At 65.9% G+C, this 56,540-nt stretch carries 49 protein-coding genes, 1 tRNA gene, 1 other RNA gene and 1 riboswitch (1 of these 52 only partly in view); of the genes, 21 read left to right on the plus strand and 30 right to left on the minus strand.

What is annotated here, in order from left to right:
* Both ACFPN5_RS05205 and ACFPN5_RS05210 read right to left on the minus strand, forming a co-directional pair.
* On the minus strand, nt 1-375 hold the start of the coding sequence (locus tag ACFPN5_RS05205; protein ID WP_379780805.1) for a putative bifunctional diguanylate cyclase/phosphodiesterase. It extends 1,713 nt beyond the left edge of the window; 375 of the gene's 2,088 nt are visible here — the first part of the coding sequence; the start codon lies at nt 373-375; the stop codon falls past the left edge of the window.
* Nucleotides 368-1,414, minus strand: a complete 1,047-nt coding sequence (locus tag ACFPN5_RS05210; RefSeq protein ID WP_379780807.1) for an HDOD domain-containing protein — start codon at nt 1,412-1,414, stop codon at nt 368-370. The genes ACFPN5_RS05205 and ACFPN5_RS05210 overlap by 8 nt, the downstream gene beginning before the upstream one ends.
* A 388-nt stretch (nt 1,415-1,802) precedes the next feature.
* Here ACFPN5_RS05210 and ACFPN5_RS05215 point away from each other — a divergent pair, with 388 nt between their 5' ends.
* From ACFPN5_RS05215 to ACFPN5_RS05230, 4 genes are all read left to right on the plus strand, one after another.
* Nucleotides 1,803-3,869, plus strand: coding sequence for a carbon starvation CstA family protein (locus ACFPN5_RS05215; protein ID WP_379780809.1), 2,067 nt, complete (start codon nt 1,803-1,805; stop codon nt 3,867-3,869).
* Nucleotides 3,869-4,066 carry a YbdD/YjiX family protein gene (locus tag ACFPN5_RS05220; protein WP_379780811.1) on the plus strand — a complete coding sequence of 66 codons (198 nt, stop codon included), beginning with the start codon at nt 3,869-3,871 and terminating at the stop codon, nt 4,064-4,066. The genes ACFPN5_RS05215 and ACFPN5_RS05220 overlap by 1 nt, the downstream gene beginning before the upstream one ends.
* Before the next feature lie 242 nt (nt 4,067-4,308).
* Nucleotides 4,309-7,146, plus strand: a complete 2,838-nt coding sequence (locus ACFPN5_RS05225; RefSeq protein WP_465263163.1) for a response regulator — start codon at nt 4,309-4,311, stop codon at nt 7,144-7,146.
* Complete coding sequence (locus ACFPN5_RS05230) at nt 7,146-9,362, plus strand: putative bifunctional diguanylate cyclase/phosphodiesterase (RefSeq protein ID WP_379780932.1); 2,217 nt, start codon at nt 7,146-7,148, stop codon at nt 9,360-9,362. The genes ACFPN5_RS05225 and ACFPN5_RS05230 overlap by 1 nt, the downstream gene beginning before the upstream one ends.
* 13 nt (nt 9,363-9,375) lie before the next feature.
* On the opposite strand, the gene ACFPN5_RS05235 is transcribed toward ACFPN5_RS05230, so the two are convergent.
* Nucleotides 9,376-11,772, minus strand: a complete 2,397-nt coding sequence (locus ACFPN5_RS05235; protein ID WP_379780815.1) for a penicillin acylase family protein — start codon at nt 11,770-11,772, stop codon at nt 9,376-9,378.
* Nucleotides 11,773-11,967: 195 nt separating this feature from the next.
* Between ACFPN5_RS05235 and ACFPN5_RS05240 the strand changes: the two genes are divergently transcribed.
* Nucleotides 11,968-12,246, plus strand: a complete 279-nt coding sequence (locus ACFPN5_RS05240; RefSeq protein WP_379780817.1) for a hypothetical protein — start codon at nt 11,968-11,970, stop codon at nt 12,244-12,246.
* Nucleotides 12,247-12,286: 40 nt separating this feature from the next.
* On the opposite strand, the gene ACFPN5_RS05245 is transcribed toward ACFPN5_RS05240, so the two are convergent.
* From ACFPN5_RS05245 to ACFPN5_RS05270, 6 genes are all read right to left on the minus strand, one after another.
* Nucleotides 12,287-13,123, minus strand: a complete 837-nt coding sequence (locus ACFPN5_RS05245) for a DUF2334 domain-containing protein (protein ID WP_379780819.1) — start codon at nt 13,121-13,123, stop codon at nt 12,287-12,289.
* Complete coding sequence (locus ACFPN5_RS05250; RefSeq protein WP_379780821.1) at nt 13,110-14,246, minus strand: glycosyltransferase family 4 protein; 1,137 nt, start codon at nt 14,244-14,246, stop codon at nt 13,110-13,112. Before ACFPN5_RS05250 ends, ACFPN5_RS05245 begins: the two co-directional genes overlap by 14 nt.
* Before the next feature lie 112 nt (nt 14,247-14,358).
* Nucleotides 14,359-14,949, minus strand: coding sequence for a recombination mediator RecR (gene recR / locus ACFPN5_RS05255; protein ID WP_379780823.1), 591 nt, complete (start codon nt 14,947-14,949; stop codon nt 14,359-14,361).
* A 31-nt stretch (nt 14,950-14,980) separates the two neighbouring features.
* Nucleotides 14,981-15,310, minus strand: a complete 330-nt coding sequence (locus ACFPN5_RS05260; protein ID WP_193686481.1) for a YbaB/EbfC family nucleoid-associated protein — start codon at nt 15,308-15,310, stop codon at nt 14,981-14,983.
* A 33-nt stretch (nt 15,311-15,343) separates the two neighbouring features.
* Nucleotides 15,344-17,593 (minus strand): DNA polymerase III subunit gamma/tau, encoded by a 2,250-nt coding sequence (locus tag ACFPN5_RS05265; RefSeq protein WP_379780825.1) that lies wholly within the window; start codon nt 17,591-17,593, stop codon nt 15,344-15,346.
* A 60-nt stretch (nt 17,594-17,653) separates the two neighbouring features.
* On the minus strand, nt 17,654-19,111 hold the full coding sequence (locus ACFPN5_RS05270) for a methyl-accepting chemotaxis protein (protein WP_379780827.1): 1,458 nt from the start codon (nt 19,109-19,111) through the stop codon (nt 17,654-17,656).
* Nucleotides 19,112-19,349: 238 nt separating this feature from the next.
* Between ACFPN5_RS05270 and ACFPN5_RS05275 the strand changes: the two genes are divergently transcribed.
* Nucleotides 19,350-20,021 carry a hypothetical protein gene (locus tag ACFPN5_RS05275; RefSeq protein ID WP_379780829.1) on the plus strand — a complete coding sequence of 224 codons (672 nt, stop codon included), beginning with the start codon at nt 19,350-19,352 and terminating at the stop codon, nt 20,019-20,021.
* A 63-nt stretch (nt 20,022-20,084) separates the two neighbouring features.
* On the opposite strand, the gene ffs is transcribed toward ACFPN5_RS05275, so the two are convergent.
* The 3 genes from ffs to ubiD all read right to left on the minus strand — a co-directional run bounded on the left by ffs (nt 20,085) and on the right by ubiD (nt 22,518).
* An RNA gene (gene ffs / locus ACFPN5_RS05280) (signal recognition particle sRNA small type) lies at nt 20,085-20,183 on the minus strand.
* 64 nt (nt 20,184-20,247) lie between these two features.
* Nucleotides 20,248-20,940 carry a type 1 glutamine amidotransferase domain-containing protein gene (locus tag ACFPN5_RS05285; RefSeq protein WP_379780831.1) on the minus strand — a complete coding sequence of 231 codons (693 nt, stop codon included), beginning with the start codon at nt 20,938-20,940 and terminating at the stop codon, nt 20,248-20,250.
* A gap of 93 nt (nt 20,941-21,033) precedes the next feature.
* Nucleotides 21,034-22,518 (minus strand): 4-hydroxy-3-polyprenylbenzoate decarboxylase, encoded by a 1,485-nt coding sequence (gene ubiD, locus ACFPN5_RS05290; protein ID WP_379780833.1) that lies wholly within the window; start codon nt 22,516-22,518, stop codon nt 21,034-21,036.
* A gap of 578 nt (nt 22,519-23,096) precedes the next feature.
* Here ubiD and ACFPN5_RS05295 point away from each other — a divergent pair.
* On the plus strand, nt 23,097-23,912 hold the full coding sequence (locus tag ACFPN5_RS05295) for a transglycosylase SLT domain-containing protein (RefSeq protein ID WP_379780836.1): 816 nt from the start codon (nt 23,097-23,099) through the stop codon (nt 23,910-23,912).
* A 175-nt stretch (nt 23,913-24,087) separates the two neighbouring features.
* Here ACFPN5_RS05295 and nusB read toward each other — a convergent pair whose 3' ends face one another.
* From nusB to ribBA, 3 genes are read right to left on the minus strand one after another with little or no spacing between them, the layout of a single operon-like run.
* Complete coding sequence (gene nusB, locus ACFPN5_RS05300) at nt 24,088-24,558, minus strand: transcription antitermination factor NusB (protein WP_379780838.1); 471 nt, start codon at nt 24,556-24,558, stop codon at nt 24,088-24,090.
* 28 nt (nt 24,559-24,586) lie between these two features.
* Nucleotides 24,587-25,069 (minus strand): 6,7-dimethyl-8-ribityllumazine synthase, encoded by a 483-nt coding sequence (gene ribH, locus ACFPN5_RS05305; protein WP_379780840.1) that lies wholly within the window; start codon nt 25,067-25,069, stop codon nt 24,587-24,589.
* A 53-nt stretch (nt 25,070-25,122) separates the two neighbouring features.
* Nucleotides 25,123-26,235 (minus strand): bifunctional 3,4-dihydroxy-2-butanone-4-phosphate synthase/GTP cyclohydrolase II, encoded by a 1,113-nt coding sequence (gene ribBA / locus ACFPN5_RS05310; protein ID WP_379780843.1) that lies wholly within the window; start codon nt 26,233-26,235, stop codon nt 25,123-25,125.
* A gap of 358 nt (nt 26,236-26,593) precedes the next feature.
* Here ribBA and ACFPN5_RS05315 point away from each other — a divergent pair, with 358 nt between their 5' ends.
* Both ACFPN5_RS05315 and ACFPN5_RS05320 read left to right on the plus strand, forming a co-directional pair.
* Nucleotides 26,594-29,296, plus strand: coding sequence for a two-component system response regulator (locus ACFPN5_RS05315; protein ID WP_379780845.1), 2,703 nt, complete (start codon nt 26,594-26,596; stop codon nt 29,294-29,296).
* Nucleotides 29,297-29,373: 77 nt separating this feature from the next.
* The gene (locus tag ACFPN5_RS05320) at nt 29,374-32,238 is read left to right on the plus strand and encodes a M16 family metallopeptidase (RefSeq protein WP_379780847.1); all 2,865 of its coding nucleotides are present in this window, start codon (nt 29,374-29,376) and stop codon (nt 32,236-32,238) included.
* Nucleotides 32,239-32,267: 29 nt separating this feature from the next.
* Here the strand turns inward: ACFPN5_RS05320 and ACFPN5_RS05325 are convergent, their stop codons facing one another.
* Nucleotides 32,268-34,259 (minus strand): S9 family peptidase, encoded by a 1,992-nt coding sequence (locus ACFPN5_RS05325; RefSeq protein ID WP_379780849.1) that lies wholly within the window; start codon nt 34,257-34,259, stop codon nt 32,268-32,270.
* A gap of 214 nt (nt 34,260-34,473) precedes the next feature.
* On the opposite strand from ACFPN5_RS05325, the gene ACFPN5_RS05330 reads away from it, so the two are divergent.
* Nucleotides 34,474-35,205, plus strand: coding sequence for a nuclease-related domain-containing protein (locus ACFPN5_RS05330; protein WP_379780852.1), 732 nt, complete (start codon nt 34,474-34,476; stop codon nt 35,203-35,205).
* Here the strand turns inward: ACFPN5_RS05330 and ACFPN5_RS05335 are convergent.
* The 9 genes from ACFPN5_RS05335 to glyA form a co-directional block, all read right to left on the minus strand.
* Nucleotides 35,202-35,831, minus strand: coding sequence for a riboflavin synthase (locus ACFPN5_RS05335; RefSeq protein WP_379780854.1), 630 nt, complete (start codon nt 35,829-35,831; stop codon nt 35,202-35,204). The genes ACFPN5_RS05330 and ACFPN5_RS05335 overlap by 4 nt on opposite strands.
* A 22-nt stretch (nt 35,832-35,853) precedes the next feature.
* Nucleotides 35,854-37,008, minus strand: a complete 1,155-nt coding sequence (ribD, locus tag ACFPN5_RS05340) for a bifunctional diaminohydroxyphosphoribosylaminopyrimidine deaminase/5-amino-6-(5-phosphoribosylamino)uracil reductase RibD (protein ID WP_379780856.1) — start codon at nt 37,006-37,008, stop codon at nt 35,854-35,856.
* Entirely contained in the window at nt 36,981-37,541 is a 561-nt protein-coding gene (locus ACFPN5_RS05345; protein WP_379780858.1) for a GspH/FimT family pseudopilin, read from the minus strand. Before ACFPN5_RS05345 ends, ribD begins: the two co-directional genes overlap by 28 nt.
* Nucleotides 37,538-38,038 carry a type IV pilin protein gene (locus ACFPN5_RS05350; RefSeq protein ID WP_379780860.1) on the minus strand — a complete coding sequence of 167 codons (501 nt, stop codon included), beginning with the start codon at nt 38,036-38,038 and terminating at the stop codon, nt 37,538-37,540. Before ACFPN5_RS05350 ends, ACFPN5_RS05345 begins: the two co-directional genes overlap by 4 nt.
* A gap of 22 nt (nt 38,039-38,060) precedes the next feature.
* Nucleotides 38,061-38,708, minus strand: a complete 648-nt coding sequence (locus ACFPN5_RS05355) for a pilus assembly protein (RefSeq protein ID WP_379780862.1) — start codon at nt 38,706-38,708, stop codon at nt 38,061-38,063.
* 7 nt (nt 38,709-38,715) lie between these two features.
* Nucleotides 38,716-39,648: a PilW family protein gene (locus ACFPN5_RS05360; RefSeq protein ID WP_379780864.1), complete on the minus strand. Its 933-nt coding sequence runs from the start codon at nt 39,646-39,648 to the stop codon at nt 38,716-38,718.
* Entirely contained in the window at nt 39,645-40,187 is a 543-nt protein-coding gene (pilV, locus tag ACFPN5_RS05365) for a type IV pilus modification protein PilV (protein WP_379780866.1), read from the minus strand. Before pilV ends, ACFPN5_RS05360 begins: the two co-directional genes overlap by 4 nt.
* A gap of 217 nt (nt 40,188-40,404) precedes the next feature.
* Nucleotides 40,405-40,863, minus strand: coding sequence for a transcriptional regulator NrdR (nrdR, locus tag ACFPN5_RS05370; protein ID WP_379780868.1), 459 nt, complete (start codon nt 40,861-40,863; stop codon nt 40,405-40,407).
* A gap of 102 nt (nt 40,864-40,965) precedes the next feature.
* The gene (gene glyA / locus ACFPN5_RS05375; protein WP_379780870.1) at nt 40,966-42,213 is read right to left on the minus strand and encodes a serine hydroxymethyltransferase; all 1,248 of its coding nucleotides are present in this window, start codon (nt 42,211-42,213) and stop codon (nt 40,966-40,968) included.
* A gap of 102 nt (nt 42,214-42,315) precedes the next feature.
* A riboswitch (ZMP/ZTP riboswitch) is annotated at nt 42,316-42,430 on the minus strand.
* Between the two features lie 145 nt (nt 42,431-42,575).
* Here glyA and ACFPN5_RS05380 point away from each other — a divergent pair.
* The 9 genes from ACFPN5_RS05380 to ACFPN5_RS05420 all read left to right on the plus strand — a co-directional run bounded on the left by ACFPN5_RS05380 (nt 42,576) and on the right by ACFPN5_RS05420 (nt 49,191).
* Nucleotides 42,576-43,322 (plus strand): SDR family oxidoreductase, encoded by a 747-nt coding sequence (locus ACFPN5_RS05380; RefSeq protein ID WP_379780872.1) that lies wholly within the window; start codon nt 42,576-42,578, stop codon nt 43,320-43,322.
* Between the two features lie 418 nt (nt 43,323-43,740).
* Nucleotides 43,741-44,145 (plus strand): tol-pal system-associated acyl-CoA thioesterase, encoded by a 405-nt coding sequence (gene ybgC, locus ACFPN5_RS05385; protein ID WP_379780874.1) that lies wholly within the window; start codon nt 43,741-43,743, stop codon nt 44,143-44,145.
* Nucleotides 44,146-44,181: 36 nt separating this feature from the next.
* Complete coding sequence (gene tolQ / locus ACFPN5_RS05390) at nt 44,182-44,865, plus strand: protein TolQ (RefSeq protein ID WP_379780876.1); 684 nt, start codon at nt 44,182-44,184, stop codon at nt 44,863-44,865.
* Between the two features lie 10 nt (nt 44,866-44,875).
* Complete coding sequence (locus ACFPN5_RS05395) at nt 44,876-45,307, plus strand: biopolymer transporter ExbD (protein WP_379780878.1); 432 nt, start codon at nt 44,876-44,878, stop codon at nt 45,305-45,307.
* A 9-nt stretch (nt 45,308-45,316) separates the two neighbouring features.
* Complete coding sequence (tolA, locus tag ACFPN5_RS05400; RefSeq protein WP_379780880.1) at nt 45,317-46,306, plus strand: cell envelope integrity protein TolA; 990 nt, start codon at nt 45,317-45,319, stop codon at nt 46,304-46,306.
* A 35-nt stretch (nt 46,307-46,341) separates the two neighbouring features.
* Nucleotides 46,342-47,607 carry a Tol-Pal system beta propeller repeat protein TolB gene (gene tolB, locus ACFPN5_RS05405; RefSeq protein ID WP_379780882.1) on the plus strand — a complete coding sequence of 422 codons (1,266 nt, stop codon included), beginning with the start codon at nt 46,342-46,344 and terminating at the stop codon, nt 47,605-47,607.
* Between the two features lie 47 nt (nt 47,608-47,654).
* Nucleotides 47,655-48,176, plus strand: a complete 522-nt coding sequence (pal, locus tag ACFPN5_RS05410) for a peptidoglycan-associated lipoprotein Pal (RefSeq protein ID WP_379780884.1) — start codon at nt 47,655-47,657, stop codon at nt 48,174-48,176.
* Nucleotides 48,177-48,287: 111 nt separating this feature from the next.
* On the plus strand, nt 48,288-49,043 hold the full coding sequence (gene ybgF, locus ACFPN5_RS05415) for a tol-pal system protein YbgF (RefSeq protein WP_379780886.1): 756 nt from the start codon (nt 48,288-48,290) through the stop codon (nt 49,041-49,043).
* A 72-nt stretch (nt 49,044-49,115) separates the two neighbouring features.
* Nucleotides 49,116-49,191 (plus strand) — tRNA-Lys (locus ACFPN5_RS05420).
* A 69-nt stretch (nt 49,192-49,260) separates the two neighbouring features.
* On the opposite strand, the gene ACFPN5_RS05425 is transcribed toward ACFPN5_RS05420, so the two are convergent.
* From ACFPN5_RS05425 to ACFPN5_RS05435, 3 genes are read right to left on the minus strand one after another with little or no spacing between them, the layout of a single operon-like run.
* Entirely contained in the window at nt 49,261-50,073 is an 813-nt protein-coding gene (locus ACFPN5_RS05425; RefSeq protein ID WP_379780888.1) for an ABC transporter ATP-binding protein, read from the minus strand.
* A 13-nt stretch (nt 50,074-50,086) separates the two neighbouring features.
* Nucleotides 50,087-50,989, minus strand: coding sequence for a nitrate ABC transporter permease (ntrB, locus tag ACFPN5_RS05430; protein ID WP_379780890.1), 903 nt, complete (start codon nt 50,987-50,989; stop codon nt 50,087-50,089).
* 29 nt (nt 50,990-51,018) lie between these two features.
* The gene (locus ACFPN5_RS05435) at nt 51,019-52,224 is read right to left on the minus strand and encodes a CmpA/NrtA family ABC transporter substrate-binding protein (RefSeq protein WP_379780934.1); all 1,206 of its coding nucleotides are present in this window, start codon (nt 52,222-52,224) and stop codon (nt 51,019-51,021) included.
* Nucleotides 52,225-52,694: 470 nt separating this feature from the next.
* Between ACFPN5_RS05435 and ACFPN5_RS05440 the strand changes: the two genes are divergently transcribed.
* Nucleotides 52,695-53,108 (plus strand): hypothetical protein, encoded by a 414-nt coding sequence (locus ACFPN5_RS05440; RefSeq protein WP_379780892.1) that lies wholly within the window; start codon nt 52,695-52,697, stop codon nt 53,106-53,108.
* A gap of 151 nt (nt 53,109-53,259) precedes the next feature.
* Here ACFPN5_RS05440 and ACFPN5_RS05445 read toward each other — a convergent pair whose 3' ends face one another.
* Nucleotides 53,260-54,702, minus strand: coding sequence for an MBL fold metallo-hydrolase (locus ACFPN5_RS05445; protein ID WP_379780894.1), 1,443 nt, complete (start codon nt 54,700-54,702; stop codon nt 53,260-53,262).
* 264 nt (nt 54,703-54,966) lie between these two features.
* Here ACFPN5_RS05445 and ACFPN5_RS05450 point away from each other — a divergent pair, with 264 nt between their 5' ends.
* Nucleotides 54,967-55,167 carry a hypothetical protein gene (locus ACFPN5_RS05450; protein WP_379780895.1) on the plus strand — a complete coding sequence of 67 codons (201 nt, stop codon included), beginning with the start codon at nt 54,967-54,969 and terminating at the stop codon, nt 55,165-55,167.
* A gap of 105 nt (nt 55,168-55,272) precedes the next feature.
* Here the strand turns inward: ACFPN5_RS05450 and ACFPN5_RS05455 are convergent, their stop codons facing one another.
* Nucleotides 55,273-56,337, minus strand: a complete 1,065-nt coding sequence (locus ACFPN5_RS05455; RefSeq protein ID WP_379780897.1) for a DUF3466 family protein — start codon at nt 56,335-56,337, stop codon at nt 55,273-55,275.
* Nucleotides 56,338-56,540 lie beyond the last annotated feature (203 nt).

Below are 56,540 nucleotides of genomic sequence, written 5' to 3' on the forward strand. Positions count from 1 at the left end.
GGCCAGCGAATGCACCTGCAGCAGGGTGCCGGTGAGGGCGGCCAGGCCGGCGAGCAGGCGGCGGTCCTCAAGGTCGTAGTCAGGCCGCCCGGCTACTTCATAGCACCCGTAGAAGCTGCCATCGAGGTGGATCTCGTGCACCAGCGTGCCGCTGGCCGTTACGCACGGTTCGGGTGCGGGATCGAGCGGGTCGGCCGGCAGGAAGCGTCCCGCGGGGCTGGCCAGCAGCATGCGCGCGATGCGACCCAGCTCTTCGGTCAATGCATCGCCGCGCAGGCGCGTCACGGCCGCGCCCAGGGCCGCGCTGCAGGCAACGAAGTCGCCACCTGAGTCCTGGCGCAAGCCCTTGCCGTTCACCGCCAGCGCGCTAGACATTGCGGCTCACCTGGATGGCCCAGTGGTGGGCGTGCAGCAGGCTCGCCCACCAGGTGGCGCCGTCGATGCCGGCCGCCCGCAGCGCGTCGCTGTCCGCACCATGCTCGGCCATGCGCAGCCGCTCGCCCAGCGCGCCGGAGCGCTCCAGCAGCGCGGCCTCGACGTGGCCAGGCAGGCGCAGGTCGCCGACGATGTCCTGCATCGGCATGCCGAGCAGACGGTCGAGCAGGGAAAAGGCGCCAGTCATGAAAGCCAGGTCCTGCTCGTCGCGCTCGCCGCCTTCGGCCTTGCACAGCATCTCGAGCTGGCCGGCGCGCAGCGCCGCCAGCGGCAGCAGCAGGTTCGGCAGGCCATCGGCGGAACCGCCCGCGTACAGCAACAACTGCAGCCAGCGCTGCAGCTGGCGCCGGCCGAGGACGGCGATCGCCTGGACGTAGCCGGTGATCGGGGTGTTGAGGGCGAAAGCGGCCGAGTTCACCAGCCGCAGCAGGTGGAAGGACAGTACCGGATCCTGCTTGAGCACGAGTTCGAGTTCACGCGAATCGGCGTCGCGCGCCAGCAAGGCCAGCAGGCCAAGCAGGCGCCGGCGCGAGGTGCCGTCCTGGCCCTGCCCTCCTGCGGCATCGAACGGATAAGCGCCGCTGAACCAGTCGAAGCCGGCCCTTGCGCATTCGGCAAAACGCCCTGCGCTGTCGACCCGGCGCGCCAGGTGCGGGCCGAAAGAAGGCAGCAGGCTGGAGGGAGGCGGTGCGCCGTCGCGGCAGTCGAGCGCCACGGCGGGGGCGGCGCTCGGGCGCAGCACGCTTGGTGGCAGCGCGCCATCGAGCATCAGGCGGTAGCCGCGCTCGTGCAGCGCGGCGATCTGCTTCTGCGCACCATCGTGCGCCAGCGCGGCGGCGTCGAAAGCCAGCACCACGCGGTTCGGCGGCAGCAGCGACAGCAGGTTCGGAGTGAGGATGGAAGGCGCGTCCAGGCGCAGCACGCAGTCGAGCGGAGCGATGGCAGCCAGCAGGTCGGCGTTGCCGAAAAGCGTTCCCAAGGTGTCCGGCGTGACCGGTCCCGTTGCGGTCTCAATGAGCAGTGCGACCCACCCGTTCTGCCGGTTGGCGACGGGGTGCAGGCAAACGGGCGGAAATGGGTTCGAGTCCGGCACAGCCATCGGGCGTCTTCCATGTGGTCAGTCGAACCATCTTAGTCGAGCCTTTAACTAAAAGCAACACAAAATGTTTCCTTATGGATACACATGTATGCACAAGCTAGGTATTAATACGTAGACAGTATGGCATCACCTTCCGGTTAGAATCATGCGCTTGCCTTTTACCTAATAGTGCAAGATACGTGCGAATTCGGGTCGGCCTTGCGTCATCCCGTTGCCGTGCCGGGTGGCGGATGCGCCGCACCTCATCAGAAAAACCTTTGGAGACACCATGAAAAGCCTCGGAAACAAACTCGGCTGGGCGGCGATCTCACTCCTGGGCGCTGGTGCGCTTGCCTATGTGGCCCTGCGCCGTGGCGAGTCAATCAATGCCGTGTGGGTGGTTGCCGCCGCGGTCTGCGTTTATCTCATCGCCTACCGTTTTTACAGCCTCTACATCGCCACGAAAGTGATGGGCCTCGACCCCGGCCGCCAGACCCCCGCCTACAAATACAACGACGGCCTCGACTACGTGCCGACCAACCAGTACGTGCTGTTCGGCCACCACTTCGCCGCCATCGCCGGCGCCGGGCCGCTGGTGGGCCCGGTCCTCGCCGCGCAGATGGGCTACTTGCCGGGCATGATGTGGATCCTGGCCGGCGTGGTCTTCGCCGGCGCCGTGCAGGACTTCATCGTCCTGTTCATGTCGATGCGCCGCGACGGCCGCTCGCTGGGCGACCTGATCAAGTCGGAAATGGGCGAGATCCCGGGCGTGATCGCCTTGTTTGGTACTTTCATGATCATGGTCATCATCCTCGCCGTGCTGGCGCTGATCGTGGTCAAGGCGCTGACCGGTTCGCCATGGGGCACCTTCACCGTGATGGCAACGATCCCGATTGCGCTGTTCATGGGTGTGTACTCGCGCTATGTGCGCGTCGGGCGCATCGGCGAAATCTCGATCATCGGCTTCATCCTGCTGATGCTGGCCATCATCGGCGGCCAGTGGGTGCACGAATCCCCTACCCTGGGCCCGATGTTCACCTTCACCGGTCCTGAACTGACCTGGATGCTGATCGGCTACGGCTTCGTCGCCTCGGTCATTCCGGTCTGGCTGCTGCTGGCCCCGCGCGACTACCTGTCGACGTTCCTGAAAATCGGCACCATCGTCGGCCTGGCGATCGGCATCCTGCTGGTCGCCCCGCACATGCAGATGCCGGCCGTGACCCGCTTCGTCGACGGCTCCGGCCCGGTCTGGTCGGGCAACCTGTTCCCCTTCCTGTTCATCACCATCGCCTGCGGCGCGGTGTCGGGTTTCCACGCGCTGATCTCCTCGGGCACGACGCCGAAGATGATCGAGAACGAAAGCCATGCCCGTTTCATCGGCTACGGCGCCATGCTGATGGAGTCGTTCGTGGCGATCATGGCCCTGGTCGCCGCCTCGACCATCGACCCGGGCATCTATTTCGTGATGAACGCGCCGGCGGCGCTGCTGGGCACCACTGCCGAGTCGGCCGCCGCGGCGGTGTCGAACTGGGGCTTCGTGATCACGCCCGACACCATTACGCAAACGGCGAAAAACGTCGGCGAGCACACCATCATTTCGCGTGCCGGCGGTGCGCCGACGCTTGCCGTTGGCATGGCCAACATCCTGTCGAACGTGATCGGCGGCCCGGCAATGATGGCCTTCTGGTACCACTTCGCGATCCTGTTCGAGGCGCTCTTCATCCTGACCGCGGTGGACGCGGGTACCCGCGCCGGCCGCTTCATGCTGCAAGACCTGCTGGGCGCCTTTGCCCCGGCCCTGAAGCGCACCGAGTCGCTGCCGGCCAACCTGCTGGCCACCGGCCTGTGCGTGGCGGCCTGGGGCTACTTCCTGTACCAGGGCGTGGTCGATCCGCTGGGCGGCATCAACACCCTGTGGCCGCTGTTCGGCATTGCCAACCAGATGCTGGCTGGTATCGCCCTGATGCTCGGCACCGTCGTGCTGTTCAAGATGAAGCGCGGCAAGTATGCCTTCGTCACGGTGGTGCCGACCATCTGGCTGCTGATCTGCACCCTGACCGCCGGCTGGCAAAAGATCTTCCACGAAAACGTGAGGATCGGCTTCGTCGCCCACGCGCAGAAGTTCCAGGCGGCGCTTGACCAGGGCCAGGTGCTGGCACCGGCCAAAACCATCGGCGAAATGGAGCGCATCATCTTCAACGACTACCTCGACGCCGCGCTGGCCGGCTTCTTCATGGTGGTGGTGCTGGCGGTGCTGTACTACGGCATCCGCACGGTGATCGACGCCCGCAAGAGCGGCAACCCGACGACCAAGGAATCGCCGTTCGTGGCCGGCGTTTCGCCACAGGTGCCGTGATGCTCGCCACCCTTGCACAGGCCGGCCGCTACCTCGGGCAAAGCATGCGCCTGATGGTCGGCCTGCCGGAATACGACACCTACCTCGCGCACATGGAGCGCGAGCATCCGGATAAGCCCGCGATGACCTACGAGGAGTTTTTCCGCGAGCGCCAGGAAGCGCGCTATGGCTCGGGGCGTAGCGGGGGGTGTTGCTAGTAGATACACCATGCAGCATCCATAAAGGTGGACGGGTTCTCCCGTCCACCCACGTCCCTCCGCTCGATCCCTGTAGTTTCGCAACTTTCCCCATACCAACCGCTTTGCGCCAACGCAAAGCCGTCCCCCGCCCTCCCAAGTAATATTTTTTCTTGCAGGAATTTGCATTTCTGCAAGGAGGGCAGGTGCGCAGCCGTTGGGCGCCGGCCCGCATCGCCATGCTGCTCCTGCACATTGCCTCCATGCCGAATCTAGCGCGCTCCAGCCTGAACCGAAAACTGACGATGATGTCCCTGCTCTCGACCGGCACGGCATTGCTGTTCGTCTTCGTCGCCTTCGCCGTCGCCTCGGTATTCAATCACCGCGAGGAAGCCGGCACCCAGCTATCGTCGCTGGCCGGCGTGGTGGCCGTCAACAGCGCCGACGCGCTCGTGTTCAACGACCGCAGCCTGGCCGGCACCCTGCTGGCCGCGCTCAAGACCAAGGAAGACATTTCGCTGGCCGCGCTCTACGACAAGCGCGGCCGCCTGTTCGCCTCCTACAACTCGCCCGCGCACGTGGGCGGCAAGCCGCAGCCGATGCTGGAGGTGTCCGGCGCGGAGGAACTGGCCGCGGCCAACCTGGCGGGCAGCCGCCTGTGGTCGCCGCGCATGCGCCTGTACCTGCCCGTGATGGGCGGCCAGTCGCAGGTCGGCGTGCTGGTGATCGAGGCCGACCTGCTGCCAATGTGGCGCGACATCCGGGAAAGCGTCGGCGTGGCGGGCGCGGCGATGTGCGTGTCCCTGCTGGTGGCGATGGTGCTGGCGCGGCGTTTCACGCACAGCATCGCCGACCCGGTCACGAAACTGATCGAGGCGGCCCGCAAGGTGTCGGAGAGCCAGAACTACACGCTGCGCGTCGCGCACCAGCGCACCGACGAACTAGGCATGCTGATCGACAGCTTCAACGACATGCTGGCGCAGATCGAGGGACGCGGCGCCGCCCTCACCCTGCACCGCGACGAACTCGAGCGCCAGGTCAGCGTGCGCACCGAGCAGCTCGAGCGCGCCAAAAACGCGGCCGAGGCTGCCAGCCGCGCGAAGAGCGCCTTCCTGGCCACCATGAGCCACGAGATCCGCACCCCGATGAACGGCGTGCTCGGCATGACCGAAATGCTGCTCGGTACCAGCCTCTCCGAGACCCAGCGCAACTACACGCGCCTGGCCAAGCGCTCGGGCGAGCATCTGCTGGTCATCATCAACGACATCCTCGACTTTTCCAAGATCGAGGCCGGCAAGCTCACCATCGAATACATCAACTTCAACCTGTGGGACCTGCTCGACGACATCCACACGGTCTACACCCCGCAAGCCCAGAACAAGGGCATCGCGCTCGATTTCGACATCGCCAACGACATCCCGGTGGCCATTTGCGGCGACCCGAACCGGCTGCGCCAGATCATGGCCAATTTGCTCGGCAACGCCATCAAGTTCACCGAGCAGGGCCGGATCGAGGCACGGGTGCGCGTCGCCACCGAGGACAGCCAGGCCGTGATGCTGCGCTTCGAGGTGATCGATACCGGCATCGGCATTTCGCGCGAGGCGCGCAGTCGCCTGTTCGAAGCCTTCTCCCAGGCCGACGACTCGACCACCCGCAAGTTCGGCGGCACGGGCCTGGGCCTGGCGATCTCGAAGCAGCTGGTGGAACTGATGGGCGGGGCGATCGGCGTCGACAACGGCGCCCGGCAGGGTTCCGTGTTCTGGTTCACGGTCAGCTTCGACAAGCGCCGGGTCGACCCTGACGCCCCCAGCGAGCAGCTGCACACCCTCGAAGGCATCCGCGTGCTGGTGGTCGACGAAAACGAAACCAGCCGCGTCGGTCTGGAACGCCACCTGGCAGCCTGGAACGTCGCCTGCGAGGGCGCCGTGTCGGCCCTCGACGCAGTCACGCGCCTGCGCTCGGCCGCCGGCGCCGGCCGGCCCTTCGACGCGGCGGTCATCGACATGGAATTGACGCAGTCGAGCGGCCTGCTGCTGGCCACGACGATCAAGGCCGACCCGCTCACGCGGCCGACGCGCCTGATCCTGCTCAGCCCCGAGCGGCTGGCGGCTGATCCGGTCCAGCGGCGCGAGGCGGGCGTGGCCTACCAGCTGATCGAGCCGGCGCGCGCGGCCGACCTGTTCGCCTGCCTCGGCACCCGTCCGCGCGGCGTCACCGCGCCAGCCGCGCAGTTCCTGCCCCCGCCCGCGCAGGATGGAAATGCGCGCAGTGGTCAGCCAGGAGCGGGCAAGCCGCGCGTGCGGCGCGTGCTGCTGGCCGAGGACAATCCGGTCAACGTCGAAGTGGCCAAGGCCATGCTCGAGAGCCTGGGCCTGCAGGCGCACGTCGCGCAGAATGGCTTCGAAGCGTTAGAGGCGGTGCGCTCCAACAATTTTGAAGCGGTGCTGATGGATTGCCAGATGCCGGTGATGGACGGTTTTGCCGCCACCGCGGCGATCCGGCACGAGGAAACGGAGGCCGGCCGCGCACGCACCCTGCCGGTCATTGCGATCACGGCCAACGCCCTGCAGGGCGACCGCGAAGCCTGCCTGGCCGCCGGCATGGATGACTACCTGTCGAAACCGTTCACCCAGGCCGAGCTGGCCGCCGTGGTCGGGCGCTGGATGGCGCTGCCGCTCTCGGCCAGCGTGCACCACGACGAGGCCCCGCCGACGCTGCCAGCGGAAACCCGCGAAGTGATCCAGCGCGACGTCATCAACGCCGGCGCGCTCGAGAAGATCCGCGCGCTCAGCCAGCTGGGCGGCGACGCCCTGGTGCAGAAGGTGATCGCCGCCTATGTCGGCGACACGCCGCGCCAGCTGCAGGCGCTGCACCGGGCGGTCGACGGGCAGGACGCCGATACCGTGCGCCGCGTCGCCCACAGCCTGAAGTCGGCCAGCGCCAACGTCGGCGCCGACACCCTCGCGCGCCTGTGCAAGGACCTCGAACACCTCGGCCGCAGCGCCAGCGTCATCGGTGCGGCCGACCTGCTGTCCGACATGGAACAGGAATTCCAGGCGGTCCAGCACTCGCTCAATGCCATGCTAGAGAAGGAAACATGATGCCAGCCTCCCCTGCCCCACAACGCGCTATCCGTGGAACTGTGCTGGTCGCCGACGACGATCCGGTGATGCGCCTCCTGATGCTGGAAATGCTGCAGCAGGTGGGATTAAATGGTATCGAGGCTCAGGACGGCCGCGAAGCCGTCGTCCTCGCCTCAAGTCGCCGCCCCGACCTGATCCTGATGGACGTCGAGATGCCGCACCTGGACGGCTTTTCCGCCTGCCGCGCGATCCGCCGCGCCGAAGGACCGGGCGCCTCGGTACCAATCGTGATGGTCACCGGCGGCGACGACGTCGAAGCCGTCACCAGCGCCTACGAGGCCGGCGCCACCGATTTCGTCTCGAAGCCGATCAACTGGCCGATCCTCGGCCACCGCGTGCTGTACGTGCTGCGCGCCAGCGACGCCATCGCCCGCCTGCGCATCGCCGACGCCCAGAACCGCGCCGTGCTGGCGGCGATCCCCGACACCTTCTTTCGCATGAACTGCGACGGTTTCTACCTCGATTATGAGCCGGGCCGCGGCAGGATGAACGGCTTGCAGGGCCGCGGCTTGCCGCGGCGCCGCGACGGCGCCATGGAGGACGCGGTGCCGTTCACCAGCGAGCGCTGCGTCGGCCGCCACATCACCGAAGTGCTGCCGCAGGAGATCGCCGCGCGCGTGATGACCCAGCTGGCCGAGGTGCTGCGCACCGAGCAGGTGCGCTCGGTCGAGTATGAACTGGTGCGCTTCGGCGAAACCCAGCATTTCGAAGCGCGCCTGGTGGCCACCGGTCCCTCCGAGGTGCTCGGCCTGGTACGCGACATCAGCGAGAGGAAGCGCACCGAGGAGCAGATCCGGCGCCTGGCCTATTGCGACAGCCTGACCGGCATCCCGAACCGCCAGGCTTTCCTCGAGACGCTCGAGCGCGAGCTGCAGCGCTCGAAGGTCGGCAACAAGAAGTTCGCCGTGCTGTTCATGGACCTCGACTCCTTCAAGCGCATCAACGACACGCTCGGCCACAACGTCGGCGACCACCTGCTGAAAATCGTCTCGGAGCGCCTGCGCGAGACGATCCGCCCGAGCGACCTGGTGTCGAGAAGTGAAGCTCTCCCCGGCGACGCGTCGCATGGCGGTGCTTCGACTGAATCGTCCTCCCTGGCGCGCCTCGGCGGCGACGAATTCACGATCCTGATTCCCGACCTGGAGCGGGTCGAGCATGCGCTCAACGTCGCCCACCGGGTCAAGGAAGCGATGCGCCGCCCCTTCCTGATCGAAGGGCACGAGATCTTCGTCACCGCCAGCATCGGTATTTCGCTGTTCCCGGAAGACGGCGACGACTGCAATTCGCTGCTCAAGTACGCCGACACCGCGATGTACCACGCCAAGAACTGCGGCAAGAACAACGCCAAGCTGTACAGCTCTTCGCTGACGATGCAGATCATGAGCCATGTGAAGCTCGAGGTGGGCCTGCGCAAGGCCTTGCAGAACAACGAGCTGTACCTGCTGTACCAGCCGCAGCTCGACGTGCGCTCGTCGGAAATCGTCGGTGTCGAGGCGCTGGTGCGCTGGCGCCATCCGGAGCGCGGCATCATCTCGCCGACCGAGTTCATTCCGCTGGCCGAGGAGACCGGCCTGATCGTGCCGATCGGCGAATGGGTGCTGCGCACGGCCTGCAACCAGGCCAGGCTCTGGCAGGGCCTGCCGCGCCGGCCGGTGCGCATGGCGGTGAACCTGTCGGCCAAGCAGTTCAAGGACGAGAACCTGTCCCAGATCGTGCTCTCGGCCCTGGACGACACCGGACTCGACCCGAAGCTGCTCGAGCTCGAGCTCACCGAAGGCACGCTGATGGACGACGCGATGGCGACGCTCGCCACGCTCGAACGCCTGCGCGGCATCGGCGTCTACCTGTCGATCGACGATTTCGGCACCGGCTACTCGTCGATGAACTACCTGAAGCGCTTCGACGTGCGCGCGCTGAAGATCGACCGCAGTTTCATTTCGGGCCTGCCCCAGGATTCGGAAAACGCGGCCATCACGCGCGCCATCATCGCCATGGCGCACGGCCTGAAAATGGCGGTGGTGGCCGAAGGCGTCGAGACCGACGAGCAGTTGCTGCTGCTCGAGCAGTACGGTTGCGACATGGTGCAGGGCTACTTCCTGGGCCACCCTTCGAGCGCCGATGCGATGACGCTGATGCTGGGCCCCCTGCACACGGCGCTGCCGGCAATTAAGTAAACAGGTCCTCCACTCAGCGGGCCGGCGCCAGCAGCAAGGTCGTGCGCGCCGGCCCCGGCAACAGCGGCACCGGCGTGCCGCGCACCCACTCGGCATGCCCGCGCAGGAAGAAGGGCGACAGCGGATGGCCGCTCTGCCCGCCGGGCATGTTGTACAGCCCCTCTTCCTCGCGTCCGGGCGAGACCGTCATCCGTTCCGACTGGCCGAAGCGCGGCCCGGCCACGCGCGGCATGTGCGCGTCGCCGGGCTGCGGGTCGCGCGGCACGCCCAGCCATCCGCCCAGCGCCGGCACCGCCAGCGCGATCGGATGCGCGAACGCGGCCGTGTTGCGCGCGCCCCAGCTGGCCTGCGCCAGCGGCACGCCTTCGCGGTCGAGGTCGGCGATGACGCGGTCGATCGCGGCAAGTTGTACCGCGCGCCAGTCGGGCATCCCGGGCGGCAGCCAGCCGGGCGGCGCCTCGTCCAGCAAGCGCGCCACGACGGCCGGCCAGCGCGGATTGGCCAGCGCCATCGCCGCCTTCGGGTCCAGCGCCGCCATGCGTTCGTTGGCGCTGCCGAACAGCAGGTCGTGCAGCGCCCACATGAAGTTGCGCGCCAGCCGGTAACCGCGCGAATCGACGCTGGCGCGGCCGTCCCAGCTCGTCTCGAGCAGGCGGCGCAATTCGGCGCGGCGCGGATGGCCCTTCGTCGCGGCAGCGTCCAGCACGCGCAGGGCGCGCTCGCGCCAGCCGGAGATGAACAGCGCGCGGTCGTCGAGCGCCACCGCGAACGCCTGCGGCACGTCGGTGCGGCTTCCGAGCCGGCGCAGGCCCTCGGCCAGCTGGCTGCCGCGCGCGCCGAGGTCGAAGCCGCCATCGCCCAGCAGCGCGCTGCCCGGCCCCATCAGGGTGCGGCTGTTCGCCGTCGAGAGCTGGCCGCCCGGCGGATTGACGATGCGCGGATAGTCTTGCGGCGCGAGCAGGCCACTCCAGGCCGGGGTCCCGGCCGGCAAGGGAAAGCTGGTCTCGATGCCGCCGCGGGCCCGCTGTGGCAGGCGCCCGGCAATCGTCCAGCCGATGTTGCCGGCGGCGTCGCCGGCGACGAAATTCTGGGCCGGGATGCCGTTGGTGGCGGCAATCGACAAGGCCGCGTCGAGGCTCGCCGCGCCTTCCAGCTGCAGGTGGTTCAGGTTGACGGCGCCGGGTGCATGCGCCACCCAGTGCAGCGCGTAACGCTGCGTGCCGACGACGCGGATCGGCCCGACGCTGGTCTCGCGCACGACCAGGCGCTCGCTCTCGGCGCCCTTCACGGCGATCGTCTCGACCCATTCGACCGGGCGCTCCCAGCCGCCGGGCGTGCGTACCTGGCCGGGACGCGCAGCGTCGACGCCGAGCTCGACCAGGTCGAAATAGTCGCCATAGCTGTTGGTGAAGCCCCAGGCCACCTTGCCGTTGCTGCCGGCGATGATCAGGGGCGGCGCACCGGGCAAGGTCACGCCCACCAGGCGCCGTTGCCCTCCCTGCCCGCCCGGAAAGCCCAGCGCCAGCCGGTACCAAATATTCGGCAACTGCAGGCCGAGGTGCATGTCGTCGGCGACGATAGCGGCGCCTGTCGTGCTGCGGCTGCCGGCGATCGCGTAGTTGTTGCTGCCGACGGCATGGTCGATGTCGATCGCTGCCAGCTGCACGGTTGCCGTGCGCGGCCTGCCCCACCAGGCGGGGGCCGTTGGCGGCAAGGGCGCCGGCGGCGGCGCCGCGGCACCATCGAGCGGGGTATCCCAGCGGCTGGCCTCGGGCAGCAGGAAGGCGAGCTGGCCCCGATTGCTGTGGTCGCGCAGCCAGCCGCGCGCCAGCTCGCGCGGCTCCTGGTTGCCTTGCAGGTCGATGTACATCGCCCACACGGCCAGCAGCGAATCCTCTTCGCGCCAGGGCGCGGGGGGCGCCCCGAACAGCAGGTACTCGAAGGGGTGGGCGGCAAGCTGCCCCAGGCCGTGGTTGACGCCGGCCACATAGCGCTCGACAAAAGCGCGTTCGGGCGGCGACAGCGCCGCCAGCGCTTCCCTCGCCCGCGCGCGGAAGCGGTGCAGCCGGCGCGCGCGGTCGAGCGGCAACGCGCGCGGGCCGAACAGCTCGGCCAGCTCGCCGGCGGCGGTGCGGCGCAGCAGATCCATCTGGAAGTAACGCTCCTGCGCATGCACGAAGCCGGTGGCGTAAGCGAGGTCGAGGCGGTTCTGCCCGCGGATCAGCGGCACCCCGGCCTCGTCGCGGGCAATCGTCACCGGCGCACGCAAGCCCGGTGCCGCCACCCGGCCGTCGAGTTGCGCGAGGCTGGCGCGCAGGTAAAACCAGGCGGCAAGCAGCGCCAGCAGGGCAAGCCCGGCGACCGCCGCCAGGACGCGCAAGGCCCAGGCCTGCCAGCGGCGCGGTCGCATGCTCCCCTCCCCTTCTTGTTCTTGTTGATTCCAGACAGCTTGCCAGAAAAACCACGGTCGCGAAAGCGCGGTCCGCCACGAATCCTGGGCCTCCCCCGGCCTTTGTGGCTCCGTCCGATTGGCGCGGATCGAGCAGTGTTCTGTTACTTGCGCTAAGCTCGGAACCAGTGAAAGCTACCGAAAAAGGAGTCGGCGATGCGTACCTTGATTGTTCTATCAGCGGCGCTCTTGCTGGGCGCCTGCGCCACCCCGCAGGAGCGGGCGGCGAAGAAGCAAGCGGAGATGGCGGAACTGATCGCCGTCTACGGACCGGCCTGCGACCGGCTCGGCTATGCGCAGCAATCCGACCCGTGGCGAAACTGCATCATCAGCCTCAGCACGAAGGACGAGGTGCAGCGCTACGGCACCCATGCCGGCTATGGCGCATGGGGGCCGCGCTACTGGGGCGGCGGGTTCTGGGGACGGGGCTGGTAAACCGGCAAGGCGCGCAGGGCCCTGAGTTCAGGCCCCGCGCTCAGGAGCGGTGCGGCCTGGCGCCGGGCTGCAGGTGCGCGGCGGCTTCGCGCAGCCTGTCTGCGCAGGCCGCTTTGGTGACGGCCGTGTGCGAGGCCAGCAGGCGCTCGACCAGCCGCTGCGCATGCGCCACCAGGCGCGGATGGCGCACGTCCGGCGGATGCAGGCTCAGCCGCATGAGCGGCGCGCGCGCCAGCAAGCGTGCGGCAATGCTGCCGGCCACGGGCGACAGCGCGCGCCCGCTGCGGTTGCGCGCCGTGTACACGAGCGAGGGTGAGAACACCGAGCGGCCTTCCTGCAGCAGGTGAAAGCGGGTGAAGGTCGTCGTATAGGAAAAACCGAAATCGGGCAGCGCTTGCCAGGCCCCCGGCCCCAGCAGCCAGGCGGGCGCCACGAAACCGGGCGACTGCCAGCCGCGCGCCCAGAACCATTCGAGCCCGAGTTCGATGCGACGCCGCGCCTCGCTGGCAGGCAGCGCGGAAAACTCGCCTTCGCTGCGCGTGTACACGCCGCGCAGGAAGCGTTCGCGCATGCCGCCGGCCGGGCGCTCGGTGTCGAGGTGGGTATAGCCGTGCAGTACCAGCTCGTCGCCGCGCGCGACTGCCGCGTCGAGTCCGGCATGCATGCGCCCGTCGTCATGCCCCTGCCCGCGCTCCTGCGCATGTTCGTGATAATGCGGCACCACCAGCCAGCTGAGGGGAATGTCGCCGACGCTGCGCAGGGCCTGCGCCAGGCGCGCGCACTCGTCCCAAGTGGCGGGCGCGACGTCGTGGATCGACACGCACAGCATGGGCGCAGGTGCGCCGGCGCCGGAACCGGGCAAATCAGTCGGTGACACAGATCCCCCGCGACCCCGGTTCATCCTGCCCGCGCGTGCCGAGCACGCCGTGGTAGCGGCGCATCACCTGGGGCAGGATTTCGTTCCAGTCGTAGCACTCGGCCGCCTTGCGCCGTGCATTCGCGCCCAGCTGCGCCATGTCACGCTCGTAGATCGCTTCGATGGCGCCGGCCAGGCTGTCCACGCAATTCGGTTCGGCCAGGATGCCGGTCTGGTCGTCGACCAGCTCGGCCACGCCGCCGCCGGTCGTGGCCACCACCGGCAGGCCGCAGGCCATCGCCTCCAGCACGATCAGGCCAAAGGTTTCGCAGTCGCCGGGGTGCACCAGCACGTCGCAGCTGGCCAGCAGGCGCGCCAGCTGGCGCTGGTTGTGCTTGAACGGCAGATAAGTGATCTGCGGGTAGCGCGGCAAGTCGAGGCCGCCGCCGACCATGACCAGGTGATAGGGCCGGCCGAGTTTGCGCACGGCTTCGATCAGGAGCGGCAGTTTTTTTTCGGCCGTGAAGCGCCCGGCGTAGACCAGCAGCCGGGCATTCTCGGGCAGGCGCAGGTGCGCGCGCAGGGTCTCGATCCGGCGCGAGGGGTGGAACACGCCCGAATCGATGCCGAGCGGCTGGTGGCGCGCGTCGTGCACGCCCATCTCATGCAATTGCTCGACCATCACCCGGCTTGGCGCGAGCACGAGGTCGAACTGGCGGTACAGGTGGGCCAGGTATTTGCAGGTGACACCCTCGGCCGTCTGGCCAAAGCGCGGCCGCACCAGGCTCGGCAAATCGGAATGGTAGAAGGCGATGGCGGGCACGCCCAGGCGGCGCCGCATCTTGAGCGCCGCCCAGGCGCTGTGGCCGGCGTCGCCCACTTCGATGAGGTCCGGCCGCGCCTGGCGCAGCAGTTTAGTGGGTGCGCGCACCGAGGTCGGCATGCGAAAGCCGTTAATTCCGGGCAGCGCGAACGCGGGTACCCGCACCAGGGCCGGCGCTTCGCCGCCGCTGTCGACATTCGGACTGAGGATGGTGTGCCTGACGCGGCTGTGACGCGCCAGCCAGCGTGCCTTGGCGTTCAGGTAGGTGCTCACGCCGTTGCCTTCAGCGGCGTAGAACATCGTGATATCAACTAGGTGCATGCTCGCAGATCCGCTTGAATGGGGCCACGATAGCAGCGGACCGATGGTGCGGATTGAGCACACGCAAACGGCTAAGCGCCGCTTCGGGCCACCGGGTTTCTTGTCAAGATGATTATGCGCTACGACGGTCGAGCATGGCGCGCGCTATGGTGCCCGCGTCGACATACTCGAGTTCGCCGCCGACGGGAACCCCGCGTGCGAGCCGGCTGACCTTCAGGCCACGGGCCTTGAGCATTTCGCTGATGTAGTGGGCGGTGGCTTCGCCCTCGTTGGTGAAATTGGTCGCGAGCACGACCTCGCCGACGACGCCATCCGCCGCGCGGGCGATGAGCTTGTCGAGGTGCAGGTCTTTCGGACCGATGCCGTCCAGCGGCGAGAGCCGCCCCATCAGCACGAAGTAGAGGCCCTTGTAGGTCAGGGTCTGCTCGATCATCATCTGGTCGGCCGGGGTTTCGACAATGCACAGCATGGCATGGTCGCGCGCGTCGTCGGCGCACATGTCGCAGATCTCGGTGTCGGCGAAGGTGTTGCACATGGCGCAGTGGTGCACCGTGTCGACCGCCTGGTAGAGCGCGCGCGAGAGCATCGCCGCGCCCTCGCGGTCGTGCTGCAGCAGGTGGAAGGCCATGCGCTGGGCCGATTTCGGCCCGATGCCCGGCAGCCGGCGCAGCGCCTCGGTCAGGAAGTCGAGCGACTTGGACATCAGGCGCAATCCCCTGCTTGAGGCGCGCTCATCAGAACGGCATCTTGAAGCCGGGCGGCAGGCCTGGCATGCCGGCGGTCAGGCCGCTCATCTTTTCGGCGGAGGTCGCTTCGGCCTTGCGCACGGCGTCGTTGAAGGCGGCGGCGACCAAGTCTTCCAGCATGTCCTTGTCGTCGGCCAGCAGCGACGGGTCGATCTGCACGCGCTTGACGTCGTTCTTGCAGGTCATCGTGACCTTCACCAGGCCGGCGCCGGACTGGCCTTCGACTTCGATCAGGGCCAGCTGCTCCTGCGCCTTCTTCATGTTGTCCTGCATGGCTTGCGCCTGTTTCATCAAGCCTGCGAGCTGGTTTTTCATCATGATGTGGTTCTCCAATAATCGTTAAAAAAGTGGTCAGGCGATCGGCGGCTTCACCGAGCCGGGCACGACAAAGGCGCCCAGTGTGCGTTCCATTTCCTGCACAAAGGCGTCGCCGGCAACGACTGCTTCGGCCTGGCGCTGGCGCTCTTCGCGCGCGGCCTTGGCCTCGGCGCCCGCCGTGTACCAGACAGGACCGATCTCGGTCTCGACCGTGATGCGCTTGCCCGGGAAGCACTCCTGCAGCGCGGCCTGCAGCTTTTCGCTGTTGCCGCTGGCGCGCAGGGTGTCGACCGGCACGCGCAGGCGGAAGATGGCCGAACCCGCATTGGCGGCGGCGTCGGCATGGCAATCGATCAGTTCCGTCTGCAGCGCCAGCTGCTGCGACACGCCGCGCAGCGGCAGCGTTGCGGCCAGCGCCGGCCAGTTGCCGTCCCAGTCCAGTCCTGGGACCGGCGTGACGACATACTCGTGCGGCGGCCTGGCTTGCGCACGCGCAGTGGTCGGCACGCTCACCGGGGCAGCGACGGCTTGCGCCGAGGCTTCGTTGGCGACGGCGGTATCCTCGGAAAACTCGGTGACCCAGGATGGCGGCTCGTCCTCGCCCGCGGCTTCATTGCCGGCGCGCGCCTGCGGCTGCTGGCGTGCCTCGGCCTGCGCGCCCGGACGATCCCAGGGCGGCGAGGCCCCGGGGCGCGGACCCACGGTCGGCGGCGCGCCGGCAGCCGGTGCAGCCGCATGGGCGCCGGAACCGCCCGGCCCCGCAGCGGGGCCGACATTGATCGGGCGTGCCGGGGCGGGAGCGGCGGCGGCCGGCGCAGTAGGCAAACCCGCAGGCGAACCGCCTGCGGGTTTGCCTTCAACAGCGCCATCCGCGCCCGGCCGCTTGGGCGGCGCACGCTGGCCCGAAGCGGCGCGCGCCGCTTCCAGGGCCGCGTTGATCGCCGCGCGGGCGGAATTCATGGCCGGCGCCGGATTGGCGGCAGGCGCCTGCTGCGGCGCTGGCGCAGATGCGGCCGGCGGCGGCGCAGCGGGGCGTACCGGCGCGCCGGCTTGACTCGCGGGTTGGCTTGCGATTTGGCTCGACACCTGGCTGGCAGCGGCCGCCGAAGCGGCACGCGCCGCCGGTGCCGGACCACGCGGCGCTGCAGCGGAAGCCGGGGCCGCGACGCGCTCGGCGCCGCCCTGCCCTGGCCGAAACGCCAGCATGCGCAGCAGCGTCATGGTGAAGCCCGCGTACTCGTCCGGCGCCAGGCCGATCTCGTTGCGCCCGTGCACGGCGATCTGGTAATACAGCTGCACTTCCTGCGGGTCGAACAGCCCGGCCAGGCGCAGGATGTCGGCCAGTTCCGGCAAATCCTGCGGCACCGCCGCCGGCACCGACTGTGCCAGGGCGATCCGGTGCAGCAAGGTGCCGAGGTCCTGCAGGGCGCCGTTATAGGACAGGCTGCGGCTGGCCATCTCGTCGGCCACGGCCAGCAGGTCGGCCCCGTTTTCATTCGCCAGCGCGTCGAGCAGGCGCACCAGGTAGGACTGGTCGAGCGCGCCGAGCATGCCCTGCACGGCCTCGAGCGTGACGGCACCGGCGGCATAAGCGATGGCCTGGTCGGTCAGCGACAGCGCGTCGCGCATCGAGCCATGGGCGCCTTGGGCCAGCAGGCGCAGGGCCGGCTGCTCGAAGCTGACGCCTTCCTGCCCCAGGATGTTGTCGAGGTGGCCGACGATGTGGCCGGGAGGCATTTGCTTCAGGTTGAACTGGAGGCAGCGCGACAGCACCGTGACCGGGATCTTTTGCGGGTCGGTGGTGGCGAGGATGAACTTGACGTGCTCGGGCGGTTCCTCGAGCGTTTTCAGCATCGAGTTGAACGCGTGGTTGGTCAGCATGTGCACCTCGTCGATCATGTAGACCTTGAAGCGTGCGTTGCTGGGCGCGTACACGGCCTGCTCGAGCAGCTGCGCCATTTCGTCGACGCCGCGGTTCGACGCGGCGTCCATCTCTATATAGTCGACAAAGCGGCCGGCGTCGATCGCGCGGCAGGCTTCGCAGGCGCCGCAAGGCGCGGCCGTGATGCCCCCAGCGCCGTCCGGGCCGGTGCAGTTGAGCGACTTGGCAAGAATGCGCGACAGCGTGGTCTTGCCGACGCCGCGGGTACCCGTGAACAGGTAGGCGTGGTGCAGCCGGCCTGTGCCGAGCGCATGCGTGAGCGCGCGCACGACGTGCTCCTGGCCGACCAGCGTTTCGAAGTTCTTGGGACGGTATTTGCGGGCGAGGACTTGATAGGACATACCAGGATTTTACCGCAGTTGGGCGCTCGCGCCCACATTCGACGGCTGAGGCCCTCCTTCTCAGGCAGCCAGCAGCGCGGGACGCTTGCCGGCGCCGCCGCTGTTGTCGAGATGGAACACGGCAACGACCTCGGCCAGGTGATCGGCCTCGTGCTTCAGCGCGCCGGCCGCCTCGGCCGCGTCGCGCACCATCGCCGCGCTCTCGCGGGTGTCGCTGTCCATGGCGCCGATCGCCTCGCTGATGGCGGCGATGCCCTGGGCCTGCTCGTGGCTTGCGCTGCTGATCTCGCCGATGATGCCCGAGACCCGGTGCACGCTCTCGACCACCTCGTCCATCGTGCGCCCGGCCTGCTGCGCCAGCGTGCTGCCGGCGCTGACCTGGGCGACCGATTCCCCGATCAGGGTCGTGATCTCGCGCGCGGCGCCGGCCGAACGCTGGGCCAGGTTGCGCACCTCGCTGGCGACGACCGCGAAACCCCGGCCCTGCTCGCCTGCCCGTGCCGCTTCGACCGCCGCGTTCAGCGCCAGGATATTCGTCTGAAATGCAATGCCGTCGATGGTCGCGATGATGTCGGCGATGCGGCGCGACGAGGCGTCGATCGCCTCCATGCGCTCGACTACCTGCGCCACCACCTGGCCGCCGCGCGTGGCCACGCCGGACGCCGAACCAGCCAGCGCATCGGCTTGCCGGGCATGGTCGGCGTTCCTGCGCACGGTGCTGGTGAGTTCGGCCATCGAGTCGACCGTGGCCCGGATCGCCTCGGCCTGGCGCGCGGTGCGCAGCGACAGCTCGGCATTGCCCTGCGCGATCTGGTGCGAGGCGGCGCTGGTCGTATGCACGCTGGACTGGACACTGGCCAGGGCGCGCTGCAACAGGCGCACGACGTCCTGCAATGCGCGCCCGCTGTCGCTCATCGCCGGCAACTGGGCGCGCAGGTCGATGGTGCCGCCGGCCGCCTGCAGCGCCGTGACGGTGGCGCGCAGTTCGGCCTCGCGCAGGGACTCGCGGCGCAGCTGCATGGCCAGGAAGCACAGCACTGCCGTTTCGGCGACGACATAGCCGGCATGCACCAGCACGATACCGATGCCGGGCGTTTCCAAGCAGCGCACGCCATAGCCCAGCTCCTGCAAATAATTGAAACTGAGGTGGTGCAAGGCCGTCACGGCGGCGGCGGCGACGATGACGGTCCAGTCGCGGTAGCACAGCAGGAAAGCGAGGGCGACGAACAGGCCGAAATGCAGCTCATCGCGCCCGCCGCCCTGGTGGATGTGCAGGGCGCACATCACGATCAGGGACACCGAGGTCACCATGCGGCTGGCGCGCGTGCCGCCGGCGGTCCAGGCCAGCACCGTCGGCACCAGCGCCGCCGGAATGCCGACCACCAACGCCCACACCAGCGTATCGTGCAGGGCGGACAAGGCCAGGGCGACTGCGAACATGGCCCACAAGATCATCACCATCAGGCGGTCTGCCTGGCGCCAGGTGCGGCATAGTGCTGCGTCGACTTGCGGATTCATGGTTGTCGTTTCCTCATTTGTTGAATTTGTTGATTAAGGGCAACATTACAACAGAGAATCGACCAACACGCGAGCAAACAACGCCGCTTTTGGACGATTTGCAACGTTAATTGACGAAATTGCTTGATCACTTGGTAGCCACTGCCAAGACGCGCATTCAGTGCCAGGGTCGCTGCCAATGTAGCCAGTAACAAGCAGTTCACGTAGACTGTTGCTTTTCGACAAATGGAAACTGGTAATGAAGAAAATGCTTGCCGCGCACCTCCTGCTGGTGCTTGCCCTCCCCTTCACTGCCGAGGCGCAAGAGCGTGAATGGATCCCTTACAAGAAGCTGGTCGAAACGGTCAGGCTGGACAAGTTCCATGCGCTGCCCGCCGCCGAGCGCGACAAGCTCCAGCTCTACACGCGCCTGAATCCCGTCAACAAGGCGATCAAGCCTGCCGACGTGCGGCTGACCGTCGTCGATGGCGCCACCCGCCATCCCATACCGCTGGACGCGCGCGGCCTGGCCCTGGTCGTGCCGAACCCCAAGTGGCTGGCGAACGACGCCAAAATCTGGACCAGCCTGCCGGTTGGGGAGAAGATGAGCATTGGCTTCGACCTCGGCGCTGTCCTGCCCGAAGCGACACAGTGGCATTACGCGAGCGTGATGGGCAGTGTGCCGCAGGCCAACGCCGCGATTGGCAAGGTAGCCGGGGCAATGAGCATGTTCGTGCCGACAATGAACTCGGTGATTTTCAAGTTCGACAAGCCGGCCCAGCTGACGATCAAGACCAGGGCCGGCGACAGGCGCTACGCGACCGACCCCAAGCACCAGTTGCGGCTCAATATCGATGAAGGGCTGTTGAAGGAAAACCCGCTGGTAGCACTGTCGGAACGGCCGTTCCAGGCGGAAATTGACGCGCAGTAGGCGCAGAAAACAAAAAAGCTGCCGAGGGCAGCTTTTTTGAGCTTGTGACGATTGCTCGAATGAGGAGGCGAGCCTGATCTGCGGCACTTGCGGTGAACGGCTTTGGCTGCTTCGTTCCCGACCTGACCAGGTAAACCATGCCACAATGCGCAGGGGCCCGCCAGCGGCCATTATAACCGACCGCGCGCTTTTTGGGGACAGTTGGCAATTCGCCAGTTTTCGCGCATCAACGCTGCTTCTGCGCCTGCAATAGCTGCAGCAAGGCGTGCGCGGCAGGCTCGGACGACGCCGGATTCTGCCCCGTCACCAGGATGCCATCGGTCAGGACATAAGGCTGCCAGTCCGGCCCCTTGCTGTACTTGCCGCCATTTCGCACCAAGACGTCCTCGACCAGGAAGGGCACCACTTCCGTCAGCCCGACCGCCGCTTCCTCGGTATTGGTAAACCCGGTGACCCGCTTGCCGCTGACCAGCGAGGCGCCGTCGGGCCCCTTCGTGTCGCGCAGCACGCCCGGCGCGTGGCAGACCGCCGCCACCGGCTTGCCGGCCGCGAACATGGTTTCGATCAGCCCGATCGAGTCGCGGTCGCCGGCCAGGTCCCACAGCGGGCCATGCCCGCCGGGATAGAACACGGTATCGAATTGTTCCGCCGAGACGCTCGAGAGCGTCACCGTACTGGCCAACGCCTGCTGCGCGGCCGGGTCGGCCTTGAAACGGCGCGTCGCCTCGGTCTGCGAATCGGGCTCGTCGCTCTTCGGGTCGAGCGGCGGCTGCCCGCCCTTCGGCGAGGCCAGGGTCACGTTTGCCCCGGCATCCTTGAATACATAATAAGGAGCGGCGAACTCTTCCAGCCAGAACCCCGTCTTCTTGCCGGTGTCGCCGAGCTGGTCGTGCGATGTCAGTACCATCAGGATATTCATTCGGCCTCCCTGCCTGCTGTGATCAAAAAAGCCAGTCTAGCCGAGACCCCTGATGCGCCACGCACGCAAGGATTAGACTGCACCGCGCCCGCGCTACAAGCCCAGCTGTTGCCAGATGCCGTCGACCCGCGCCTTCACCTCGGGCGTCATGGCAATCGGCGTGCCCCACTCGCGGTTGGTTTCGCCCGGCCACTTGTTGGTGGCGTCGATCCCCATCTTGCTGCCGAGGCCGCTGATGGGAGAGGCGAAGTCGAGATAGTCGATCGGCGTGTTATCGACCAGCACCGTGTCGCGCGTCGGGTCGACCCGGGTCGTGATCGCCCAGATCACTTCCTTCCAGTCGCGCACGTCCACGTCCTCGTCGACCACGACGATGAACTTCGTATACATGAACTGGCGCAGGAAACTCCAGACGCCGAACATCACGCGTTTGGCGTGGCCGGCATACTGCTTCTTCATCTGCACCACGGCCATGCGGTAGCTGCAGCCTTCCGGCGGCAGGTAGAAGTCGGTGATCTCGCTGAACTGCTTTTGCAGCAGCGGGATGAACACTTCGTTCAGCGCCACGCCCAGCACTGCCGGCTCGTCGGGCGGCTTGCCGGTGTAGGTCGAGTGATAGATGGGGTCGCGGCGCATCGTGATGCGGTCGATCGTGAACACCGGGAAGCTGTCCTGCTCGTTGTAATAGCCGGTGTGGTCGCCGTACGGGCCTTCCATGGCGTGTTCGAAACCCGATGGATGGTTCGCATCCGGGTAGATGTGACCTTCGAGCACGATCTCGGCGGATGCCGGCACCCGCAATTCGCTGCCCAGTGCCTTGGTCAATACCGTGCGCTGCCCGCGCAGCAGGCCCGCGAACTGGTACTCGGACAAGCTGTCCGGCACCGGCGTCACCGCGCCGAGGATGGTGGCCGGGTCGGCGCCGAGGGCGACCGCTACCGGGTACGGCTGGCCCGGGTTGGCGATCGCATGCTCGCGGAAGTCGAGCGCGCCGCCGCGGTGCGCCAGCCAGCGCATGATCACCTTGTTCCTCGATAACACCTGCTGGCGGTAGATGCCGAGGTTCTGCCGCTTTTTGTTTGGCCCTTTCGTGATCACCAGGCCCCAGGTGATCAGGGGGGCGACGTCGCCCGGCCAGCAATGCTGGATCGGCAGCCGGCCCAGGTCCACGTCCTGCCCCTCCCAGACGATTTCCTGGCACGCCGCGCCCTTCACTTCTTTCGGCGCCATGTCCCACACGGCCTTGACGAGCGAACCAAGGCCCATGATGTCCTTGAAGCCGCGCGGCGGCTCCGGCTCCTTCAGGCGCGCCAGCACGTGGCCAATGCGACGCAGCTCGCTGACACTGTCCGCGCCCATGCCCAGCGCTACCCGTTGCGGGGTGCCGAACAGGTTGGCCAGCACCGGCATCGTATGACCGGCAGGCTGCTCGAACAGTAGTGCCGGGCCGCCGGCGCGCAGGGTACGGTCGCAGACCTCGGTCATTTCGAGGTGCGGCGATACCGGGAAGGTTACACGCTTGAGCTCACCATTTAGTTGCAACTGGGACATGAAATCCCGAAGGTCTGAATATTTCATTAACTTTTATATAATTTTCGATTGCTTGAAGTAAATCAAATTGCGTCGGCAAGTGTTTGATTTAGCAAGGTATTGCTGAGCTGGCTGAAAAAAAGTCAGATTCAAAAGTTATTAAGCGCAGTCGTGCTAGGGTTGACTTGGTATAAACGACCTCCTACAATCTGCCCTACTTGATGAGGCGGCCGGTCTTCTGACCTGATTGTAGCTGTTCTCATAACTTCACGGGGTCGGGGCCCCAAATGACATTTTAAGGAGTGTTTTCACTAGGCGTCTGCCTAAACCCCCGAGACAGTTGTTGAGCCACTGGACCCTCCCCCTGGGACCCGCGTCCAGCTGAAGCAAAGCAATGACGGCGTTTTGGTCTTCCCTACTGGAAGCCCTGACGATTTTTCTGATGCACGGCATTGGTAACTGCGCAGCGCTCACAGCGCCGCGACGGGATCCTTTTCGCCGCGACAAAGGGGACTTCGATGATCAATCGTTTGTTCGGCACGAGCGCAAGGCTCGTCCAACTCATGGCCAGCCAGCCAGTCACGTTTTCACAAGTGAGTAAAACGGCACGTGGTCTGTTGACCACCATGCAGCACACACTGACCGTGTTTGGCCTCTCGGCAGTGGCAGTACTGGCCCTGCTCTACACCAACCCGGATGCCGCCAAGAAGGTCTCCGAACTGATCCATCCTGAAGCCGGTGCTCCTGAAGCCGCGGTTACCATGGTGGCAGCGGCGCCCCCGGCAATCCCCCAGGCTGCCGTGATCGATAAGGCGCCTGCCGTCGTCCAGGCCGAACCCGTTGCCAGCAGCAAGCAGCAGCAACACGTCACGTCCTGGCTGGCCAAGCGTTACCGCGTGGCGGGCGATGCGGCCAACATGCTGGTGTCGACGGCCTATACCACGGCGCACGAGATGAAACTCGACCCGCTGCTGATCCTGGCAGTGATGGCGATCGAATCGGGCTTGAACCCGTTCGCCGAAAGCCCGATGGGCGCCAAGGGCCTGATGCAGGTGATGGCCAAGGTCCACCACGACAAATTCGCCAAAGTCGGCGGCCCCAAGGCGGCACTCGACCCGGCTGCGAACATCCGTGTCGGCGCCCTGATCCTGAAGGACTACGTCAAGCGCACCGGTTCCGTCGAAGGCGGCCTGAAAACCTATGTCGGCGCGGCCGACATGGACGACGACTCCGGCTATGGCGCCAAGGTCATCGCCGAGTGGCGCCGCCTGAAGCTGGTCGCCAGCGGCAAGCACGTGCCGACCCGCACGCCGCCATCGGCCCCGGCGCAGATGGTCGTCAACAAGGCCGAGCCGAAAGCCGCTGCGCCCGTCCTGGCCGCACCGAAGGCCGAGGAGCCTGCCGCCGTCGGCCACACGGAAGTGCTCGCGGCGAACATCTGACGCCTGACGTAAAAGACACCCCTGTAACAGACACTCCTCATGGCCACCGTTCGCGGTGGCTTTTTTTACGCTGGAGCCCGCGGCGAAAAGAGACAGGCAAACACCGCGCCAACAAAAAAGCCACCGTGCCCAAGGCAACGGTGGCTTCGCGTCAAACGCGCCCTCTATATATATATTAGCGGCGCGCGTCGGCTCCCACTTCTTCCGGGCGCAGGTTCGAGGCCAGCTTGTCGAGCACGCCGTTGACATACTTGTGACCGTCGATGCCGCCGAAGGACTTGGTCAGCTCGACCGCCTCGTTGATGACGACGCGGTACGGGATTTCCGGGTGGTTCTTCAGCTCGAACGCGCCCAGCAGCAGCACGCCGTGCTCGATCGGCGACAGTTCGGCGATGCTGCGGTCGATCAGGGGGGTGATCGATTCGCGCAGTTCGACCGAGGTCGTGATCGTGCCGTTGAGCAGCGACGAGAAATACTCGCCGTCGGCCTTGTCGAAGCCGTGCGCGCTACGGATGTTGTTGGCCACCTGGCTCGATGGCTCGTTATTCAGCAGCCATTGGTACAGGCCCTGCAGCGCGAACTCGCGCGCGCGGTGGCGCGGGGTGCGGTTCTTGCTCGGGTTGGCGTGGGTGGTCTTGTCGGTCATAGTCAACTTTCTAATGCGGTCTTTCCTGTTACTCGTCTTCTTCCGGGTGCAGCTCTTCGAGGGCCATCAGCAAATTGGCCATCTCGACCGCGACACGCGCCGCGTCGCGGCCCTTCTCGGCCATGCGCACTTCGGCCTGCTCGTCGGTCTCGGTGGTCAGCACGGCGTTGGCGATCGGGATGCCGTAGTCCAGGCCGATGCGGGTGATGCCCGCGCCCGATTCATTCGAGACCAGCTCGAAATGGTAGGTCTCGCCACGGATCACCGCGCCGAGCGCGATCAGTGCGTCGAACTGCTGGGTCTCGGCCATCTTTTGCAGCGCCAGCGGAATTTCCAGGGCGCCCGGCACGGTCACGTGCAGGATATCTTCGTCGACCACGCCCAGGTGCTTCAGTTCGGCCAGGCAGGACGACAGCAGGCCATGCCCGACGTCGGCGTTGAAGCGCGCCTGCACGATCCCGATGCGCAGGTCTTCGCCTGTCATGTTGCTTTCATAAGTTCCTACGGTCATGGCTGCCCTCTTCTTGTGTGTTCGTATGAGTAAATATAGTCGATGCGTCCGGGTCAGGCCACAGGATTGGCAATGTAGCCCGTGACTTCCAGGTCGAAGCCCGTCATCGACGGCATCTTGCGCGGATTGGCCAGCAGCTTCATCCTGCCCACGCCCAGTTCCTTCAGGATCTGGGCGCCGATACCGTAGGTGCGCAGGTCCATCGTGGCGGCGCGGCCGCTCGGGCGCGCGCCCGGGGCGTCGATCGAGGCGAACTGCGCGAACAGCTGCTCGGCGCTTTCGCCGCAGTTGAGCAGCACCAGTACGCCGCTGTCGGCCGCCTTGATCGCCGCCATCGCCGAGGCCATGGTCCACGAGTGGGTGGTGGCGCGGTGTTCGAGCACGTCGAGGATCGACACCGGCTGGTGCACGCGCACCAGGGTCTCGTCGTCATGCTTGACGTCGCCGTGCACCATCGCCAGGTGAGCGCAGCCGCTCGGCTTGTCGCGGTAGGCGATCAGGTGGAAGTCGCCATGCGCGGTCGACAGCGTGCGCTCGGCAACGCGCTCGACCAGGGTTTCGTTCTGGCTGCGGTAGTGGATCAGGTCGGCGATGGTGCCGATCTTGAGGTTGTGTTCCTTCGCGAACCCGATCAGGTCCGGCAGGCGCGCCATTTCACCGTCTTCCCGGATGATCTCGCAGATCACCGAGGCCGGGGTCAGGCCGCCCATTTCGGTCAGGTCGCAGCCGGCTTCGGTGTGCCCGGCGCGCATCAGGACGCCGCCCTTCACCGCGCGCAGCGGGAAGATGTGGCCCGGCTGCACCAGGTCGTCGGGTTTCGCGCCCTTGTTCACGGCCACCTGGATGGTGCGCGCGCGATCGGCCGCCGAAATACCGGTGGTCACGCCCTCGGCCGCTTCGATCGACACCGTGAAATTCGTGCCGAACGAGGTGCCGTTCCGGGTCGTCATCATCGGCAGCGCCAGGCGGTCGCAGATCTCTTCGGACAGCGTCAGGCAGACCAGGCCGCGCGCGTGGCGGATCATGAAATTGATGGCCTCGGGCGTGACGAAATCGGCCGCCAGCACCAGGTCGCCCTCGTTCTCGCGGTCTTCTTCGTCGACCAAAATGACCATGCGCCCTGCGCGCAATTCAGCAACGATTTCCTGGGTGCTGGAGATAGACATGCGGATTTCCTCGAAACGGTGACGCGTGGTGCGTAATCCGCTATTTTAAAGGATTTACCGGCTTCTGACCGGGCCATGGGGCGAACTCGGCAGGAGGTTCGCGAAGGGCGTACAGACGCCGGAAAACATCATGTTGCGTCAGAACAACTAATTTACACTTGTTCACAATCAATTGTTAAATATTATGTCTTATGATGAAACCTTGCGCGTATTGATGCGATGTGGCCGGACGATCGTTAAAGGGTCCGGTCCGAGGTTCTGACGTTCCGGTGTGCTGCCGCCGGGGCATTTATGGAGTAGTCATGCTGGTTCCGATATTTGCCTGCCAGTCGCCCGCCGCAGACCGGGAGAGACACTGATGGCCACCATCCTCATCGTCGACGACCGGCCGAGCAACCGGGCCTATCTCCTGGCCCTGCTCGGGTTTACCGAGCACCGCCTCCTGCAGGCCGAAGACGGCGCCGCCGCCCTGGCGCTGGTGCACAGCGAGCGCCCCGACCTGATCATCACCGACATCCTGATGCCGACCATGGACGGCTACGAGTTCGTGCAGCGCCTGCGCGCCGACCGCGAACTGGCCGCCACCCGCGTCATCTTCTACTCCGCGGTCTACGCCGAACGCGAGACGATAGCGATGGCGCGCAGCTGCGGCGTGCAGACCGTGCTGGGCAAGCCGTCCGACCCGCATGACATCATGGACGCGGTCAACGCCGAGCTGGGAATGGTGGCGGCCGCGCCGCAGGCTGCGGATGCGCCGGCGCCGGCGCGCGCACCCGCCAGCGATTTCCCGTCGCAACAGCCCTGCGACTCCCGGCCCGACACGCGCCTGGCCACGCTGCAGGAGATGTCCCTGCACCTGGCGGGCGAGCGCAAGGTCGAGGGCCTGGCCCAGGCCTTCCTGCGCGCGGCAGCCAGCATCGTCGGGGCCGACCAGCTCGCGCTGTGCCTGCTCGACAGCGACGAACGCAGCGTGCGCCACCTGGGCGCCAGCGGCTGCGACGCCGCGGCCCTGCTCCACGGCGCGGTCGCAACGCGCCTGCGCGGCGCCCTGCCCGGCGCCCTGCTCGACGCGCGCCGGCCCTTGCTGCTGGCGGAAGGCGACGCGCTGCTGGACGCGCTGCCCGCCGGCCTGGCGCGCGCCGGCTCCTTCCTCGGCCTGGCGGTGCGCGACCTGCACCACCTGCACGGCTGGATCGTCTTTGCGCGTGCACCAGGCACGCCTGCCTTCGGCCCGGAGGACGCGCGCTGGGCCTCGGCGCTGGCCGCGCAGCTTGCCGTGGCCTACGAAAACCTGAATCTGTACGGCGTGGTCCAGCGCCATGCCGCCCAGTTGCAGCTGGAAGCGACGGCGCGCGCCCACGCCGACGCCGCGCTGCGCGAGAGCGAGCACCGGCTCGAGCTGGCGCGCCAGGTCTTCGACAGCACCCAGGAAAGCATCATCATGACGGACGCCAGCGCCAGGATCGTGGCGGTCAATCCGGCCTTCGAGCAGAACACGGGTTACAGCGAATGGGAGGTGATGGACCAGAATCCGAGCATGCTGCGTTCCGGGCGCCACGACACCCCGTTCTACCGCTGCATGTGGGCCAGCCTCGAGCAGCATGGCCAGTGGCGCGGCGAGATCTGGAACCGCCGCAAGAACGGCGAGCTCTACCCGGAGCGGATGAGCATCAGCGCCGTGCACGACGATGCCGGCAAACTGACTGCCTATGTCTCGGTCTCGACCGACCTGTCGGCGCTGAAGGCCGCGCACAACCAGCTCGACTTCCTGTCGAACCACGACGCCCTGACGCTGCTGCCGAACCGCTCGCTGTTCCACGACCGGCTGCAGCAATCGATCGCTGCAGCGCGCCGCGACGGCACCCAGCTGGCGCTGCTGCTGGTGAACGTCGACCGCCTCTCGCGCATCAACGACAGCCTCGGCCATGCCGCCGGCGACGCGCTGCTGCGCGAAGTGGCGCGCCGCGCCAGCCGGATCGCGGGCCCCACCGACACCGTCGCTCGCCTGTCGGGCGACGAATTCGTGCTGCTCACCGAGTGCGAGGACACCGAGGCCATCATCCTGGTCGCACACAGCCTGATCGACGCCATCGCCCAGCCGGTCTCGGTGGGAGGACACGATCTGGTCGTCACGGGCAGCATCGGCATCAGCGTATTTCCGCGCGACGGCGACGCGCCCGGCGACCTGCTGAAAGCGGCCGATGCCGCGCTGGCGCACCAGAAGGACGCCGGCCGCAACGGCTTCCGCTTCTTCAAGGGCGAGATGAACGACCAGGCGATGCGCTGGCTGGCCCTGGAAACGCGCCTGCGCCGGGCCATCGGGCGCGCCGAGCTGGCGCTGCACTTCCAGCCGCAGGTGGCAGCCCTGGATGGCCGCGTGCTCGGCATGGAAGCGCTGCTGCGCTGGCACAGCTCGGAGCTGGGCCGGGTCTCGCCGGCCGACTTCATCCCGCTGGCCGAAGATACGGGCCTGATCCTGCCGATCGGCGACTGGGTGATGCGCCAGGCCTGCCTGCAGAACAAGGCCTGGCAGGATGCCGGCCTGCCGCGCGTCCCGGTGGCGGTGAACGTGTCTGCGCACCAGTTCAAGGCCGGCACCGTCCCGGCCGTGGTGCGCGCCGCCCTGCTCGAGTCGGGCCTGGAGGCGCGCTACCTCGAGGTCGAGCTGACCGAGAGCGTCATGCTGGGCGACACCACCGCCGCCGAAGCCCAGCTGGCCGAGCTGCGCGCGATGGGCGTGTCGCTCTCGCTGGACGACTTCGGCACCGGCTACTCCTCGCTCGGCTACCTGTCGCGCTTCTCGCTCGACAAGCTGAAGATCGACCAGGCGTTCGTGCGCAACATCACGACCGACCCGCGCAGCGCGGCCATCGCCCAGGCCACGATCGCCCTGGCAGACGGCCTCTCGCTGCGCGTCGTGGCCGAAGGCGTGGAGACGCTGGCGCAGCGCGACTTCCTCGGCCGGATCGGCTGCGAAGTGCTGCAGGGCTACCTGTACAGCCAGCCGGTGCCGGCACGCGAGATGGAAGTGCTGTTGCGCGCCGGACGCGTCGTGGTGTGAGGGGTTGAGGTTTTGCGGCACACGAAGCCCCGAGCGGCCATTACAATGGCCGCTCGACGCTACTTGACGGACTCCCGATGTTCATGCCGACGTTCTGCCGTTTTCTCTGCCGTGTTTTCCTTGCCGCCCTCCTCACCCAGCCCTTCGTCGCCGGCGCCGCCCTCAAGCTCGACGCGCCGATCCCGGTCGGTCCCCAGGTCAAGGTGGGCAAGCTCGCGAACGGGCTGACCTATTACATCCAGAAGAACGCCCGCCCCGAACGCCGGCTGGAGCTGCGCCTCGTCGTCAAGGCCGGATCGATCCTGGAAGACGAGGACCAGCAGGGCCTGGCGCATGTGGTCGAGCACATGGCCTTCAACGGCAGCACCCATTTCAGAAAGCAGGAACTGGTCGACTACCTGCAGTCGATCGGCGTCAAGTTCGGCGCCGACCTGAATGCCTATACCTCGTTCGACGAAACCGTCTACATCCTGCCGATTCCGCTCGGCAAGCGCGAACACCTCGACAAGGCCTTCCTGGTGCTGGAAGACTGGGCCAACGGCATCACCTTCGACGATGCGACGGTCGAAAAGGAGCGCGGCATCGTGCTCGAGGAACTACGGCTGGGCAAAGGCGCCGGCGACCGCATCGGCAAGCAGCTCTACCCGAAAATCTACAACGGCTCGCGCTATGCCGAGCGCATGCCGATCGGGAAGGAAGAAGTGCTGCGCAGCTTCCGCCCGGAGGCGCTGCGCCGCTTCTACCGCGACTGGTACCGGCCCGACCTGATGGCCGTGGTCGCCGTTGGGGACGCCGACCCTGTGCTTATCGAAAAACTGATCCGCTCGCACTTCGGCAAGCTGAAGAACCCTTCGCCTGCGCGCAAGCGCACCTATGCGGAGATCCCGGCGCGCGCGACGACCGAAGCGGTGGTGGTGGTCGACCGCGAAGCCGGCGGCAACGGCGTCCTGATCCGCTATCCGGTGCAGCCCGTGCGCGAGCCCGACACCGTGCGCGGCTACCGCGAGCAGCTGGTCGAGGGCCTGTTCGGGGACATGCTGGGCGACCGGCTGCGCGCGCTATCGCAGCTGCCGCAGCCGCCTTTCCTGGGCGGCGGCAGCGGCCTCGCCAAGCTCACGCCCTTCTATAAATCCTTCAGTTCCAGCGCCTCGGTCGGCCCCGGCGGCGCCCCCGCCGCAATCGAAGCGCTGGTGCGCGAGAACGAACGCGTGCGGCGCCATGGCTTCACGGCGCAGGAACTCGAGCGCGCCAAGAAGGACATGATGCGCAACTTCGAACGCATCTACAGCGAGCGCGACAAGACCAATTCGGCCGTGTACGTGGCTGAATACATGCGCAACTTCCTGCAGCAGGAACCGCTCCCCGGCATCGCCGCCGAATACGCGTATGCGCAGGAGATGCTGCCCGGGATCCCGCTCGAGGAGATGAACGCCTACGCGCGCCGCACCATCCCGGCCAACTCGGGCAAGCTGCTGATCTACACCGGCATCGCGCGCGCCGACATGCCGCCGCCCCAGGGCGACACCCTGCTGGCGGCGCTGGCCAAGGCCGAGCAGCAGGAGGTGGCGCCGTACGAGGAAAAAGCGCTGGCGGCGCAGCTGATGGCGCAGCCGCCCAAGCCCGGCCAGATCGTCCACGAAAGCGAGGACAAGGGGCTCGGCCTGACCCACCTGACCCTGTCGAACGGCGTCAAGGTGATCCTGAAGGCCACCGATTTCCGCAACGACCAGGTGGTGATGAGCGCCGCGCGCCATGGTGGCCAGAGCCTGTTCGGGGATGCCGACATCCTCAACGCGCGCTACGCCAACGGCATTGTCTCGAGCATGGGCCTGAAGGAGTATTCGCCGCTCGACCTGTCGAAGGTATTGGCGGGCAAGTCCGCGGCGGTGACGATGGGCATGGCCGGCTACACCGAGGTGGTCGGGGCCGCCTCGGGCGCGTCCGACATCGAGACCATGCTGCAGATGCTCTGGCTGCGCTTCGACGCCGTGCGCCGCGACGAAGACCTGTTCATGTCCTTCATCGGCAAGCAGGTCGAAGCGGCGCGCAACCGCCGTGGCGAGCCGGCGACACGCTTCGGCGAGACGGTTACCGCCACGCTCTACAACAACCATCCCCGCGCGCCGCGGACGCTGCGCCCCGAGGAATACGCGCAGATCGACCTGGACCGCAGCATCGCGATCTACCGCGAACGCTTCTCCAGCGCCAAGGGCCTGACCTTCGTCATGGTCGGCAGCTTCGACATCGCGAAAATCAAGCCGCTGCTGGCGACCTACCTCGGCAGCCTGCCGACGCACGATATCCCGGTCGAATGGCGCGACGTCGGGCTGCGTCCGGTGACGGGCGTGGTCAAGCGCGCCGTGTACAGCGGCAGCGAGCCGAAAAGCACGATCTCGCTGACCTTTACCGGCAAGGCCGAGTTCTCGCAGCGCGAGCAGATGCGCCTGCAGGCCCTGCTCGAAGTCCTCAACCTGCGCATCATCGAAGTGCTGCGCGAAAAGCTCTCGCTGATCTACGGCGGCAGCGCCGGCGGCTCGATCAGCCGCATCCCCTACGGCAGCTACACGCTCTCGGTGACCCTGCCGACCGGACCGGAAAGCGTCGACAAGGTGCTCGCCGCCACCTTCGAGGAATTCGAACGCCTCAAGCGCGAAGGACCGACGGCGGCTGACCTGGCGAAGGTGAAGCAGAACTGGGTCCAGAACTACCGGCGCTCGCTGCGCGAAAACGGCTTCTGGCTGGGACAGATCCAGGCCTCGCTGATGGACGGCACCGACCCGCAATCGATCCTGACGCACGAAGCGCGCGTGTATGCCCTGAGCGCGCCAGAGGTGCAGGAAGCGGCGCGGCGCTACCTGGACAACAATAATTATGTACAGGTGGTGTTGTATCCGCAGAAGGCGGTGGCGGTGAAGGAAGCGGCGGTGCAGCCCCCGAACTGAACGTCGGGTGGACGGGGGACCCGTCCACCCTACCTCAAATACCTTTCAAACCACTCCACCGTCCTCTTGCGCTGATCGAGCTGATGCTCCGGCTTGCGAATCGCATGCCCTTCCCCGTCGTAGATCACGAGCGTGGTCGGCGTGCCGATCGCGCGCAGGCCGTGCCAGAACTCCATCGACTGCACCGCCGGCGTCTCGACGTCGCGCTCGCCCACATACAGCAGGGTCGGCGTCTTCGCGTTTTTGATCGACTCGATCGGCGACGCCCGCCGGTACACGGCCGGGTCGTCGTACATGGCCGCGCCAAAGAACGGCACCATCCACTGATCGATGCCGTTCTGGCCGTAGTAGCTGATCCAGTTGGCGATGCCGGCGCCGGCCACCGCCGCCTTGAAGCGGGTGCTGTGGGTGACACCCCACATCGTCATGAAGCCGCCGTAGGAGTGCCCCATCAGGCCAAGCCGGGCGCCGTCGACCGGCGCTTCCTTGACCACGGCATCGACCCCGGCCAGGATGTCGCGCCAGTCGCCGCCGCCGAAGTCGCGCTGGTTCGCCTGCGTGAAGGCCAGGCCCTGGCCGAAGCTGCCGCGCGGGTTCGGCTGGAACACGAAATAGCCGCGCTCGACCAGCTCGCGCACCAGCGCATTGCCCGACTCCCCGCTTGCCACGAAACGCGGCATCGCCGCCGACGCCGGCCCGCCGTGCACGATCACCACCATCGGGTGCTTGCGCCCGGGCGCGACCTGGCGCGGACCGATCAGCCAGCCCTGGCTGCGGTAACCCTCGTTGGTCCAGGCGATGCTGCGCGCCGCAACCTGCGGCGCAAAGCCGTCGTTGTCGCGGGTGATGGCGTTCAGCTCCGGCAGCCGGCCCGCATGCACGCGCGGCGCCGCTTCATAGGTCTCCATCACCGAGACCGCGCTGCTGCCGTCGCGGCTGAACACGATCCTGCCATCGCGCGAACCGTTCGCCGCGACCGCGCCCGACCACAGGGTGTGCGCCGTGCGCGCGCCCGGATCGACCGCCACCACCGCCATCCGGTCGCCCTGCAGGCTCGAAGCGAGCAGCTGCGCCCCTTTCCACGCCAGGCCGTTGAACGAGCCGGCATAACCCGGGGTGACGTCGACAGGCTCCCCACCCGCGAGCGGCACGGTAAAGATGTCGCCCCCGACCGAGCCGAAGTCGCTCATCAGGCCACCAACAAACGCCACCGTGCGTCCATCGGCCGACACATGCGGCAGGCTGACCTGCATCTTTGGCGCGGCGATGATGCGCAGCGCGCCGCTGGCGGCGTCGATGTGGCCGAGGGTGGCCACCCACCAATTATTGTCGCCATTGCCTTTCGCGCTGGTGGCGACGAAACCCTTGCCGTCGGGCGTCCAGTCGTATTCGTAGACAAAGGTGTCGGCCGGCGACACGAGGCGCAGCGGGCCGCCGGCAGCGGGGACGACGGCGATGCGCTGGGCGTCCTCGTTGACGCCGATCTCGCCGACCTGGCGCGCGCCCGCCTCGACCGCGCCGGTCTGCTTGGTGGCGCCGACCGTGGCCAGCAGCGCGATGTCGGCGCCGCTCGGAGACCAGCGCGCCGTATTGGCCACGCCCTTGACCGCGCCGACCGGCGTCAACTTGCCTGCGCGCGCCACCCACAGCGTGGCCACGCCGCCCTGCGGGTCGGCGGCGATAAAGGCGAGCGCTGGATGGTCCGGCGAACGGTCGGGCGACCAGGACGGGAAATCGTAGGAACAGGTGGCGCAGGGGTCGTATTCGGCAGTGATCTTCCCACTGGCGGCATCGCGCACGACAATGTGTCCATGCGCGCGCCCGTGTGCGCGGCGGCCCGGTACACCGGGGTCGGCCGACTCGATCGCGGCGATCCGTTCGCCGCCGGCGCTGATCGCGACCGCGCGGTATTCGCGCATCTGCGCCGCTTCGGCTTGCGTGGTGGTGCCAACGGCGGCCATGACCAGCGCCAGCGCGGCGGGAACGGCCCTGGCGGACACCCAACCTTGATGGATTCTCATCTGTTCTCCTCGTCCTCGGCCGCCTCGCATTGCGGGCCAGCGCATGTTTATTAGCTCAACTGTCATTCGATCGGCAGTCTACGCCGATTCAGGCGTGTCGGGTGCGCAACAAAAAATGATGCCGCACGGGTAATCTTGCCTAGGCGCATGAAATGCGGTGGCACAAACTTGACGCGGCACTAGACTGCAAGTTCAAACTGGGCAGGAGTTGAGGATGATTTACAAGGACTGCGACAACAAGGAACCGGTCGCCACGATTCTGGAACGCATGCTGGCCCTGGCCGGGCCGGACAAGCGCGCCCTGATCGAGCGCCAGCTGCGCACCATGCGCGCGGGGATCAAGGGCGAGCGCGAGGCCGCATGGCTGATCGATGTCTACCTCAAGGACGCGACCCGTACCGCCGTCATCCACGACCTGCGGCTCGACCTGGGCGACGGCCAGGTGGCACAGATCGACCACCTGCTGATCCACCGCACGCGCCGCTTCTATGTGCTCGAGACCAAACCCTTCTCGCATGGCGTGAAGATCACCGACGAGGGAGAGTTCCTGCGCTGGAACGAGGCTGCCAAGAGCTGGGAAAGCATGGCCTCGCCCCTGGCCCAGAACGAACGCAACGTGCCGGTCTTGCGCCGCGCGCTGGAAAAACTGGGACTGGGCGACTGCCCGATCGAATCCTGGGTGCTGGTCGCCCCGAACGCCCGCATCGACCGGCCGCGCCGCTACGATACCTGGCGCGTCGTCAAGGCCGACCAGTTCATCGAAAAGATGAACAAGGCGCTGGAAAACGCGCCGGCCCACGGCGCGCTCGATGGCCTCCTGCGCACCGGCCTGTACGACTCGATCGGTGACATCGCGACCAAGCTCGTCGCGCTGCACTGCCCCTCCACCACCGACTACATGGCGCGCTTCGGGGTCGTACCGGAAGCGCAGCCGGCGGCGGACTAGATTTTGGCGGCGGACAGCATGCGCTCGACGTAGCGCGCAATCAGGTCGATCTCGAGGTTGACCTTCGATCCGGCATGCAGGTGCTTGAGGGTCGTGACCGCGATCGTGTGCGGGATCAGGTTGATCGAAAAGCGGCACACCTTCACGCCGTCGACCACCAGGTCGTCGACGCGATTGACGGTCAGCGACACGCCGTTGACGACCACCGATCCCTTATAGGCGAGGAATTTCGCCAGCTCCTGCGGCGCATCGATGACCAGTTCGCGCGACTCGCCCACGGCTTCGAAGCTGTGCACCTGTCCCAGGCCGTCGACGTGGCCCGATACCAGGTGGCCGCCCAGGCGCTCGGCCAGGGTCAGGGCCTTCTCCAGGTTGACTTCGCCCGGTGCGTCGAGGCCGGCGGTCTTGCTCAGGCTCTCGCGCGACACGTCGACCGAGAAGGCGCTGTCGGTCTTGGCGACCACGGTCATGCAGGCGCCGTTGATCGCGATCGAGTCGCCCAGCGCGACGTCGGCCAGCGGCAAGCCGCCGGCATCGATCTCCAGGCGCACGCCTGCGGTGTCCAGGTCCGCCTGCGGCGAAACAGAGTTGATGGTGCCGACGGCGGCGACGATTCCAGTAAACATACGGCTGATTCCTTGATTAGTTCTAAATTGGATTGAAGCGCGCCAGGATGCGCAGGTCGCTGCCGACCTGCGTCACGGCGTGGAAACGCAGTGTGATCTTGTCGGCCAGGCTGCCCGGCGCCGGCAGCGCGAACATGCCCTGCCCCGCACCAATCAGGCTTGGCGCCAGGTAGACCAGCAGCTCGTCGACGCAGCCTTCGCGCACCAGCGAAGCGTTCAGTTTCGACCCGGCCTCGACGTGTACCTCGTTGATCTCGCGCCGGCCCAGTTCCAGCATCAGCGCGGCCAGGTCGACCTTTCCGCCAGCGCTGTTGCCAACACCGGGCAGCAGGATCACCTCGTGGCCGGCCGCGCGCAGGGCCGCTTCCTTGCCGGGGCTGGGTGCCGCCGCCACGATCCAGCACGGTTCGCCCTGCAGGATGCGCGCGCCAGGGTCGATCTCGAGCCGGCTGTCGACGATCACGCGGCGCGGCTGGCGCGGAGTTGCCACCCCGCGCACCGTCAGCTGCGGGTCGTCCGCTTTCACCGTGCCGATACCGGTCAGGATAACGCAGGCGCGTGCGCGCCAGGCATGGCCGTCCGCGCGTGCCTCCGGCCCCGTGATCCACTGGCTTTCGCCGTTCTCCAGGGCCGTAAAGCCGTCCAGGCTGGCCGCGGATTTCAGGCGCACCCATGGACGGCCCCGCCGCATGCGCGAAAAGAAGCCGATGTTCAGTTCGTGGGCCGCGTCGGCCAGCACGCCGGATACGGTCTCGATCCCGGCGGCCTGCAACTGGGCCATGCCGCGTCCCGCGACCAGCGGGTTCGGGTCGCCCATCGCCGCCACCACCCGTTTCAACCCCGCTTCGACCAGGGCGTTCGAGCACGGCGGCGTGCGGCCGTAGTGGCTGCAGGGCTCGAGCGTGACGTAGGCAGTCGCCCCGCGCACGTCGTTTCCGCGCGCGGCGGCATCGCGCAGCGCCTGGATTTCGGCGTGGGCCTGGCCGGCGGGCTGGGTGTGGCCGGCGCCGATCACTTCGCCATCGCGCACGATGACGCAGCCGACGCGCGGATTGGGCGCGGTGATGTACATGCCTTTCGCGGCCCACTCCAGGGCCAGCGCCATGCCGTCGGTGTCGGTATTGATTTGCAAAATCGTCTTCGTTCTTTTCAGGACGGCCCGAGGGCGCCGTCGCATTGATCGTCGCGCGCCGGGTTGCACATGCGCGCCCGGCCCAGCATGTTGATTTTAATACGGCGGATCGCGCCGCCATGGAACAGCGACAGCGTACCCGGGCGCGCTGCCGCACTGTTGCTGTCGCTGCACGAACGCCCGGCGCCATTGTAGGCGATGTAATACGGCGGCGCAGGGCCGGTGAAGCCGAAGTGGAAGGCCAGGCCGGGCGCCAGCGGCCCGTGCACGGCGATGATGTCGTCTCCCGGGCCGGCCACGCCATCCTCGTCGCGGTCGGCAAAGACCGTCCAGCCCTGCGCCCAGTCTGCACCGGCCGGGTCGCGCGGGGCCAGCCTGATGCGTTCGTTGCGGGCGATGGCCTGTGCGCGCGCCAGCCCGATTGCCTCGTACAGGTCGCTCGCGGCGCCGCGCAGTTGCTGGGTGCGGATCAGCGCGTGCAGGTCCGGCAAGGCAACGGCGAGCAGGGCCGCGCCGATCGCCAGCACGGCCAGCAGTTCGAGCAGCGTGAAGCCGCCGCGCGGCCCCGGGCGCCTCATGGCCAGCACCGTTGTGCGCGATTGCCCGCGCTGTTGCCTGCACTGCCGCTGGCACCCTGCTCTCCCGTGCTGGCGAGGGTGAGCGTGCCGCATTCGGGGTCGGCAAACCGCGCGTCGACGTTCGCGGTACCGGGCCGCGCGCTGATCAGCACGCAGTCGCGCAGGTCGCCGCCCGGGCAGGCCTGGGCCTCGAGCTCATAGGCGCTGCCGGCCGCGCTGTTGCCCGACCACCAGGGCAGCCCCGCGCTTGGGGCCGCGCTCGAGAAGGCGACATAGGTGTGGTGGAGCGCGCGATGATGCTCCTGCTGCTGCATGGCGTTCATCAGCGCCACCTGCCCTTCCATCCGGCGCGTCCTCGTCACGTAATCGCCATAGCCGGGGTAAGCCAGCGCCGCCAGCACGGACAGGATGACCAGCACGATCAGCAGCTCGACCAGGGTAAAGCCGGAATTCACGCAACTGCGGACACTACTGCGGCAACGATTGCGGCGGTTCATCGTTTTCTCCTCGTGAATGGAATCAGGAAGCGGCCCGGTGTAGCGCGGGCCAGTTGGCGATTTCGCGCCAGCCGAGGCGGCCGCCGGGGGCAGTGGCTGACGCGCGGATGTAGTAGCCCTGCAGGACGACGACGGTGGCGGCATCGGCGCCGAAGCCGATGGCCGTGATGCGATAGCGCGGCGCCTGCCCCGGCGCCCGTCCTGGTACCGCCAGCAGTTCGATCAGGTAGCGCGGCAGGCGCGCCGGCAGCAGTCCTGCGCCGGTCGGCATCGACCGTCCGCTGAAGCGGCCGTACTCGACGGCGCGCTCGCCGGCCAGGTCGGCTGCCTGCCACGCCGGGGCGCCCGGCGGCGCGGCCAGCCGGCACAGGCCGGTGCGCTCGGCGCCGCCCGAGCAGCGCTCCATGAAGGCGCTCGCGTCGAGTGCGGCGAAGATCGCCGCGCGCGGCGAGGCCGCACCGGCGGCGCCGTCGATGTCGCGTTCGGCATCGAGCAAGGCTGCCTCGGCCGCGGCCAGCGCGACATGGCGGTCGCGTTCTACACGCGTCGATTTCGCCGCCATCAGCGCGGCGCGCAGGCTCGACACCGACATCATCAGGACGGCAAGCATCAGGAACAGCACGGTCACCAGGGCCGCGCCCTGCTGGCGGGGAGAAAAAGGCAGGCGCATGCAAGGCCTACTCGAGCGGCGCGCCGACCGCGAACACGGCCGAAAACAGGCGGCGCGATGGCGCGCGTGCGCCGCCGTCCAGGGCGGCTGTGGACAGCCAGGTCCCGGGATCGGGGTAAGGTTCGGGCCCGGTGCCGTATCCGGGCCCGAACAAGGCGTAGCTACCCGGCTGCACGGCGGCGGGAGACGGCCGTTCGCCGTGCAGAAGGAGCGCCACCCTGACGCTCGCCACGCGCTTCCACCAGGTGTGCCTGTTGAGTTCGGCGGCGGATGCCAGCCCGAGGCCGGCATCGAGCGCCAAAATAGTGCTGGCGTTAACGTAGCGGTTCGGGATGCCGTCACGCGGCGTGTCGGTATCGATCCCGTACAGGACCTGGAAGCTGTCGACACCCTTGACGAGGGCGTCGGCGCTCCAGCTGCTCGTGCCGCGGTATTTGCAGCGCAGTTCCGCCTCGCCGCCGGCGTTGCGCGCGACGTAGAAGATGCTCCAGCCTTCCTCGGCCGCGTGCACGGCGAAGCCGGCACAGTTGAGCACGCTGCCATCGCCATGGGGCGCCGCGCCGGCGCCGGGATAGCGCACGGCCAGCACGTCGCTGCCATGCACCGCGCCGGGCAAGGCTCCCGCGATGGCGACGCCCGTCTCGGGCAGCGTGCGGTTGTCAAACCCCGCGAGCGGCGCCGGCGCTGCCGGGTCCATCGCCGCCGCGCCAGGGCCTTCCCAGTTGACGAAGGCGCCCTGGCGCACCGCACGGCCAAGGAGCGCGAGCGCAAAGCGCCCGCTGTCGTCGACATCGACCGCATCCGCATGCGCGCCATAGGCATGGTTGGCGCCGGAGAACAGCACCGACGCCGCCAGCAGCACGCCCAGGCTGAGCGCGAGCGCGACAAGCAGCTCGACCAGGCTCAGGCCGCGCCCGCGCAAGCATCGGCGTAGCGTCATCCCGACACCACCATGACAACGAAGGGCGTCGCCTCGTGCGGCGCCGGAGCGGCGGTGGTGTGACGCCGCCAGCCGATCTTGACGACCAGCGGCGCGTCGCTGCCGCCCGTACAGGGCCAGTCGAGCGCCGCGTTCAGAGCGGGCGCATCGCGGCACACCGTGATGCGCCCGCCCGGGAAGCCTTCCTGCACGCTGCGCGCGAGTTCATGGATGTCGAACTGCGCCAGCTGCGCGCTATCGCATGCGGCCGACCCAAAACACTGCACAGGCGGGTCGGCGGGCGCGCCGCCGGCGGCATCGTAATCGAGCTGGAGGTAAGGATTGGCGGGATCGGGCAGCGCCATTTGTGCCGGGTTGACGCCGATACGGGCCGCCAACGACGAGGCCAGCGCCACGGCTTCGGATTCGAGCGCGGCCTGCTGGCGCAGGCGCGCGCTGGCAGCCTGGGTGGCGGCCGCGCCAATGACGCCTACGGCCAGCACGAACATGGCAACCAGCACTTCGATGAGCGTAAAACCGCCGGCCGGGGACCGCTGCACGGGACACCTCCACAGTTCAGGCGCGTACATTCGCGCGAGCTGCGAAGTTATCAGCGGGCCTTCAGCCGAGCCTGCGTTGGCTCAAGCGTGTGCGGGTGTCCGAATCGGAATGATGTAGAGCGCTTGAGAACACCTTCAGAGCGAGGCGCGGCGACGAAGACAGTACGACTGTACGGCGAGGAGCTGCAACGCAGCTATGGAGGTGTTCTCAAGCGCTCTACTTGCGGGGGTGACCGACTTCGGCCAGGGCCTGCTGAAACTCCGCCAGGTCCTTGAAGTCCTTGTAGACCGAAGCGAAGCGGATGTACGCGATCTGGTCCAGGCGCTTGAGTTCCTGCATGACAAGTTCGCCGACATAACCGGTGTCGACTTCGCGGCGGCCGCTGGTGAGCAGCTTTTCTTCGATCGAGGCCACGGCGGCGTCGATCGCCCCGGCCGAGACCGGGCGCTTGCGCAGCGCCAGCATCAGGCTGCCGCGCAGCTTGCTGGAGGCAAATTCGGTGCGGCTGCCGTTCTTCTTGACGATGATCGGCATCGACAGCTCGATGCGCTCGTAGGTGGTGAAGCGCTTGTCGCATTTGCCGCAGCGACGCCGGCGCCGGATGGCGTCGCCCTCCTCGGATACGCGCGTATCGAGGACCTGGGTGTCTTCATGCTGGCAGAACGGACATTTCATGGCGTAATAATAAAGGAGAAAAGGAACGGCATCCCGACTTATCGGGCTGCCGTTCCTTTTCGGTCTTGCTTGCTTTACCTTCTACACAGTACTGAATAGTGCTTAGGCTGCGTAGACCGGATATTTATCGGTCAGCACCTTCACTTCAGCCTTCACGCGCTCGATGGTCGCGGCGTCGTGCGGGTTGTCGAGCACGTCGGCGATCAGGTGGCCGACACGGGTTGCGTCTTCTTCCTTGAAGCCGCGGGTGGTGAAGGCCGGGCTGCCGAGGCGGATACCCGAGGTGACGAACGGCTTCTGCGGGTCGTTCGGGATGCCGTTCTTGTTGCAGGTCATGTGCGCCTGGCCCAGGATCGCTTCGGCTTCCTTGCCGGTCAGGCCTTTCGAACGCAGGTCGACCAGCATCACGTGCGACTCGGTACGGCCCGAGACAATGCGCAGGCCGCGCGCCGTCAGGGCTTCGGCCAGCGCCTTGGCGTTCTTCACCACTTGCTGCTGGTAGGTCTTGAACTCGGGCGTGAGCGCTTCCTTGAAGGCCACGGCCTTGCCGGCGATAACGTGCATCAGCGGGCCGCCCTGGATACCAGGGAAGATCGCGGAATTGATCTGCTTTTCGAACTCGGCCTTCATCAGGATAATGCCGCCGCGCGGGCCGCGCAGCGACTTGTGCGTGGTGGACGTGACGAAGTCGGCGAACGGCACCGGGTTCGGGTACTCGCCGGCGGCGATCAGGCCGGCGTAGTGCGCCATGTCGACCATGAAGTAGGCGCCGATTTCCTTGGCCACACGGGCGAAGCGCTCGAAGTCGATGCGCAGCGAGAACGCCGAGGCGCCCGCGATGATCATCTTCGGCTTGTGCTCGCGCGCCAGGCGTTCCATTTGCTCGTAATCGATGTCTTCTTCAGGGGTCAGGCCGTAGGACACGACGTTGAACCATTTGCCGGACATGTTCAGCGCCATGCCGTGGGTCAGGTGGCCGCCTTCGGCCAGCGACATGCCCATGATGGTGTCGCCAGGTTTGAGCATCGCGAAGAACACGCCCTGGTTCGCCTGCGAACCGGAGTTGGGCTGCACGTTGGCCGCTTCCGCGCCGAACAGTTGCTTGACGCGGTCGATCGCCAGTTGCTCGGCGACGTCGACGAACTCGCAGCCACCGTAGTAGCGCTTGCCCGGATAGCCTTCGGCGTATTTATTCGTCAGCTGCGAACCCTGCGCCTGCATGACGGCCGGCGAGGTGTAGTTTTCCGATGCGATCAGCTCGATGTGATCCTGCTGACGGGTGTTTTCTTGTTGAATCGCGCCCCACAGTTCCGGGTCGACATTGGCCAGCGTGTGATCTTTTGCAAACATGAACAAACTCCAATCGGTAAGAGAACCGGACAACGGCAGTGTTGGATCGGCAAGAAGGCCAGGAAGCAGCCAGCCGCGACGCAAAAATGCACGCGAACCATTGTCGGCTGCCCAGGCGAACGGCGGATGAAATCTCACGTTCCCCGGTGGATATCCACCTTTGCGTATCGCTTGCTGTATCGCTTGCCATACGGTTTCGCCAGTTACGTGAGACATAAATGGACTCGCGATTGTATGTGAACTGCCTGCTTAGAGCAAGGAAAGCGTGTCAGGCTGGCAAGCTGGGCCTCCAAGCTGGCTGGTCGAGCAAGATGGCCATTTCGGCTACAATCTGCGGGCTACCGCCAATCGAGGATTCCATCATGATCGTTTTCATTACCGGCGCATCCGCCGGTTTCGGCGCCGAAATGGCGCGCACTTTCGTTCGCAACGGCCACCAGGTCGTCATGGCCGCGCGCCGCAAGGAACGCCTCGACGCGCTCGCGCAGGAACTGGGCGAATCGGCGCTGCCGGTTGAAATGGACGTGACGAACAAGGCGTCGATCGAGGAAGCGCTGGCCCTGCTGCCGCAATCCTGGCGCCAGATCGACGTCCTCATCAACAACGCGGGCCTGGCACTGGGCACCGCCCCGGCACACGAAGCGCCGCTCGACGACTGGGAAACCATGATCGCGACCAATTGCCAGGGCCTGGTGACGATGACGCGCGCACTGCTGCCGTCCATGGTCGAGCGCGGCAGCGGACTGGTCATCAACCTCGGTTCGGTGGCCGGCCATTACCCCTACCCTGGCGGCAACGTGTACGGCGCCACCAAGGCTTTCGTGGAACAGTTCACGCTCAACCTGCGCGCCGACCTGGTCGGCACCGGCGTGCGCGCCACCAACCTGGCGCCAGGGCTGTGCGGCGGCACCGAATTCTCGAACGTGCGCTTCAAGGGCAATGACGATGCCGCGGCCAAGGTGTACGAGGGAACGACGCCCCTGACGGCGAAGGACATCGCGGAGACCGCCTACTGGATCGCGACGCTGCCGCCGCATGTGAATGTGAACAGTATCGAACTGATGCCGACTTGCCAGGGGTTCGGGCCGTTCAATATCAAGCGCGGTTAAGCGGGATTCACACGCGACGTATTCAAGGATACCCGTAGGGTGGGCGGCTTCGCCGCTCACGCGTTCAAACCGAGCCTGCATCCAGGCGCAAATAATCTCGCCGATGATCGTTGGGTGCTGTTGGCAACCCGGCAGCGCTCGGGTCTTGTTGAACGCGTGAGCGGGGGACCCGCCCACCCTACGGATCAAGCTCATTTGCCGCAGGCCCATTTCGCTCAGCATCGCACCGTGCGCCCTGCCTTTGATAATTGTGAGAAAGTGTTACAGTTATTGTCCCGACAGCGTTGCATCTCGTCTACTAGCCGCGCCTGATGTGCCAAGCACGCGCTTCCCGGTCCCTGCCCGCCAGGATGTTCGCTAGCGAACATATGCGTGAATGGCGTAAAATGTTTCCAATTATCATTTATGGCAAAGTGACATGCCTTCCGTTTTCACCTGGGCAGTAAGGGTCTACTACGAAGACACAGATGCCGGCGGTATCGTGTTTTACGCGAACTACCTGAAATTCTTCGAGCGTGCGCGCACCGAATGGTTGCGCGCTGCCGGCGTCAGGCAGCAGGACCTGATCGATCGCGAGGGTGTTGCCTTTGTCGTGCGCAGCGCAACGATCGACTACCATGCTCCGGCACGCCTCGACGACGAGCTCACGCTGACCCTGTCGATCGAAAAACTTGGCCGCGCCTCGGTGCAGTTTGTCCAGAAAGCGTATTGCGGCGACCGTTTATTGGCCGCGGCGAGCGTCAAGGTCGGCTGTGTCGACATCGCCACGGTGCGACCACGCTCGCTGCCTGACGATGTCGCTGATAAAATGCGTGCCGCCTGATCCATCCAACAATATTGCTTATTTGATGTTTATCCGATGACACCGACCCACGACCTTTCCTTTCTCGCCCTTATCAGCAACGCGCACATCATCGTGCAGCTCATCATGCTGTTGCTGCTCGTGCTGTCGGTCGTAAGCTGGTCGTACATCTTCCGTAAAATCTTCGCGATCCGCGCGGCGCGGCGCCTGACCGAACAGTTCGAGCGCAGTTTCTGGGCCGGCGGCAACCTGCATACCCTGCACCAGAGCGCCAGCGCCCAGCGCGAACAAAGCGGCCCCCTGGCCCGCATCTTCGAGTCCGGCATGGGCGAATTCATCAAGGGCAAGCAGGCATCGCGTGACGCCCTCGACATGGGCGCCGTGCTCGACGGCTCGCGCCGCGCCATGCGCGCCGCTTTCCAGCGCGAACTCGACGGCCTCGACCTGCACCTGAACTTCCTGGCCTCGGTCGGCTCGGTCTCGCCCTACATCGGCCTGCTCGGCACCGTCTGGGGCATCATGAACGCCTTCCGCGGCCTGGCCAGCGTGCAGCAGGCAACCCTGGCAACCGTCGCGCCCGGCATCGCCGAAGCACTGATTGCCACCGCCATCGGCCTGTTCGCGGCGATTCCGGCGGTCGTCGCCTACAACCGCTTCACGCACGACATCGACCGCCTCGCGACCCGTTTCGAGAGCTTCGTCGAGGAATTCTCGAACATCCTGCAACGCCAGTCGCGCTAAGGGGATCGACATGGCCTTTTCCAGCAGCATGCGCGGTGGACGCCGCAGCAAGTTCAAGTCCGAAATCAACGTCGTGCCCTACATCGACGTGATGCTGGTGCTGCTCATCATCTTCATGGCGGTGCCGGCCAACCAGACGCCGAACGTGGTTAACCTGCCGAGCGCGGAAAAGTCCGCCTTGCCGCCGGACACCTATATCCACATCACCGTGAAGCCCGACGCGACCCTGTCGATCGGCGTTGCCGGCAAGGAAACGGTCGCTGCCGAGAGCATGCCGAACCGCGCCGCCCTGCTCGAGCGCCTGCGCGAACTGCATGCGGACCAGCCCGATTACCCGGTGATGATCTCGGGCGACCGCGAGAGCAAGTACGCGGAAGTCATCGAGCTGATTTCTGAATCGAAAAAATTAGGGATCAACCGCGTCGGCCTCGCCACGCAGTAACGAGCAGCAATGTCCGCAACCAAGCCAGCTACCAACGGCGCCCCCTACACGGTGCCGCCAGAACCGAACCGCGTCCCGGCCATCCTGCTGGCGGTGGCGGCACACGCCGTCCTGCTCGCGTTCCTGTGGGTCGGCATCAGCTGGGAGAAGAACGAGCCGCCGGCCGTCGAGGCCGAGGTCTGGGACACGAAGGTGCAGTCCGCCGCGGCGCCGGCACTGCCTCCGCCACCTCCTCCACCGGAAGTCGCCGAACCGGAGCCGCGTCCCGAGCCGACCCCGCCTCCTCCGACGCCGAAAGTTGCCGAGCCGGAGCCGGTCAAGCCGGCCGCGCCGGACATCAACCTGGAGCGCGAAAAGAAGCTCGCCGAGCAGAAGAAGCAGCGCGAGCTGGAAGAAAAGAAAGAACGCGAACTGGCTGAAAAGCGCGAGCTGGCCGAGCTGAAGAAGAAAGAACTCGAGAAGAAAGAACTCGACAAGAAACTGGCCGAGAAGAAGGAGCTCGAGAAGAAAGAGCTCGACAAGAAGGCGCAGGAAAAGAAGCTTGCCGACGCGAAGCTCGAAGCCGACAAAAAGAAGGTCGCTGCGGAAAAGGCCGCGAAAGCGAAGGCCGAAGCCGCCGACCAGGCCAAGCTCGACAAGATGCGCGACGAGGAGCTCAAGCGCATCACGGGCGCCGCCGGCACCTCGGGCAGCGCCCAGAAATCGACGGCGCCGAAGATCGACGCCGGCTATGTCGGCAGGCTGACCGGCATCATCAAGAGCAACACGAACTTTACCGGCAGCACCGACGTACCGGGTAATCCGAAAGCCGTCTTCAAGGTCGAGCAACTGCCAACCGGCGAGATCCTGTCGGTTCGCCTGACCAAGAGCAGCGGCGTGCCGCAGTTCGACGAAGCGGTGGAACGCGGCATTAACAAATCGTCACCACTTCCAAAGAAGAAAGATGGTACGGTGGAGCGCACCCTTGTGGTCAATTTCTCCATGAAAGACCTGGACTGATCGCACCTGAACAATCTTTGCCGAGAAAAAAACGCATGAAAAAACTTCATATATTGTTATTTTCCGCCACCCTGATGATCGGGTCGGCGGCCAATGCCCAGCTGCAGGTTGAAATCGCCGGTGTCGGCAGCAACCAGATCCCGGTGGCCGTTGCCGCCTTCGCCGACGAAGGCATCGCGCCGGACCAGGTGTCGGCAGTCGTGCGCGCCGACCTCGAGCGCAGCGGCGTCTTCAAGGTCATCAATGCCGGCCAGGTCATCAGCGACAGCGCCAGCATCGATGCCGGCGCCTGGAAAGCCAGGGGCGCGGACGCCCTCGTGGTCGGCAGCGTCCAGCGCCAGCCGGACGGCCGCTTTGCGGTGCGTTACAAACTCTACGACACCGTAAAAGGCGGCCAGCTGTCGCAGCTGGGCGGCGAAGTGCAGCCGAAGTACATTCGCCTGCAGGGCCACCGCATCGCCGACGACGTCTATGAAAAGCTGACCGGCACGCGCGGCATCTTCTCGACCCGCATCGCCTACGTGAAGGAAAACCGCGCCGGGCGCCAGTACGCGCTGGCAGTAGCCGATGCCGACGGCGAAAACGAAATCGTCGCCGTCAGCGGCCGCGAGCCGATCATTTCGCCGGCCTGGTCGCCGGACGGCGGCCGGGTCGCCTACGTGTCCTTCGAAGACCGCAAGCCGGTCATCTACATGCAGGACCTGGTCTCGGGCAAGCGCCGCGTGATCGCCAACGAAAAAGGCAGCAATTCCGCGCCTTCCTGGTCGCCGGACGGCAGCAAACTGGCCATCGCCCTCTCGAAATCGGGCAGCTACCAGGTGTATATCGTGAACGCCGACGGCTCGGGCATTCGCCGCCTGTCGAACAGCAACGGCATCGACACCGAACCGCAGTTTTCGGCGGACGGTCAAAGCATCTATTTCACCAGTGACCGCAGCGGCGGACCGCAGATCTACAAGATGAGTGTTTCGGGCGGCAACGCCACCCGCGTGACCTTCAACGGTAATTACAACATCAGCCCGCGTGTGTCTCCAGACGGCAAGACCCTGGCCTGGATTGCGCAGCGCGACGGCGGTTTCTCCCTTTACGCGAAAGACCTGGCCAGCGGCCAGGAGCTGCGCCTGGCCGATGGGGCCTCCGAACCGAGTTTTTCGCCGAACGGCAAGTACATCATGTACGCGATCAAAGGTGGCGGGCGCACTTCGCTGGCCGTGGTATCGACCGACGGCCGGGTCAAGCAGCGCTTGACGACGAAAGCGGGAAATATTCGGGAGCCCAGCTGGGGTCCCTTCATGAAGTAATGAAGTAATGAAGTAAAATCACCAACCAAAACCAGGAGAGAAAACCCATGCGCAACGTTAAGAGTGTAGCTTTCATCATCGCCACCGGCGCCCTGCTCGCCGCGTGCAAATCGCCCGTGCCAGTCACCGCGCCGCCAGTCGTCGAGCGTACCCCGGACGCGCCGGCCGCCGACACCACCCGCGACATCCGTCCGGTGGAGCAGGCAACCGTCGATCCGCTGAACGATCCAAAAGGCGTGCTGGCCAACCGTAGCGTGTACTTCGACTTCGACAGCTATGTCGTGCGCGAAGACGGCAAGCCGGTCGTGGCGAACCACTCGAACTACCTGAACCAGAACAAGACCCGCAAGGTCCTGATCCAGGGTAACACCGATGATCGCGGCGGCACCGAGTACAACCTGGCCCTGGGCCAGAAGCGCGCCGAAGCCGTGCGCCGCTCGATGTCGGCACTGGGCGTGGCCGAAACGCAGATGGAAGCCGTCTCGCTGGGCGAAGAAAAGCCGAAGGCAACCGGTTCGGGCGAAGCGACCTGGGCGGAAAACCGCCGCGCGGACATCGTTTATCAGTAATCAGACTAACCGGGCCGTTTAAGACCCGGTTAATTGACAGCGGGGCGGACGCGGTGCAGACTGCTACCGCCCTGTTTGTCAATTTGGAACACCGGATTAGAAAGAGTACGAATGATGAAACTGTCCCCGTCCCGCTTTGCCCCCCTGCTGCTGGCATTGGTGTTGCCGCTCCAGGCATCGGCCGGCCTGCTGGACGACGATGAAGCGCGCCGCGCCATTCTCGACTTGCGCGCCAAGGTCGACGCCATCACCCGTGACCTTACCACCCGCCTCGACGCCAAATCGGACAAGACCGCGACACTCGACATGCTGAACCAGCACCAGGAAACGCTGGCCGAGATTGCGAAGCTGCGCGGCCAGATCGAAGTGCTGGCCAACGAAGTGACCAAGGCCCAGAACAGCCAGCGCACCCTGTACGCCGACCTCGACGCCCGCATCAAGAAGCTCGAGCCGCGCGCGGAAACCATCGACGGCGAAACCGCCGAGGTGCTGCCGTCCGAGAAGCAGGCCTACGACAGCGCGATGGCAGTCTTCCAGAGCGGCGACTACAAGCGCGCCGCGATCGCCCTGCAGGACTTCGTCAAGCGCTACCCGGAATCGGCCTACGCGTCGAACGCCCAGTACTGGCTCGGCAACGCCTATTACGCCCAGCGCGACTACAAGAACGCGATCGCCGCCCAGGAAGTCGTGACCACGACCTACGCCAGCAGCGCCAAGGCGCCGGATGCGATGCTCAACATCGCCACCAGCTATGCCGAGCTGAAGGACAAGGTCAAGGCCAAGAAGACGCTGCAGACGCTGGTGTCGAAGTTCCCCGGCACGCAGGCCGCCCAGTCGGCGAAAGACCGCCTGGCCGTCCTGAAATAAGACCGCAGGGAAAGTTCTAGGCGCTGCACGTTTGACAGCACGACGGCAGCGCCCTATAATCCTGCTTCTTTCGGGTCGTTAGCTCAGCTGGTAGAGCAGCGGACTTTTAATCCGTTGGTCGCAGGTTCGAATCCCGCACGGCCTACCACGAATACAGAAAAGCCCACAAACTCCGGTTTGTGGGCTTTTTGCTTTGCGTCCCCTCCCTTAGCCTTTCTCAGGCCGCTTGCGCCACCGGATGCGCCTGTTTGCGGTACAGGAATTCCAGCACGGCTTTGCGGTGTTCGGTGTAGCGCGCATCCTGGGCCAGCGCGACGCGGTCGCGTGGACGGTCAAGCCCCACCTCGACGATCTCGCCAATGGTGGCGGCCGGGCCGTTGGTCAGCATGACGATGCGGTCCGACAGCAACACCGCTTCGTCCACGTCGTGCGTGACCATCACCACGGTCGATTTGGTGGCGGCGACGATCTTGAGCAGCTCGTCCTGCAGGTGGGCGCGCGTGAGCGCATCGAGGGCGCCGAAGGGTTCGTCCATCAGCAATACCTTCGGCTGCATCGCCAGGGCCCTGGCGATGCCGACGCGCTGCTTCATCCCGCCCGAGATTTCATGCGGGCGCTTGGCGCCGGCGCTGGAGAGGCCCACCAGTGCAAGCGCGTCCAGGGTGCGCTCACGCAACTGGGCGCGGTTTTCATTGCGCCCGAAGACGCGCTCTACGCCGAGGTGGATGTTTTCGTAGCAGGTCAGCCATGGCAGCAGCGAGTGGTTCTGGAACACCACCGCGCGCTCCGGCGACGGTCCGGCGATTTCGCGGTTGGCGCACAGCAGCACGCCCTCGGTCGGCTTCAGGAGGCCGGCGATCAGGTTGAGCAGCGTCGACTTGCCGCAGCCCGAATGGCCGATCAGGGTGACGAATTCGCCCTTGCGCACCGCCAGGTCGATACCGCGCAGCGCCTGGAACACGCCCTTTTTGGTGTGGAAGGCCATCTCCACGCCGGAGATGTCGATGAATTTCGGATTCGAAGCGTTCATGGTCGCGTCTCTTTCAGTTGGCTACTTGTTCGTGGGTGAGCGCACGGGCCAGCGCCATCAGGGCCTGCTCCAGCAGCAAGCCGACCACGCCGATGATGACGATGGCGATGATGATGTGCGAGACGTTCAGGTTGTTCCACTCGTCCCAGACCCAGAAGCCGATGCCCACGCCGCCGGTCAGCATTTCCGCCGCCACGATCACCAGCCAGGCCGTGCCGATTGCCAGGCGGATGCCGGTCAGGATGTAGGGCAGTGCCGAGGGCAGCAGGATCTTGGTCAAGACCTTCCATTCGGACAGGTTCAGCACCCGCGCCACGTTCATGTAATCCTGCGGCACGCGCTGCACGCCGACGGCGGTGTTGATCACCATCGGCCAGATCGAGCAGATGAAGATGGACCAGATCGCGGCCGGGTCGGCCGACTTGAACACCAGCAGGCCGATCGGCAGCCAGGCCAGCGGCGACACGGGTTTGAGCAGGCTGATGATGGGTCCGAACATGCGGGCGACGAACTGCACCCGGCCGATCACGAAGCCCAGCGGAATGCCGACCAGCGCCGCCAGGCCGAATCCCACCCCCACGCGCTGCAGGGAAGCGAGCACGTTCCAGCCGATGCCCTGGTCGTTCGGGCTGTTGCGGTAGAACGGATCGGCGAACAGCACGAGCGCTTCCTGGAAGGTCGCCAGCGGCGTCGGGAAGGCCGTGTTGCGGGCAGCGATGAGCTGCCAGACCAGCAGCACCAGCGCGATGCCGACCAGCGGCGGCAGGACCAGCTTCACCGCCGTGGCGAAGGGCTGCATGCCGCGTGCGGCCGCGGCGGCCGGCTTGCGCGCCGGGCGCGGAAGCGTCTTTGGGGCGGCGCTGGCGACGACGGCAGGCCGCAGCTCGTGCACTTCGGATTTCAAGATGGCGCTCATGGCGTTTCCTTTTTAGGGCGAGGTAATGGTCAGGTCTTGATCTTGAACGAGGCGGCGTAGGCTTTTGGATTCTTGCCGTCCCAGACGACGCCGTCCATCAGCTTCGAGGTGCGCAGCGGGCTTTTCGGGATCGGGGTGCGTGTCGCCGTAGCGGCTTCCTTGTACAGGTTGACCTGGTTGACCGCGCCGGCCACCGCCAGGTAGTCCGGATCGTCCTTCAGCAGGCCCCAGCGGCGATGCTGGGTCATGAACCACATGCCGTCCGACAGGTAGGGGAAGTTGACCGTCCCCTCGTTGTAGAACTTCATGTGGTTCGGGTCGTCCCAGGTTTTACCGAGTCCATTCTGGTAACGGCCCATGATGCGCTGGTCGATGGCGTCCTTGCTGGTGTTGACATAGGACTTGCTGGCGATGACCTCGGCCATCTTGTTCTTGTTGGCCAGCGAGGAATCAATCCATTTGCCGGCTTCGAGGATGGCGGCCATCATGGCGCGGCAGGTATTCGGGTTCTTCCTGGCGAATTCCAGCGTGCTGCCCAGCACCTTCTCGGGATGGTCGCGCCAGATATCCTGGGTGGTGGTGGCAGTGATGCCGATGCCGTCCATGATGGCGCGGTGGCCCCAGGGTTCGCCCACGCAGAAGCCATCCATGTTCCCGACGCGCATATTCGCCACCATCTGCGGCGGAGGCACGGTGATGACCTTGGCCTCCTTCATGGGGTTGATGCCATGGGCCGCCAGCCAGTAGTACAGCCACATCGCGTGGGTACCGGTCGGGAAGGTCTGGGCGAAGGTAAATTCGCGTTTTTCGGTGCGCATCAGCCTGGCCAGCGACGCGCCGTCGACCGCGCCCTTGTCGGCGAGCTGTTTCGAGAGCGTGATCGCCTGGCCGTTGTTGTTCAGGCCCATCAGCAGCGCCATGTCCTTCTTCTGGCCGCCGATGCCCATCTGGACGCCGTACAGCAGGCCGTACAGCACGTGGGCCGCGTCCAGGTCGCCATTGACCAGCTTGTCGCGCACGCCGGCCCAGGAGGCTTCCTTGCTCAACACGAACTTGACGCCGTATTTCTTATCGAAACCAAGCACCGAGGCCATCACGACCGAGGCGCAATCGGTCAGGGGAATGAAGCCGATCCTGATTTCTTCTTTTTCCGGTTTGTCCGAACCTGCCGCCCACACCCCGCCCGTGGCCAGCCCCAACAGGCCGGCGCCTGCTGCCAGGCCTGCCCCATGCATGATTTTCCTGCGCTCGAGGTTCACCCCGTCGGCGCGCACTGGCACGGCGTTCGGCGCTTCGGTTTTCTTATGATTCATCGCACATCCCAAATGTAGTGAGGCAAAAAAAACGACGCGTACCCGACATGAAGACATTCATGCTCCGGTAGACGTCGTTGTCTTGGTGGGCTCTACCAGCGTTGGCAGGACTCGTGCGCTCCATTGCGCTCCTACCAATACGCAAGGTCCGTGCCAATGCGGGATAGCCGGGATGGCGCATGCGTTGGCATGCGGATGCACTGCGCGATGGCGCAAGCACGCACTGCCATTGTGCAGCGCATCATTTTGGGCGGGGGATGCCAGGGGCATGAGCTGGCTCGGGCAATCCTGCTGCAGAGAAATTTAATACATATGCGAAGCATTGTCCGGAACCGCCCTGTCCAACCTTCACAACGAGCCTTACCACTCAACTTTCGATGAAGGAGAAGACCATGCGTGCCCTGCTTTGCCTTGCCCTCGCCTCCGTGTTTGCCTCGACTGCAGTCGCCTCGACCGCCCACGCCGCGACCGCCCAGGTGTCGACGGCGCAGGCCTCGGCCGCATTATTGACGACGCCGATCAGCCTTGGCGAAGCCATCGAGCTGAAAAACGACGTCGAGGGGCAGTACCGGCTCGAGAACGGCCGCGACGTTCGCCTGGTCCAGGTGGATCACAAGCTCTACCTCGACCTGAACCGCCATTACCGCAAGGAGTTACTGCCCGTCGCGGAAAACGTGCTGGCGTCGCGCGACGGCAGGCTGACGGTGCAGTACATGCCGCATGGTCCGGTCGAACAGATCCTGATCCAGCACCCGGAACTGCCCGCCAGCCTGCGGCTCGGAGAACGCAGCTGGGACGGCAGGTAATGGCAGGTGCATAAGCCCGTCTTATGAACCGGGCGATGTCGTTAGCCGGGCTGATCGTTTGCCGGATCGCGCCAAGGGCGGGTCACGCGCAGCCAAAGCCCACGAATTCAGGTTCGTGGGCTTTTTGCGTTCCGGTGCCGCAAACAGCCGCTCATTTGGCGCTCATCGGGCGCTCATTGGCGGCAACCTGGCTGGCATACACCGTCCACGCATTCAGGTCATATAAATTCTCGCTCTTGTGGCCCAGCATGCGCTTCACAGCCTGCTTCAGCTTGTACACCGGTTTCAACGAATTTCCGTAACGGCGCAAGCGGGTTTTGCCCGGCTTTCTCAGTAAAACCTGGAATTCGCGATGCAGGTTCTTGCCTGCCGATTCGCGATCAGCGTATTCGAAAATCCCTCCCGATCCGACGAACAGGATTTCATTTCCATAGCGTTGCTCGAGGCTGTTTCGCAGGTATTGCAGTCGTGTCGTGTACATGACGTCGAACGCTGGGAGATCGCCGTCCTTGGTGTCGATCTGTTTCAGCTCGAGGTGCCGCCCACGTTTCTCGATCAGGATCCCCGCGTCGCTGTTGCGAAAGCGGATGAAAAAACGGTAATTGCGCTCATAGCTCAGGAGATAGTCACGGTGCGCGTCGAGCACGCCCTGGAGCAGCGTGGCGACTTCGCCAAGGGCCTCGCCGGTAACGCTGCCGTAACGGTTCGCGCGCGCGATCTGTTCGCCCAGGTCGCAGCGCAACGCATCGATCGACAGCGGTTTCCACAGCTTGGCGGTGCACGTGGTGCCCTGTTCGATGACATAACCCGGCGCAATATCGACCACGGAAACCGCCGACTGCGGAAATAGTTCCCGGAATGCGTCCGTCGGCCGCTCGGAATTATGCATGGGCTCGTTCGCCCATTGCAGGTCTTCTTCCAGGAACACGACGTCCGCCGCGAACGGGAAGCCGAACCTGGGATCGAGCCGGTTGATCAGCCTGGCCCACTGGCGGTTGAAATAGGTCTGCCGGTACGCGGCGGTCGCAGCACTGTTTTTGCCCGGAATAACATAACAATTCGGGAAATGGGACGCCGTCCCATATCCGCAGAAAACATAATCGATCACGGGATACAGTTCCTTGAGCCTGGCGGCGACCGTCTCCTGAACCGCTGCCGGCGCCGAGTGCAAGGCATCGTTGATGTTCAGGCATACCTCGCAGTCGTCGCTGATCGCCATCAGCGTGTCGTCCGAGTAGGTCGGCATGATGCGGCAGCTGACACCCTCGCTGCCAAGCGCAATCGCTTCGTCGCCCACTTCGACTACCGTAAATCCCATATCGCGGATAAAACCCGCCATATTCGACGACGCCGCCACCAGGATGACCGTGGTACGGCTGAACCCCTTCAGGGTACCCGGGTGCAGGTGGTCGTTATGGCCGTGTGAGATATAAATATAGTCCGGTGTGATGTTCTTTAATGTGTCCACTGCCGGCGCCGGATAGACCCACCACTGCGCGCCAAAACACGGTCCACGCCACCACGGATCGGACAGGATACTGATTCCGTGTGTCTCGATGAGTATCGACGCGTGCCCAATGAAGGTTATTTTCATGACTGCGCGCTTTCCAGTAGATGTCGGATCAGGACAGCGTAGCGCCCTTTAGACATATTCCGGTTGCATAACCAATCGTGCAGGCGAACTGTTACTGATGTACCACAGCCAGCGTCCGGCGCTGGCGTGCATTCACAGGTAAATAGCTTGAATTACTGACCTGAGGCATGAACCCCTACCGCAGAGAAATTTAATACATATGCAAAGCATTGTTCAGAAACGCAGTACCGGCTCGAGAATGGCCGCGATTTCCGCCTGGTCCAGGTGGACCAGAAGCTCTACCTCGACCTGAACCGCTATTACCGCAAGGAGTTACTGCCCGTCGCGGAAAGCGTGCTGGCGTCGCGCGACGGCAGGCTGACGGTGCAGTACATGCCGAATGGTCCGGTCGAACAGATCCTGATCCAGCACCCGGAACTGCCCGCCAGCATGCGGCTTGGGGAACGCAGCTGGGACGGCAGGTGACGGCGGATAAGCCCAGCTGATGAACCGGGCGATGTCATAAGCCGGGCTGATCGTTGCCGGATCGCGCCCAGGGCCGCCTGCGAAACGCGCCCTGGTTGGAGCGGATCAGTCCCGCCGGCGGCGCGCGCGCCGGCGCCACCCCAGCAGAGTGCCGCCGCCCAGCAACATCCCCCAGGTGGCCGGCTCCGGAATGGCCGATACCAGGTCGAGCCGCACGGCGTGGCAGGCGCCGGCACGGCAGGCGGTGCCGACGATCTGCTGCAGGTCGTTGATGCCGGTGGCCTCCTCCAGCACCCAGCCCGAGGCAGGATCGATGACCGTGTTCAGATCGAGCAGCGTGCCGTTCTCGTACAGGAAGGCGCGGCTGCCCACGCCCTCTCCATACAAACCCACCACCTGGCTCAGGTTGTTGATGCCGGTGGCATAGCTGTAAGGAGTAGCGGCCAATTGGCCCAGGTCGAGCAGCGTGCCGTCATCCCACAGGAAAGCACTGGTCGGGTAGAGCTCGCCACCAACCGATTCGGTGCCGAAGTAGCCGACCACCTGGTCGCGCTCGTTGATGGCCAGCGCCTCGCTCCATGGGCCATTGAAGGGACCGAGGTCGATCATGGACCCGTCGCGGTAAAGAAAAGGCGTGAGCGGCCAGTTCGGCGGTCCGCCGACGTCGCTGGCGCCCACCACGTGGCCAAGGTTGTTGATGGCATTGGCTTCGCTGTGGATGCCGTATAGGGTGCCGAGGTCGGTCATAACGCCGTCGCGGTAGCTGAACGCGTGCCGTACGAACGGATTTTCGACGTCCTCGAACTCGGCCATGCCGACCACCGTGCCGTCGTTGTTGATGCCGCGCACCGAGGTGGCGCCAAAACTGGTAATCCAGGTCATGCGGCCAGCGCTGTAAAGGAAGCCGTTGCCGCCGGATTCGCCGGCGACCTGCCCGCGATCGTTGATGCCGCGCGCCCTGCCGCTGCCCAGCACGGTGTAAAGCCCGCCTGAAGCCATCCAGGCGTTGCCCCCGAGTTCGCCGACGACCTGGCCGGACTCGTTGATGTCCCAGGCGAAGCTGCCGGCGCCGGCAAGTTCGGTGACGGTATAGCGCGGTACGGCGGAAGCAAGCACCGGCACGGCCAGCAACAGGCAGGCGGCAAGGCGCGCAATGTGAGGGAGACGCATCGGGTGCTCCATGGAAGAGTTGTCGGTGCTGGAAGCGTAAGCGCGTGGCTGCGCCACCGGTCTGCGCAAACGCAGCAGTCGCGCAGATTGATTTTCCTCAAACCATTTGCATAAAAGAAATAGCGGGTGGCATAGGCTGACGAGCTTGTCTTCCTGCGAAGCAATCGGTTTGCCTATAAAATGCTGCGATTGCATTTACGCAC

The organism is Massilia niabensis (assembly GCF_042655085.1).
In the GTDB taxonomy this organism is placed as follows: Bacteria; Pseudomonadota; Gammaproteobacteria; order Burkholderiales; family Burkholderiaceae_D; genus Telluria; species Telluria niabensis.

Coding starts and splice junctions, on each gene's coding strand:
- ACFPN5_RS05330 (WP_379780852.1), top strand. CDS start 34,474: ATGATTTACAAGGACTGCGACAACAAGGAACCGGTCGCCACGATTCTG.
- ACFPN5_RS05355 (WP_379780862.1), bottom strand. CDS start 38,708: ATGCGCCTGCCTTTTTCTCCCCGCCAGCAGGGCGCGGCCCTGGTGACC.
- ribBA (WP_379780843.1), bottom strand. CDS start 26,235: ATGTCTATCTCCAGCACCCAGGAAATCGTTGCTGAATTGCGCGCAGGG.
- ACFPN5_RS05380 (WP_379780872.1), top strand. CDS start 42,576: ATGATCGTTTTCATTACCGGCGCATCCGCCGGTTTCGGCGCCGAAATG.
- ubiD (WP_379780833.1), bottom strand. CDS start 22,518: ATGAAATATTCAGACCTTCGGGATTTCATGTCCCAGTTGCAACTAAAT.
- ybgC (WP_379780874.1), top strand. CDS start 43,741: ATGCCTTCCGTTTTCACCTGGGCAGTAAGGGTCTACTACGAAGACACA.
- ACFPN5_RS05350 (WP_379780860.1), bottom strand. CDS start 38,038: ATGAACCGCCGCAATCGTTGCCGCAGTAGTGTCCGCAGTTGCGTGAAT.
- ACFPN5_RS05455 (WP_379780897.1), bottom strand. CDS start 56,337: ATGCGTCTCCCTCACATTGCGCGCCTTGCCGCCTGCCTGTTGCTGGCC.
- ACFPN5_RS05235 (WP_379780815.1), bottom strand. CDS start 11,772: ATGCGACCGCGCCGCTGGCAGGCCTGGGCCTTGCGCGTCCTGGCGGCG.
- ntrB (WP_379780890.1), bottom strand. CDS start 50,989: ATGAGCGCCATCTTGAAATCCGAAGTGCACGAGCTGCGGCCTGCCGTC.
- tolB (WP_379780882.1), top strand. CDS start 46,342: ATGAAAAAACTTCATATATTGTTATTTTCCGCCACCCTGATGATCGGG.
- ACFPN5_RS05315 (WP_379780845.1), top strand. CDS start 26,594: ATGGCCACCATCCTCATCGTCGACGACCGGCCGAGCAACCGGGCCTAT.
- ACFPN5_RS05335 (WP_379780854.1), bottom strand. CDS start 35,831: ATGTTTACTGGAATCGTCGCCGCCGTCGGCACCATCAACTCTGTTTCG.
- glyA (WP_379780870.1), bottom strand. CDS start 42,213: ATGTTTGCAAAAGATCACACGCTGGCCAATGTCGACCCGGAACTGTGG.
- ACFPN5_RS05215 (WP_379780809.1), top strand. CDS start 1,803: ATGAAAAGCCTCGGAAACAAACTCGGCTGGGCGGCGATCTCACTCCTG.
- ybgF (WP_379780886.1), top strand. CDS start 48,288: ATGATGAAACTGTCCCCGTCCCGCTTTGCCCCCCTGCTGCTGGCATTG.
- ACFPN5_RS05220 (WP_379780811.1), top strand. CDS start 3,869: ATGCTCGCCACCCTTGCACAGGCCGGCCGCTACCTCGGGCAAAGCATG.
- ACFPN5_RS05445 (WP_379780894.1), bottom strand. CDS start 54,702: ATGAAAATAACCTTCATTGGGCACGCGTCGATACTCATCGAGACACAC.
- ACFPN5_RS05320 (WP_379780847.1), top strand. CDS start 29,374: ATGTTCATGCCGACGTTCTGCCGTTTTCTCTGCCGTGTTTTCCTTGCC.
- nrdR (WP_379780868.1), bottom strand. CDS start 40,863: ATGAAATGTCCGTTCTGCCAGCATGAAGACACCCAGGTCCTCGATACG.
- ACFPN5_RS05275 (WP_379780829.1), top strand. CDS start 19,350: ATGAAGAAAATGCTTGCCGCGCACCTCCTGCTGGTGCTTGCCCTCCCC.
- ACFPN5_RS05435 (WP_379780934.1), bottom strand. CDS start 52,224: ATGCATGGGGCAGGCCTGGCAGCAGGCGCCGGCCTGTTGGGGCTGGCC.
- ACFPN5_RS05395 (WP_379780878.1), top strand. CDS start 44,876: ATGGCCTTTTCCAGCAGCATGCGCGGTGGACGCCGCAGCAAGTTCAAG.
- ACFPN5_RS05250 (WP_379780821.1), bottom strand. CDS start 14,246: ATGCACCTAGTTGATATCACGATGTTCTACGCCGCTGAAGGCAACGGC.
- ACFPN5_RS05345 (WP_379780858.1), bottom strand. CDS start 37,541: ATGAGGCGCCCGGGGCCGCGCGGCGGCTTCACGCTGCTCGAACTGCTG.
- ACFPN5_RS05270 (WP_379780827.1), bottom strand. CDS start 19,111: ATGAATCCGCAAGTCGACGCAGCACTATGCCGCACCTGGCGCCAGGCA.
- ACFPN5_RS05325 (WP_379780849.1), bottom strand. CDS start 34,259: ATGAGAATCCATCAAGGTTGGGTGTCCGCCAGGGCCGTTCCCGCCGCG.
- ACFPN5_RS05440 (WP_379780892.1), top strand. CDS start 52,695: ATGCGTGCCCTGCTTTGCCTTGCCCTCGCCTCCGTGTTTGCCTCGACT.
- tolA (WP_379780880.1), top strand. CDS start 45,317: ATGTCCGCAACCAAGCCAGCTACCAACGGCGCCCCCTACACGGTGCCG.
- ACFPN5_RS05285 (WP_379780831.1), bottom strand. CDS start 20,940: ATGAATATCCTGATGGTACTGACATCGCACGACCAGCTCGGCGACACC.
- ACFPN5_RS05360 (WP_379780864.1), bottom strand. CDS start 39,648: ATGACGCTACGCCGATGCTTGCGCGGGCGCGGCCTGAGCCTGGTCGAG.
- ACFPN5_RS05265 (WP_379780825.1), bottom strand. CDS start 17,593: ATGTCCTATCAAGTCCTCGCCCGCAAATACCGTCCCAAGAACTTCGAA.
- recR (WP_379780823.1), bottom strand. CDS start 14,949: ATGTCCAAGTCGCTCGACTTCCTGACCGAGGCGCTGCGCCGGCTGCCG.
- ACFPN5_RS05230 (WP_379780932.1), top strand. CDS start 7,146: ATGCCAGCCTCCCCTGCCCCACAACGCGCTATCCGTGGAACTGTGCTG.
- ACFPN5_RS05225 (WP_465263163.1), top strand. CDS start 4,309: ATGCCGAATCTAGCGCGCTCCAGCCTGAACCGAAAACTGACGATGATG.
- tolQ (WP_379780876.1), top strand. CDS start 44,182: ATGACACCGACCCACGACCTTTCCTTTCTCGCCCTTATCAGCAACGCG.
- ACFPN5_RS05425 (WP_379780888.1), bottom strand. CDS start 50,073: ATGAACGCTTCGAATCCGAAATTCATCGACATCTCCGGCGTGGAGATG.
- nusB (WP_379780838.1), bottom strand. CDS start 24,558: ATGACCGACAAGACCACCCACGCCAACCCGAGCAAGAACCGCACCCCG.
- ribD (WP_379780856.1), bottom strand. CDS start 37,008: ATGCGACGGCGCCCTCGGGCCGTCCTGAAAAGAACGAAGACGATTTTG.
- ACFPN5_RS05295 (WP_379780836.1), top strand. CDS start 23,097: ATGCAGCACACACTGACCGTGTTTGGCCTCTCGGCAGTGGCAGTACTG.
- ACFPN5_RS05260 (WP_193686481.1), bottom strand. CDS start 15,310: ATGATGAAAAACCAGCTCGCAGGCTTGATGAAACAGGCGCAAGCCATG.
- pal (WP_379780884.1), top strand. CDS start 47,655: ATGCGCAACGTTAAGAGTGTAGCTTTCATCATCGCCACCGGCGCCCTG.
- ribH (WP_379780840.1), bottom strand. CDS start 25,069: ATGACCGTAGGAACTTATGAAAGCAACATGACAGGCGAAGACCTGCGC.
- ACFPN5_RS05240 (WP_379780817.1), top strand. CDS start 11,968: ATGCGTACCTTGATTGTTCTATCAGCGGCGCTCTTGCTGGGCGCCTGC.